Annotated in this window: 50 protein-coding genes and 7 pseudogenes (1 of these 57 running past the window's edge); 29 read left to right on the forward strand and 28 right to left on the reverse strand. The window is 56.7% G+C overall.

Annotated features, from left to right (window positions below; translation table 11 throughout):
• Positions 1 to 515: 515 nt before the first annotated feature.
• The 3 genes from repA (at position 516) to repC (ending at position 4236) form a co-directional block, all read left to right on the forward strand.
• Positions 516 to 1718, forward strand: a complete 1203-nt coding sequence (repA, locus tag ACQZ6F_RS27105) for a plasmid partitioning protein RepA (protein ID WP_449095299.1) — start codon at positions 516 to 518, stop codon at positions 1716 to 1718.
• A gap of 24 nt (positions 1719 to 1742) precedes the next feature.
• The gene (gene repB, locus ACQZ6F_RS27110; protein ID WP_449095298.1) at positions 1743 to 2789 is read left to right on the forward strand and encodes a plasmid partitioning protein RepB; all 1047 of its coding nucleotides are present in this window, start codon (positions 1743 to 1745) and stop codon (positions 2787 to 2789) included.
• A 154-nt stretch (positions 2790 to 2943) separates the two neighbouring features.
• Positions 2944 to 4236 carry a plasmid replication protein RepC gene (gene repC, locus ACQZ6F_RS27115; RefSeq protein ID WP_449095297.1) on the forward strand — a complete coding sequence of 431 codons (1293 nt, stop codon included), beginning with the start codon at positions 2944 to 2946 and terminating at the stop codon, positions 4234 to 4236.
• 1 nt (position 4237) lies between these two features.
• Here repC and ACQZ6F_RS27120 read toward each other — a convergent pair whose 3' ends face one another.
• From ACQZ6F_RS27120 to ACQZ6F_RS27130, 3 genes are all read right to left on the reverse strand, one after another.
• Complete coding sequence (locus ACQZ6F_RS27120) at positions 4238 to 5842, reverse strand: phospholipase D-like domain-containing protein (protein WP_449095296.1); 1605 nt, start codon at positions 5840 to 5842, stop codon at positions 4238 to 4240.
• Positions 5843 to 5897: 55 nt separating this feature from the next.
• A complete protein-coding gene (locus ACQZ6F_RS27125; RefSeq protein ID WP_449095295.1) occupies positions 5898 to 6170 on the reverse strand; it encodes a hypothetical protein in 273 nt (90 codons plus the stop codon).
• Positions 6171 to 6250: 80 nt separating this feature from the next.
• Positions 6251 to 8248: a S8 family peptidase gene (locus ACQZ6F_RS27130; RefSeq protein WP_449095294.1), complete on the reverse strand. Its 1998-nt coding sequence runs from the start codon at positions 8246 to 8248 to the stop codon at positions 6251 to 6253.
• Positions 8249 to 9118: 870 nt separating this feature from the next.
• On the opposite strand from ACQZ6F_RS27130, the gene ACQZ6F_RS27135 reads away from it, so the two are divergent.
• Positions 9119 to 10027, forward strand: a complete 909-nt coding sequence (locus ACQZ6F_RS27135; protein ID WP_449095293.1) for a DUF3991 and toprim domain-containing protein — start codon at positions 9119 to 9121, stop codon at positions 10025 to 10027.
• 154 nt (positions 10028 to 10181) lie between these two features.
• On the opposite strand, the gene ACQZ6F_RS27140 is transcribed toward ACQZ6F_RS27135, so the two are convergent.
• Positions 10182 to 11636: an ATP-binding protein gene (locus ACQZ6F_RS27140; RefSeq protein WP_449095292.1), complete on the reverse strand. Its 1455-nt coding sequence runs from the start codon at positions 11634 to 11636 to the stop codon at positions 10182 to 10184.
• A 536-nt stretch (positions 11637 to 12172) separates the two neighbouring features.
• Here ACQZ6F_RS27140 and ACQZ6F_RS27145 point away from each other — a divergent pair.
• From ACQZ6F_RS27145 to ACQZ6F_RS27170, 6 genes are all read left to right on the forward strand, one after another.
• Positions 12173 to 13855 carry a ParB/RepB/Spo0J family partition protein gene (locus tag ACQZ6F_RS27145; protein WP_449095291.1) on the forward strand — a complete coding sequence of 561 codons (1683 nt, stop codon included), beginning with the start codon at positions 12173 to 12175 and terminating at the stop codon, positions 13853 to 13855.
• A 677-nt stretch (positions 13856 to 14532) separates the two neighbouring features.
• Positions 14533 to 15117, forward strand: a complete 585-nt coding sequence (locus tag ACQZ6F_RS27150; protein WP_449095290.1) for a hypothetical protein — start codon at positions 14533 to 14535, stop codon at positions 15115 to 15117.
• Positions 15118 to 15404: 287 nt separating this feature from the next.
• A complete protein-coding gene (locus ACQZ6F_RS27155; protein WP_449095289.1) occupies positions 15405 to 16334 on the forward strand; it encodes an ArdC family protein in 930 nt (309 codons plus the stop codon).
• An 83-nt stretch (positions 16335 to 16417) separates the two neighbouring features.
• Positions 16418 to 16663, forward strand: coding sequence for a type II toxin-antitoxin system prevent-host-death family antitoxin (locus ACQZ6F_RS27160; RefSeq protein ID WP_449095288.1), 246 nt, complete (start codon positions 16418 to 16420; stop codon positions 16661 to 16663).
• A 109-nt stretch (positions 16664 to 16772) separates the two neighbouring features.
• Positions 16773 to 17051, forward strand: coding sequence for a hypothetical protein (locus ACQZ6F_RS27165; protein WP_449095287.1), 279 nt, complete (start codon positions 16773 to 16775; stop codon positions 17049 to 17051).
• A gap of 245 nt (positions 17052 to 17296) precedes the next feature.
• Positions 17297 to 18055 (forward strand): gamma-glutamyl-gamma-aminobutyrate hydrolase family protein, encoded by a 759-nt coding sequence (locus ACQZ6F_RS27170; protein WP_449095286.1) that lies wholly within the window; start codon positions 17297 to 17299, stop codon positions 18053 to 18055.
• A gap of 25 nt (positions 18056 to 18080) precedes the next feature.
• Here ACQZ6F_RS27170 and arsK read toward each other — a convergent pair whose 3' ends face one another.
• The 4 genes and pseudogenes from arsK to ACQZ6F_RS27190 form a co-directional block, all read right to left on the reverse strand.
• Positions 18081 to 19313 carry an arsenite efflux MFS transporter ArsK gene (gene arsK, locus ACQZ6F_RS27175; RefSeq protein ID WP_449095285.1) on the reverse strand — a complete coding sequence of 411 codons (1233 nt, stop codon included), beginning with the start codon at positions 19311 to 19313 and terminating at the stop codon, positions 18081 to 18083.
• Between the two features lie 8 nt (positions 19314 to 19321).
• Positions 19322 to 19558: pseudogene (locus ACQZ6F_RS27180) on the reverse strand (arsenic resistance protein); the annotation flags it as partial.
• A gap of 2 nt (positions 19559 to 19560) precedes the next feature.
• On the reverse strand, positions 19561 to 20091 hold the full coding sequence (locus tag ACQZ6F_RS27185; RefSeq protein WP_449095284.1) for an arsenate reductase ArsC: 531 nt from the start codon (positions 20089 to 20091) through the stop codon (positions 19561 to 19563).
• On the reverse strand, positions 20088 to 20444 hold the full coding sequence (locus tag ACQZ6F_RS27190) for an ArsR/SmtB family transcription factor (RefSeq protein WP_449095283.1): 357 nt from the start codon (positions 20442 to 20444) through the stop codon (positions 20088 to 20090). The genes ACQZ6F_RS27185 and ACQZ6F_RS27190 overlap by 4 nt, the downstream gene beginning before the upstream one ends.
• 42 nt (positions 20445 to 20486) lie before the next feature.
• Here ACQZ6F_RS27190 and ACQZ6F_RS27195 point away from each other — a divergent pair, with 42 nt between their 5' ends.
• Positions 20487 to 21005 (forward strand): DUF6428 family protein, encoded by a 519-nt coding sequence (locus ACQZ6F_RS27195; protein ID WP_449095282.1) that lies wholly within the window; start codon positions 20487 to 20489, stop codon positions 21003 to 21005.
• A 513-nt stretch (positions 21006 to 21518) separates the two neighbouring features.
• Positions 21519 to 21830: a DUF736 domain-containing protein gene (locus ACQZ6F_RS27200; protein WP_449095281.1), complete on the forward strand. Its 312-nt coding sequence runs from the start codon at positions 21519 to 21521 to the stop codon at positions 21828 to 21830.
• A 45-nt stretch (positions 21831 to 21875) separates the two neighbouring features.
• Here ACQZ6F_RS27200 and ACQZ6F_RS27205 read toward each other — a convergent pair whose 3' ends face one another.
• Positions 21876 to 22154: an HU family DNA-binding protein gene (locus tag ACQZ6F_RS27205; protein ID WP_449095280.1), complete on the reverse strand. Its 279-nt coding sequence runs from the start codon at positions 22152 to 22154 to the stop codon at positions 21876 to 21878.
• Positions 22155 to 22210: 56 nt separating this feature from the next.
• Positions 22211 to 22516, reverse strand: a complete 306-nt coding sequence (locus ACQZ6F_RS27210; protein WP_449095279.1) for a WGR domain-containing protein — start codon at positions 22514 to 22516, stop codon at positions 22211 to 22213.
• 421 nt (positions 22517 to 22937) lie between these two features.
• Between ACQZ6F_RS27210 and ACQZ6F_RS27215 the strand changes: the two genes are divergently transcribed.
• The 5 genes from ACQZ6F_RS27215 to ACQZ6F_RS27235 all read left to right on the forward strand — a co-directional run bounded on the left by ACQZ6F_RS27215 (position 22938) and on the right by ACQZ6F_RS27235 (position 27985).
• The gene (locus ACQZ6F_RS27215) at positions 22938 to 23102 is read left to right on the forward strand and encodes a hypothetical protein (RefSeq protein ID WP_449095278.1); all 165 of its coding nucleotides are present in this window, start codon (positions 22938 to 22940) and stop codon (positions 23100 to 23102) included.
• 433 nt (positions 23103 to 23535) lie between these two features.
• Positions 23536 to 23943 (forward strand): plasmid mobilization protein, encoded by a 408-nt coding sequence (locus tag ACQZ6F_RS27220; RefSeq protein WP_449095277.1) that lies wholly within the window; start codon positions 23536 to 23538, stop codon positions 23941 to 23943.
• Positions 23943 to 26297, forward strand: a complete 2355-nt coding sequence (locus tag ACQZ6F_RS27225; protein WP_449095276.1) for a relaxase/mobilization nuclease domain-containing protein — start codon at positions 23943 to 23945, stop codon at positions 26295 to 26297. The genes ACQZ6F_RS27220 and ACQZ6F_RS27225 overlap by 1 nt, the downstream gene beginning before the upstream one ends.
• A 364-nt stretch (positions 26298 to 26661) precedes the next feature.
• The gene (locus ACQZ6F_RS27230; protein WP_449095275.1) at positions 26662 to 27258 is read left to right on the forward strand and encodes a DUF6088 family protein; all 597 of its coding nucleotides are present in this window, start codon (positions 26662 to 26664) and stop codon (positions 27256 to 27258) included.
• A 94-nt stretch (positions 27259 to 27352) separates the two neighbouring features.
• Positions 27353 to 27985 (forward strand): nucleotidyl transferase AbiEii/AbiGii toxin family protein, encoded by a 633-nt coding sequence (locus tag ACQZ6F_RS27235; protein WP_449095274.1) that lies wholly within the window; start codon positions 27353 to 27355, stop codon positions 27983 to 27985.
• 117 nt (positions 27986 to 28102) lie between these two features.
• Here the strand turns inward: ACQZ6F_RS27235 and ACQZ6F_RS27240 are convergent, their stop codons facing one another.
• The 3 genes from ACQZ6F_RS27240 to ACQZ6F_RS27250 form a co-directional block, all read right to left on the reverse strand.
• Positions 28103 to 28588: a hypothetical protein gene (locus ACQZ6F_RS27240; RefSeq protein ID WP_449095273.1), complete on the reverse strand. Its 486-nt coding sequence runs from the start codon at positions 28586 to 28588 to the stop codon at positions 28103 to 28105.
• Between the two features lie 155 nt (positions 28589 to 28743).
• Positions 28744 to 29265 (reverse strand): ParB/RepB/Spo0J family partition protein, encoded by a 522-nt coding sequence (locus ACQZ6F_RS27245; RefSeq protein WP_449095272.1) that lies wholly within the window; start codon positions 29263 to 29265, stop codon positions 28744 to 28746.
• A 558-nt stretch (positions 29266 to 29823) separates the two neighbouring features.
• Positions 29824 to 30723, reverse strand: coding sequence for a LytR/AlgR family response regulator transcription factor (locus ACQZ6F_RS27250; RefSeq protein WP_449095271.1), 900 nt, complete (start codon positions 30721 to 30723; stop codon positions 29824 to 29826).
• Positions 30724 to 30760: 37 nt separating this feature from the next.
• Here ACQZ6F_RS27250 and ACQZ6F_RS27255 point away from each other — a divergent pair, with 37 nt between their 5' ends.
• Positions 30761 to 31978, forward strand: coding sequence for an acyltransferase family protein (locus tag ACQZ6F_RS27255; protein WP_449095270.1), 1218 nt, complete (start codon positions 30761 to 30763; stop codon positions 31976 to 31978).
• Between the two features lie 731 nt (positions 31979 to 32709).
• Here the strand turns inward: ACQZ6F_RS27255 and ACQZ6F_RS27260 are convergent.
• Positions 32710 to 33394 (reverse strand): annotated as a pseudogene (locus tag ACQZ6F_RS27260) (IS6 family transposase); the annotation flags it as partial.
• A 121-nt stretch (positions 33395 to 33515) separates the two neighbouring features.
• Positions 33516 to 33689: a hypothetical protein gene (locus tag ACQZ6F_RS27265; RefSeq protein WP_449095269.1), complete on the reverse strand. Its 174-nt coding sequence runs from the start codon at positions 33687 to 33689 to the stop codon at positions 33516 to 33518.
• A gap of 535 nt (positions 33690 to 34224) precedes the next feature.
• Here ACQZ6F_RS27265 and ACQZ6F_RS27270 point away from each other — a divergent pair.
• From ACQZ6F_RS27270 to ACQZ6F_RS27280, 3 genes and pseudogenes are all read left to right on the forward strand, one after another.
• On the forward strand, positions 34225 to 34548 hold the full coding sequence (locus tag ACQZ6F_RS27270) for a hypothetical protein (protein ID WP_449095268.1): 324 nt from the start codon (positions 34225 to 34227) through the stop codon (positions 34546 to 34548).
• A 306-nt stretch (positions 34549 to 34854) separates the two neighbouring features.
• Positions 34855 to 34959: pseudogene (locus ACQZ6F_RS27275) on the forward strand (IS6 family transposase); the annotation flags it as partial.
• Between the two features lie 307 nt (positions 34960 to 35266).
• Positions 35267 to 35467, forward strand: a pseudogene (locus ACQZ6F_RS27280) (NmrA family NAD(P)-binding protein); the annotation flags it as partial.
• Here ACQZ6F_RS27280 and ACQZ6F_RS27285 read toward each other — a convergent pair.
• From ACQZ6F_RS27285 to ACQZ6F_RS27295, 3 genes and pseudogenes are all read right to left on the reverse strand, one after another.
• Positions 35461 to 35685: pseudogene (locus tag ACQZ6F_RS27285) on the reverse strand (ParB N-terminal domain-containing protein); the annotation flags it as partial. The pseudogenes ACQZ6F_RS27280 and ACQZ6F_RS27285 sit on opposite strands and share 7 nt — an antisense overlap.
• A gap of 336 nt (positions 35686 to 36021) precedes the next feature.
• Entirely contained in the window at positions 36022 to 36336 is a 315-nt protein-coding gene (locus tag ACQZ6F_RS27290; RefSeq protein ID WP_449095267.1) for a hypothetical protein, read from the reverse strand.
• 225 nt (positions 36337 to 36561) lie between these two features.
• On the reverse strand, positions 36562 to 37428 hold the full coding sequence (locus ACQZ6F_RS27295) for an AraC family transcriptional regulator (RefSeq protein ID WP_449095266.1): 867 nt from the start codon (positions 37426 to 37428) through the stop codon (positions 36562 to 36564).
• A gap of 74 nt (positions 37429 to 37502) precedes the next feature.
• On the opposite strand from ACQZ6F_RS27295, the gene ACQZ6F_RS27300 reads away from it, so the two are divergent.
• Positions 37503 to 38438 carry an NmrA family NAD(P)-binding protein gene (locus ACQZ6F_RS27300; protein WP_449095265.1) on the forward strand — a complete coding sequence of 312 codons (936 nt, stop codon included), beginning with the start codon at positions 37503 to 37505 and terminating at the stop codon, positions 38436 to 38438.
• Positions 38439 to 38632: 194 nt separating this feature from the next.
• Here ACQZ6F_RS27300 and ACQZ6F_RS27305 read toward each other — a convergent pair.
• Both ACQZ6F_RS27305 and ACQZ6F_RS27310 read right to left on the reverse strand, forming a co-directional pair.
• Positions 38633 to 40176, reverse strand: a pseudogene (locus tag ACQZ6F_RS27305) (P-loop NTPase family protein); the annotation flags it as partial.
• Positions 40158 to 40542, reverse strand: a pseudogene (locus ACQZ6F_RS27310) (hypothetical protein); the annotation flags it as partial. The pseudogenes ACQZ6F_RS27310 and ACQZ6F_RS27305, both read right to left, overlap by 19 nt.
• A gap of 307 nt (positions 40543 to 40849) precedes the next feature.
• Here ACQZ6F_RS27310 and ACQZ6F_RS27315 point away from each other — a divergent pair.
• The 7 genes from ACQZ6F_RS27315 to ACQZ6F_RS27345 all read left to right on the forward strand — a co-directional run bounded on the left by ACQZ6F_RS27315 (position 40850) and on the right by ACQZ6F_RS27345 (position 48895).
• Positions 40850 to 41611 carry a YoaK family protein gene (locus tag ACQZ6F_RS27315; protein WP_449095264.1) on the forward strand — a complete coding sequence of 254 codons (762 nt, stop codon included), beginning with the start codon at positions 40850 to 40852 and terminating at the stop codon, positions 41609 to 41611.
• A 45-nt stretch (positions 41612 to 41656) separates the two neighbouring features.
• Positions 41657 to 41923: a DUF982 domain-containing protein gene (locus tag ACQZ6F_RS27320; protein ID WP_449095263.1), complete on the forward strand. Its 267-nt coding sequence runs from the start codon at positions 41657 to 41659 to the stop codon at positions 41921 to 41923.
• Positions 41924 to 42350: 427 nt separating this feature from the next.
• Positions 42351 to 43085, forward strand: coding sequence for an autoinducer binding domain-containing protein (locus tag ACQZ6F_RS27325; RefSeq protein WP_449095262.1), 735 nt, complete (start codon positions 42351 to 42353; stop codon positions 43083 to 43085).
• Positions 43086 to 43460: 375 nt separating this feature from the next.
• Positions 43461 to 45401, forward strand: a complete 1941-nt coding sequence (locus tag ACQZ6F_RS27330; protein ID WP_449095261.1) for a methyl-accepting chemotaxis protein — start codon at positions 43461 to 43463, stop codon at positions 45399 to 45401.
• On the forward strand, positions 45401 to 45877 hold the full coding sequence (locus ACQZ6F_RS27335; protein WP_449095260.1) for a chemotaxis protein CheW: 477 nt from the start codon (positions 45401 to 45403) through the stop codon (positions 45875 to 45877). The genes ACQZ6F_RS27330 and ACQZ6F_RS27335 overlap by 1 nt, the downstream gene beginning before the upstream one ends.
• A 337-nt stretch (positions 45878 to 46214) precedes the next feature.
• A complete protein-coding gene (locus ACQZ6F_RS27340) occupies positions 46215 to 46562 on the forward strand; it encodes an ArsR/SmtB family transcription factor (RefSeq protein ID WP_449095259.1) in 348 nt (115 codons plus the stop codon).
• Positions 46563 to 47179: 617 nt separating this feature from the next.
• Positions 47180 to 48895: a methyl-accepting chemotaxis protein gene (locus tag ACQZ6F_RS27345; RefSeq protein ID WP_449095308.1), complete on the forward strand. Its 1716-nt coding sequence runs from the start codon at positions 47180 to 47182 to the stop codon at positions 48893 to 48895.
• Between the two features lie 218 nt (positions 48896 to 49113).
• Here ACQZ6F_RS27345 and ACQZ6F_RS27350 read toward each other — a convergent pair whose 3' ends face one another.
• The 8 genes from ACQZ6F_RS27350 to ACQZ6F_RS27385 all read right to left on the reverse strand — a co-directional run.
• Positions 49114 to 49317 carry a hypothetical protein gene (locus ACQZ6F_RS27350; RefSeq protein ID WP_449095258.1) on the reverse strand — a complete coding sequence of 68 codons (204 nt, stop codon included), beginning with the start codon at positions 49315 to 49317 and terminating at the stop codon, positions 49114 to 49116.
• A 198-nt stretch (positions 49318 to 49515) separates the two neighbouring features.
• Complete coding sequence (locus ACQZ6F_RS27355) at positions 49516 to 49974, reverse strand: hypothetical protein (RefSeq protein ID WP_449095257.1); 459 nt, start codon at positions 49972 to 49974, stop codon at positions 49516 to 49518.
• 64 nt (positions 49975 to 50038) lie between these two features.
• Positions 50039 to 52060: a type IV secretory system conjugative DNA transfer family protein gene (locus tag ACQZ6F_RS27360; protein WP_449095256.1), complete on the reverse strand. Its 2022-nt coding sequence runs from the start codon at positions 52058 to 52060 to the stop codon at positions 50039 to 50041.
• Entirely contained in the window at positions 52057 to 53085 is a 1029-nt protein-coding gene (gene virB11 / locus ACQZ6F_RS27365; RefSeq protein ID WP_449095255.1) for a P-type DNA transfer ATPase VirB11, read from the reverse strand. The genes ACQZ6F_RS27360 and virB11 overlap by 4 nt, the downstream gene beginning before the upstream one ends.
• The gene (gene virB10 / locus ACQZ6F_RS27370) at positions 53045 to 54292 is read right to left on the reverse strand and encodes a type IV secretion system protein VirB10 (RefSeq protein ID WP_449095254.1); all 1248 of its coding nucleotides are present in this window, start codon (positions 54290 to 54292) and stop codon (positions 53045 to 53047) included. Before virB10 ends, virB11 begins: the two co-directional genes overlap by 41 nt.
• Positions 54292 to 55101: a TrbG/VirB9 family P-type conjugative transfer protein gene (locus tag ACQZ6F_RS27375; protein WP_449095253.1), complete on the reverse strand. Its 810-nt coding sequence runs from the start codon at positions 55099 to 55101 to the stop codon at positions 54292 to 54294. The genes virB10 and ACQZ6F_RS27375 overlap by 1 nt, the downstream gene beginning before the upstream one ends.
• Positions 55098 to 55793: a virB8 family protein gene (locus ACQZ6F_RS27380; protein ID WP_449095252.1), complete on the reverse strand. Its 696-nt coding sequence runs from the start codon at positions 55791 to 55793 to the stop codon at positions 55098 to 55100. The genes ACQZ6F_RS27375 and ACQZ6F_RS27380 overlap by 4 nt, the downstream gene beginning before the upstream one ends.
• A gap of 20 nt (positions 55794 to 55813) precedes the next feature.
• On the reverse strand, positions 55814 to 56753 hold the 3' portion of the coding sequence (locus tag ACQZ6F_RS27385) for a type IV secretion system protein (RefSeq protein ID WP_449095251.1). The gene runs 89 nt beyond the window's last position; the window shows 940 of its 1029 coding nt (coding positions 90-1029); its start codon lies off the right edge, out of view; the stop codon is at positions 55814 to 55816.

A 56753-nucleotide genomic window follows, 5' to 3' on the forward strand; every position in this document is an offset into this window, starting at 1 on the left:
TGCGATCGAATGCATTTTCACAACTCCTTCATGAAAAGTTGCATCCGATTGAAGGTCCAACATTATGAGAACCTTACAGGGCCATCTCTCTCGCTGCTCCGCTCCCATGTGTTGAAATCATCCTGCGCGCCCGTCATTCGGAACGACAAGCAGCCTGCCGGCCTTCGTCGCCAGTTGATCGTGTCCGCGGCCTTGCGTCACAGCGGCTTACTAAATCAGGTGGTCAGGATTAGCCGGGGTAAGTCGAAGCAGTTCCGGTGTGAATGGAAGAGATTGTGGGTTCCCGCCAAACACGCCATTAATTCCAAATCACCAGTTTGACAGCCGTGCAGAATCGAGGAATTCCTCTTTATAACAACCGCTTAGGGTTCATTTAAGCGTACTCGAAACCGTTGTTACAATTCTTTAGGATTTCGTTAACTAAAAACCGTTTGCCGAGCTGCTAGAATCGCAGGTATTAATAACGCTTATTGAGCCACAACGGCAAGAAAAGCGTTATTTCTGGATTCGGTTGAATGAACATGGCGATCAACTTCGATACGCTCGATTTCGATGAGGAAATCCTCCAGCAAGGAGAGTTGATTTCCGACAATCTGAACATGTTGCGTCTGGAGCAATATCCGCCTGACGCATATAAAGGATTACGAGCCTTCTCGTTGGCCGAAGTCGCAGACTATCTCGGCGTGACGCAGAACCATATCAAAAAATTGCACCTCGAAGGGAAGGGACCAGTTCCTGCAACCACCTCGTCTGGCCGTCGCACGTATACCGCCGAGCAGATGCTTGAGCTTCGGCATTTTCTCGACAAGAATGGCCGGAGTGACTTCAAGCGCTATGTCCCACATCGTCGCCCCGGCGAGCCGATGCAAATCGTCTCGGTTGTTAATTTCAAGGGTGGGTCAGGTAAGACCACCACCACGGCGCATCTCGCCCAGTATCTCGCCCTCACAGGACATCGCGTCCTGGCGATCGATCTTGATCCTCAGGCATCGCTGACATCGCTTCACGGCATACAGCCCGAGCTCGATAAGAATCCATCGCTTTTCGAAGCATTGCGCTATGACGACGAGCGCAAGTCGATCACGGAGATTATTCAGCCGACGAACTTCCCGGGTCTCGATATCGTCCCGGCCAATCTCGAACTGCAGGAATACGAATACCAAACTCCGCTTGCGGCTACGAACAAGGCCTCTCCGGAGGGCCGATTGTTCTTTACGCGCATCTCGAGCGCGTTGAAGGAGGTTGACGGCCGCTACGATGTTGTTGTGATCGATTGCCCGCCGCAGCTTGGTTATCTGACGCTGACTGCGCTCAGTGCGTCGACATCAGTGCTCATCACCGTTCATCCCCAAATGCTCGACATCATGTCGATGAGCCAGTTCCTTCTGATGCTGGGGGGAATTCTTGGGTCGATCAAGTCGGCTGGCGCAAAGGTAAAGCTTAACTGGTTCCGCTACCTCGTCACGCGCTACGAGCCGACCGATGGTCCGCAGGCGCAGATGGTAGGCTTTATGCAGGCGATGTTCTCCAAACGAATGCTCCAGAACCACATGCTGAAGTCGACCGCGATCAGCGATGCAGGCATCACCAAGCAGACTCTCTACGAAGTGGAAAAGAACCAATTCACCAGGACCACCTATGACCGTGCGCTTGAGCGCCTCAATGCGGTCAACGGGGAAATTACAGACCTCATCCACAAAGCTTGGGGGCGCAAATGACAGACAATTTGACAGCCGTGCAGAATGGAAAATTCCATTGCAAATCCAGATATCTGGCGCGGCAGGGGAGGGAAAGCCGTGGCTAGAAAGCACTCTCTGGCGAGTTTCGTACAACCAGCAGCAGACGCCCAACAACGGGGTGCCGAGGCGCGCTCCGAATATGCAAAACGGGGCGCCACTCGCTCTATGATGCAATCTCTTGATGAGATGGCGGAGAACTCTCTTCGGCTCTTGGAGGGTGACACTGTCGTGTCCCTTGACCCAGAGCTGCTCGACGCCTCATTCGTCGCCGACCGCATCGGCGATGATATGGATGACTATGTGCAGCTGAGAGAGGCGATCCGCCAGTCGGGCCAATCAACTCCCATACTCGTCCGACCACACCCCGACGACGCTGGCCGCTACATGATTGTTTTCGGTCACAGGCGTGCTCGCGCAGCTCGTGAAATCGGTATCCCGGTCCGGGCGGTTGTCAAGGCGATCGAGGACATAGCTCACGTCATCGCACAGGGGCAGGAGAATACGGCCCGGTCCGACCTGACCTTTATCGAGAAATCTCTTTTTGCCCGCAAGCTCATCGCAAACGGCATGAGCAAAGATATCGTCAAGGCATCCCTGACGATCGACGATACACTTCTTTCACGGATGCTCTCGGTCGCAGACACAGTTCCAGACGTGGTCCTCGAGGCAGTTGGAGCCGCAAAAGGCGTCGGACGGGATCGATGGGAAGAGCTTAAAAAACTCGTTCTGGCGCCGGCGGAAAGTCAGCGTGCAACTGAGTTTGTCGAGACAGATACCTTCAAGACCTCTCCAGATGGAGAGCGCTTCAATGTGCTCCTCAACGAACTCAAGACTGTCAAAAAGCCGAAGCGACCAGCCGCGTTGCCGTCAGTCCGTCAGTTCGATGTTGCAGCCAAATCCGTTGCTGTGACGACCCGATCGTCTGGCAAAAACTTCACTATCGCATTGTCGTCGAAGGACGCATCGAAATTCGGAGCATTTGTCTCCGATCAGTTGGAGGCGCTCTATCGCGCTTTCCAGGATCAACAACAGTCGAAAGCAGGAGATTAATCTGCAAAAGAAAAAGGCCCCCTAAACGTTGCCGTCGTGGAAGCCTCTCTCGTGTTCTAGCAAGCCGAGAATCGCATTTTCACGAATCCTAGTCAAGAGTCTTTGGCGTCGTTTTGGCGAGCGTTTTTCTTTTGCCTGATGAAAGGTGAAAGATATGGAGAGTGGATATGTGACGACGCCCTTCGGGCGGCGGTCGATGTCGCTTGGGATGTTGGCAAATCAGCAACTCTCGAACGTCATCGAACACGGGACCGTACGAAATAAATGGAAGCTCTTCAGAGCGGCCTGCGAAGCCCGAGCGTCACTTGGAGTGACCGAGCGCTCGCTGACTGTCCTTGATGCCCTTTTGACATTCTACCCGAACGAGGATTTGTCTCAGGACGCCGGCTTGATCGTCTTCCCTTCGAATGCCCAGCTGTCGATTCGAGCGCGCGGAATGACCGCCGCGACATTGCGCCGGCATCTTGCGGTGCTTGTCGAGGCAGGACTGATTGTCCGCAGAGACAGCCCGAACGGCAAACGATATGCCCACCGGAGCAAAGAGGGGCAAGTCAAAGAGGCGTTTGGGTTCAGTCTCTCGCCCTTGTTGGCGCGCGCCGCCGAAATCGAGCGCCTCGCTGCACAGGTAAGTGCCGAACGCGCCTTGTTTCGGGAGGCTAAAGAGCATCTCACCCTATGCCGTCGCGACGTAGCCAAGCTTATTGCTGTCGCCATCGACGAGCGCGTGCCAGGCGACTGGGACGACGTCCATGGCATCTTTCGCACGATTGTCGAACGAGTTCCCCGAGTACCGTCTCTCAGCGCCTTGAACGACGCGCTCCGCGAACTTTCAATCCTTCGCGAGGAGATCGTCAACCGACTGGAAATTCAGATAAAAACAAGAAAAATAGACGCCAAAGAGTCTCAGAATGAGCGCCACATACAGAGTTCAGATACTAAGATCATACTTGAATCTGAACCACGCATTGAGAAAGTGACCGATGGGCCGGCGTCCGCACAGCTCAAGCAGGCCGATCAAACAGACAGGCCAAAAGCCGACAAACCTACATCCGGTGCACGCAACGACGGTACGACAGCCGGGGAAGTGAGGACTTCTAGTTGCCCGCCGCTTGATCTCGTCATTCGAGCTTGCCCGCAAATCGCTGATTATGGTCCGGGTGGCTCGATCACAAACTGGCGAGATTTGAAGCAGGCCGCCCTGATCATCAGCTCCATTCTCCGTGTCAGCCCATCAGCCTACCAGGAAGCTACCACGGTCATGGGCCCAGAAAATGCTGCCACCGTCATGGCTTGTATCCTGGAAAGGGGAGGGCAGATAAATTCTGCCGGCGGATATCTGCGCGATTTAACACGCAAGGCGGAGAATGGCGAATTTGGACCTGGCCCCATGCTTATGGCCCTTGCCAAGGTCAATGGTTCCCTCAGAAAACGGCATGAGGCGGTATAAATCAGCCATGGTAATCACGCCACGTCATACGCACCATGCCGGGCGGGGTCGGGGCGCCTGGCGCCGCAACGACAACTGCGGGATCGTCATCGAGATAAGCCTTTGCTCGACTCTCCCAGTCGTCAACAAAGACCGCTTGATAGTACTGGGCGATTTCGGGGTCATGAATAATCAAGCCGGCATCTCGGTTCCTAAGCACGCCGTCGGAGGACCAATTGGTGCTGCTGACCAGGACGATCGAACCGTCGACGATGATGCCCTTGTTGTGGATGTTACCTTGGGTACGAAAGACCTTATCGTTGAACCCATTCTCCGACAGTTTGCGGATCCGGTCAGCTGCGCCATCTCGACCCATAATGATCCTCATGTCGAGGTCCTGCCGGTAACTTAACTGCGCAAGGAGCGATAGGAGATCCGTGAATGGCTTGTCGCGGGCTGCATCGCTGAAATTAATATAGGCGAACTGTAAATAGAGGGAATGCTCCGCACCAGACAGAATGTCTCGCACATGGCCAAGATAATTGTCTGGCGTGAGGAGAGGTTGGATACGAACGTTGCGAGCCGATGACGGAAGAAGGGCCGGTGCCACGGGATCCGCAATCGATGCGGCAAGTTCCAGGCCACCAGCGACGTCTTCAATCGGGACAAACACGTCGGGCATGACCTCCCGCTCGCTAAAATCCAGCGCTTCCCCACCAGCGCCTTCCGCCGCCTCCTTTTTGCTCCCATCCCTGTCGTAGGTGATATAGCGCTCGAAAAGTTGCGCCATCGGAACATCATCAACGATGACATGCCATTCGCGATTTCCCTTCGAATACATGCCCTTGGCTGATTTTCGGTCTGCGATCGGATCGATTTCAGGTTGACTGCGCAGGCTCCAGTTACCGCTCGAAAGCCAAAAGGTGCTGGAATCGCGGACTGCGACCTTCTCATGGTAGGCCGATGCAAACCGGTAGTTTGATCCGCAAGTGACGATCCAGCCATCAAGATTGTCTTTTAACGCGACCTTTAACTTGCCCCGGATCGTGGTCTCCGCGGCCGTCATGCTGTCGTCCCAAGTCAGGATCGCCTTGATGTCGCGGCTTCGGATTGTCTCGATGAAGCTCTTGGCGATATACTCGGCATTAAAGTCGTACATTGCGACCGCAAGGGTTTTCTCTGTCGCTTCCAGAAACGGCTTCAGCGTCGGCCAGCCGGCATCGGGACCGACATGGCATAGAATTGGTCTATCGACCTCGAAGCTCTCGTCGATCGGGTTTTCCGGAAGTGGCTCGTAAGTCAGTGCCGAGGTCGATGCTTCTATTGCGGCCGTCGCCACAGACTCAAAATCAGCGTTCGTCATCAGTTGTAGCTCAGCAGGCGCCTGCATGACCGTAACCCGATAGTCGCCGAGCTGACGCGGCGCCTGCTCGGCCGGTTCCAGGTAACTATCCGGCTTCTTATGGCTAACGTGGACGATGATCGCCGGCTCGCGAACGATCTGTCCGTCTATGATGGGAAAACCCGGCACTGCGTCAACAAATCCCGAAATCCGCTGAAGCGTCGCGAGATTATTCTGGATCGTCTTCTGAACGGCCAGTTTGGTCTGAATATCGAGAATACGCATGCCCCCTCCTTGCTCTTTCGAGCCGCGGCCTCTCTGCTTTCCATACTGCCTGCTGCTATTTGATCACCGGTACAGAACGCGAAAGCGACATCGACTCTACGGCCGGGTCCGCTTCCAAGCGCTCGAGATCCGCCGTACGTACCTGGGCGGAAAACATCTGATCGCCGATCTTTGCTCGGGGGGTAACATAGGTGGGAATCGTGAAACCTGCGCGAAGCTTCGTCAGGACAAGCACCATCTCTTCACCGTTGCGAGGGCGAGCCTGCGTCGATGGCGGGAGTGTTTCCAATTTGCGAAGCGATTTAAGGTCCATCAGCTTTTCGAGCACCTATGACGGCCTGAATATATGCTTTCCATCCCCGAGAAACAAGGATTATGCCTCATCCGCAGCGGCGAGCTTCGACGAGGTCAAACAATGACCGCTCCATTGGCGCGCCCGTAACCATATCGCGGGTCCCAGTCCACCGCCCTTTCATCCGATTTTGCCGTTGCGGCAATCCGTGTTCGCAAGTCGCCAATCGGAATTTCCACTCCTTTGCGCAGGGCCTCGGCGTAGGTCAGGGCAATCAGGCCCGTGATGGCTGGTGCGGCCATACTGGTTCCCGACTTCCGGACCACGCCGTTGCCGGTCCTTGACCTTGCTGCCATCACGGCATGACCCGGCGCAGAAACCTCGGGCTTTTCCCGGCCGTCGCGGGTCGGTCCTGAGCTCGAAAAGCTCGACAATGGAAGTTGGGGTTTGTGTGCATCGTACGAGCCGACCACGATCGAAGAGTGCCCCGTTGAGATCGACCCGAGCGTGTGAGTGGGGACGGCGTTGATGAACGACGCCTGGGTCGCGTCGTCGCGCTCGATCCACCCGTGAAATTCGGCTTCCTGTCCGTCAAGCGAGCGCAGCCGGACGGTCCAATTGCCATCCGAGAGCCCCTGAGCAATCCAAAGTGCGATGACATTGTCATGGTTGTTAGGATCATCGAGACGGTTGCTGATGAAGATCGACAGCTGATTTCCAGCGCCGACCGGAAGCGTAGCTCCCGGTCCAACCGGTCCGAACGAGGTTCCATCCGCGGCAATCAAGGTTACTTCAAGCTGTTTGTCGCCAGAGTACCAGAATTCCAGCTCGCCACCGCCGGCATTCTGTTGAAGCATAACGATGTCCAGCGGGATATCTGCATCGACAGTTCCGGATATATGAATATCGTCGGTTTGAGAGTTGCTTGCGGCGATCACAACTGCACGGTTTGGCCGCTGGTTGACGAGCGCGTCGAGACCTTGTTCGACGAGCGAAGAGCCGTCATGCGGACCACCATTGGTGCCGAGGCTGAGATTGACAACGCATGGTCGATCGCCCGCCTGCTCAAAGATGAAATGGACAGCCTCCAGCAACTGGACTGAGTCACCAAAAGACTGATTGACCACGTTCGGTCCGTCCCAAGCGATGTCCGTACTATCAGCTTCAACGAAGATGATCTCTGCGGCAGGCGCCACACCGGGCTGCTTCGAACCGTTTCCATTCCCAGCCGCGATGTCCATGACATGCGTTCCGTGACTGCCGCTTTGGCCGGCACTGTCCGGACGTGGCCCGTAACCAAGCGCATCATAGGGATCTGGCCGTTGCAATGCCGCATCAATTGAAGCCCGGTCGTAGAGACGGCCATAGCCGAAAGGGCTTCCGGGCTGCGCAACGGCACCCTGGTTCCAGATCGTCGAAATGCGCGTTGAGCCGTCACTGTTACGGAAATTGGCGTGAACGAAGTCACAGCCGAAATCGACAATGCCGATGACAACACCCTTGCCCCCATCCGGATCGGTACCGGCTGGAAGCGCCTGAGGCGCCACGTCCATGGCAGCCAGCGTATAGCCAAGCGCTGGGCGGAGCGGCTGCGAAGCCTTTAGGCTGAAAATGGTATCCGACTTGCGAACATGCTCTACGCGATCGATCGGCAGCCTGCCGGTGACGACCCATGTGTCGTCTGCTACCTGGCCGAGTGTCGCGCCTGGAATCACATCCTCAAGGCTGGTCCACGCGTTGACCGATGCGACGCGCGCAATGACCGCGACTTCATCCCCAGACGTGGAAGTCAGCGCGAGACCCTTCTTGCCTGTCAGCCGGTTGATCACCGCGAGCTGTAGTCGAGGATCAAGGGCGGCTTCGACACTGATCGGCAACGTACGGAGTTGAGCAAGGACAGATGGAAGAGCCGCGCTGACTTTGGTGCTGAGACGATCCATCGGAATGAACGGCAGCACGCCTTCAACCAGGTTTGCAACCTTCGGCCCCAGTTCGGCGATCTGGTTTATCGTTGCGGGGTTAATTTGCGCGAAGATACTCGATAGCAGGGGAGAAATACCAACAGCAGCACTCGAAAGCAAAGGTGCGGCCTGCGCAAGGGCGAGCTTGCCCAACGATGTGATCGCTGCCGCCTCCACCGATGGTGCCGCCGCTAGCGTGCGAGGAGGCTTCGCTTTCCTTGCGGGCTTGCCTTTCGAGCCGCTGCTGCGTGTCGTTTTCCTGACCATAGCTGCTTGCTCCCACCTTTTAAGACGATCGCCGCTCGATAGTGGAATTCTTAGCCATCAACTTTGCTAAATGCAATCCAAGAGTGTGCCTGACGTTGTTCTCCTTTGTCGGATATACTGCATCTCCTGGTCAAGAGATCCTCACCCCTAGGTCCGGGGCGCCCCCCCAGAAAAAGTGAAAACTCGGTGGGCTGGACCAGATCTCTCACCCTCTCACATGGTTTTCTGTAAGGGCGTTTTGGCGCGTGCTTCGATACCGCAACCGAAACACCGGATCAGGAGCGGCGCGAATGAGGATCTCGTTCGATCGCACTGCACTTCCACATGCGGCCATGATGATGGATCCGGCGCAGAGAAAAAACTCGTTTCCTAGACTTTCCATCCTTCGATCGAGGTCGGCCTTCAAGAGGTCTCCCGCTGATTTCGCAGTATCGGTCGTTTCAAATGCATTCGAAACGATTAGAGATTTCCGCCGTGTCGGAGCAGCCGGCGGGAACCCGGAATTGAGTTCGGCGCAGCGCCGAACCGCATCGTTGGAGTATTCCCGGCTGACACCTTCGGGCGTTCATCGCCAGTTCGGGGAGTTAATAGCAAGAACCGATCAATGCCGCTTGCGCCCTGGCGCCGGCAAGGGAGGCTTCGCCGCGCTCATTTCCCCAGATCTTACGCCCTGCGGTCGCGCCCTTGCAGCCGCCGGCCTTCGCGGTGCGCGGATATCGCCCCAGAGGTCTAGGGGCGGAAAGGGATGATAGAAAAATGGAAAGACGCGAAATTGAAAGGTTGCGCGAACGGCTATCCTGCGCCGTCGTGCTGGAGCAAGCAGGATTTGAACTGGATCGTAGGGAAAGCACGCGCAGGGCCGTCAAATACCGCCGTGGCGGCGAAATCATCATCATGACCCATGGTGGAATGGGTTGGTTCGATCCGCTTTCCGATGGGAAAGGCGACGTGTTTGCCCTGATTGGCATCCTGCAATCCAGCAATTTTGCAGAGACATTAAAGGCGGCGGTCGTTCTTGCCGGACTGACCAAAAGTGAACCCGTGCAGAGTGTGCACAAACCCCGCCGAGACACGGCAGGGGTTGTTGCACGCTGGCTGGCGAAACCGCTGCTACGGCCGAATACGCCTGCCTTTCACTATCTTGCAGGCGCGCGCGCCATCCCCGTCAGCACACTGCAACATGCCGCCTTGCAACGTCTCGTCCGGCAAGGCCCGCATGGCAGCGCGTGGTTCGCGCATGAGGATGATCGGGGCCGATGCTCCGGCTGGGAGGAGCGAGGCCCGCAATGGCGAGGATTTTCCTCCGGCGGCACAAAGATGCTGTTTCGCTTCGGCGCTCGCTCGGCGCTCAGGCTTTGCGTCACGGAAGCAGCCATCGACGCACTCAGCCTTGGTTCAATCGAGGGCGAACGCCCGGACACGCTTTACACCAGCACCGCTGGCGGTTGGGCGCCCGCGACCGAGGCCGCCATCAGGCAACTCGCTGGCCGTGTCGACATTCTCGTCGCAGCGACCGATCGCAACAGCCAGGGTGAGGCCTTCGCAGGCACGCTGCGCCAGATCGCAGCGCAAGAAGGCTGCGGCTTCCAGAGGCTTAGACCTGTGAGCGGCGATTGGAATGAAGATCTTACGGAGAAGAAGGAGGAGGAAGGACCCGGCAATTGAAGAAGGGCTGCTTCTCCTGTCGACAATGCTTCACGAGAATATTTCCAAGGAAGAGGGTATCCACGATGCCCTCGCTTAAAGCATCGTGGATACCCTATCTGCTTCAATTCCACATTTCGACAAGCGTCTGGCCAGCAACGTGCGCCCTTTGTTTTTAGGCAGCCCAATATGGGACGTAGCGCGCATTCCTCTTTCCTTGGTCGGGGTCTGCCGGCGCAATCCGTCCGAGCTTGATCGACTCGGCAATAATCGCAGACACCGCCTGATAGTCGTCTGGTGCTAGCGAGAAGCGCTCTCGCAGAGTCGCATTACTCATGTAGTCGTGAGTCAGCCACCGAAGAACACAATGAAAAAAGCAAGCTCTCATCTTTTCGGCCTTTGACATCTGGGCAAACGCACGCGGTGCGAACAGAACAACGCGCATCGATGTTTCCGAGGAAATAAAATCCGGCGCCGGCAGGTGATCGGCTTCTATTTCGATAAGTGTTTTGTCCAGACCGCCGCCACGTTCTTCACAGAGACCAAAGGCGCGCATTGTCGATGCGAGCTTTTCGTTGCGCGATCGTCTTTCATCAAGGATCCTATCGGTAGCGATGAGTGAGTTTCCGGGATTTGTCACCTCGATGCGGTTCTCGTAGATTTCGACGACAGGTCCGACGCCACCGACGATGAAGTCCTGGTGAATCATGGCGTTCGCGATCACCTCTCGAATTGCCGTTTCGGGAAAATGCGGGACCATGCGCCGGACGCCATTGATGTATTGTTCTTCCTTGGGCAGACGGTCCATTAGGAATTTCATCATCCCGGTAAAACCGACCGCATAGCCCTTTTTGCCCTCTTGTTCGAAGTCCGACTTTGACTTGTCGCGTCCGATATATTTGATAATCCGAACTGCTTTTCCGGCAATGGAAGGAAACAGGGTGACATCGCGCGCGAGGAGGATCGCCCCTAGATTGGTAATGTCGTAGCGTCCTTCGAGATTGTCGATCAGGAAACCATACTCGATCATCTTGCGAATGATTTCATCGGGTTTTTTGAGGCGGGGATCGCCGGTCAGTTCAAATAGGGGTTCAGGATCGAGTTGGGCAAAAATGTCATCGGCGGTGGCATTCGAAACTGCGATCGCACTTTCAAAGCGCCTACGGCCAGTTGCGATCCACAGCGATCGCTCATGTTCAGGAAAATCGGAGAGTTTCTTCTTGTTTTCGCCAATTCGGATAAATTCGGCGCCGCTAAATTTTACCGGCCGTTCATAGGACGGTTCAATTGAGATGATAGAATAATTCAGTCCGTCGCATTCGACATCCAGGACGTCCAACATGATCCTCGGTTCGATCATGCGACTCAGCCAATTGAGAAAATCTTCATTGCCATGCTTGAGTTGCTGTAGGCGCAAGTCGGTACCGACGCGCTCTTTTGTTCTGTCTTTGACTCCGAAGACCATGAATGCACGATCGCGTCCCTCGAGAATTGCAGCATTTGCAAGCGCTGACACGTATTCGCCGATCTCGCGAGGATCCTTGTTGTTCACCTTGAATTCGAGCCACGTGCTTTCATTCGGCTCCTCTAACAAGCGGTCAAGAAGGGCACAGGGATTGTGGATCGGCATTCACGGTCTCCTTTTATCCCCCTTATATCAGATTCGGCATGTTTCGGCGTTCGTTTAGTGGATAATTTTTTAAAATATGGAGCAAAAACAGCGGCATCTGGTGATGCGCTCCATACTTCGATTTTATCAAGGTTTTGTCAGAAGGGCGCTGTTATTTGGGAATTTGGTCCTTATTCAAGGGGTATTTTTTTATCCCCCTTTTGTCGGAATTGCGTTGCGCGACACAGATGCGAAGAAAAAAGCGCAACTAAAACAATGTTATAACGGATTGAAAGAAAGAAGGATTATATCGGCGAACGGGAAATCCTCAAGAAAATCCGTTGCATACTAGCCCGACGGCTGACGGATCCTCAATCGTGGCGGCCGCAAGACCGGGCCTGCGTCCTCCGCAAGGCTGAGAGCCTTTCTTGTCCGCAAACCAAGTCCGCTCCGCCACAATTGCAGCCGGCGGTCCAGCCTGCTGTTCGGGAGTTGTCTTCAAGAAGAAGACGAGGAGGGAAGGACACGCTGTCCGCCCAAATGGAAAAGGACATCCTATGCAGTTGATTTCAGCCGATCCGCGAAGCCTTAAGGACAATCCTGACAGATCTCGCCAATCGCAATCCTCGCCACAGTCTGACGCGGTTCTATGTGCGTCGATCAAAGCGATTGGCGTAGTGCAGCCGCCTGTCGTCAAGCCCGATCCCGAAGGAGGCAACAGCTACATTATCGTCTGCGGGCATCGGCGCGCCGCGCAGGCGATTGCCGCCGACCTTGCGGAAATCCCGCTTTTGCTGGCGGACCCGTCGGACGATCTTGGCGCCATGCAATCGCTCGTGGAGAATATCGCCCGCGAACCGCTGAATCCCGTCGACCAATGGCGCGCCATTGAACGGCTGGTCGCTCTTGGCTGGACCGAAGAGTCCATCGCAATGGCACTGTCCCTTCCAGCACGTCAGATCCGCAAGTTACGCCTACTGGCTAACATTCTCCCCGCCATTCTCGACTACATGGCTCGGGGCGACATGCCGAACGAACAACAGCTTCGGACAATCGCCGCTGCGACCCAAGACGAGCAGGCCGAGGTCTGGAAAAAGTACAAGCCGAAGAAGCAGGAGCCACAGGTTGCCTGGTGGGAGCTCGCCCGCGCACTGACCAAGACGCAAATGTTGGCGAAGAATGCAAGCTTCGGAGAAGATCTTGCCCAGGCCTACGGTATCGTTTGGTTGGAAGATCTGTTCGCGCCGGCGGACGAGGACAGCCGATACACGACAGATCTCGAAGCCTTTCTCGGCGCCCAGCAGGAATGGCTTGTGAATAATCTGCCGAAGCGTGGCGTGATCATTGAAGCCAACGACTGGGGTCATCCAAAACTGCCGCCGAAGGCGAGCCAGATCTACGGCAAGCCGGGTAAGGGCGACAATACCGGCTGGTACATCAACCCGCGGGACGGATCAGTTCAGTCGGTCGCCTATCGGTTACCTGACGCGAAACGGGTGAAGGTAGTGGACGCTGGTGTTGAAGGCATCCTGGAAGAGCGCGACTTAGTAAAGCCCCGGCCCGATATTACGAAGAAAGGTCTCGACATGATCGGAGACTTCCGCACTGACGCCCTGCACCAGGCGCTGGCGAGGGCGCCGATCGCCGACGACTTGTTGATCGCGCTGCTAATCCTCGGATTTGCCGGCACCAACGTTACCATTGCCAGCGGGTCAGCCGACAACCCCTATGGTCACGCCGACAGCCGCAAGCATACTGCCCGGCTGATCGGCGCAGAGGGCAAGCTCATTCTCGATCGCGATACTCTGCAGCAGGTCGCGCGATCTGTACTGATCGACGTGATGTCCTGCCGCCGCAATCGGTCCGATAGCGGAATTGCCGCTCGCATCGCCGGGGAAATGATCGGTGCCGACGAGTTTCTTCCGAACACGGCAACGGAAGAATTTCTGTCATGCCTTTCGCGCAACGCCCTGGAGGCGGTGGCCGAGGCATCCAGCGTCGCTGGACGAATAAAGGTCAAGGACACCCGAGCTGCGCTCGTTGAGCATTTTCATGATGGTCGCTTTGTCCATTCTGCTTCACGGATAGCGCCCTCCGTAGAAGACGTTGCTGCCTGGGCGACGCGTTTTGCCGCTGCGACATCTGAGAATGAAGGAGGCGATCAGGTAACGCTTCCCGATCCGGACTCGGGTGAGGTTCGATCCGAAAGCGAGGCCAAGTTCCGGGAGGCAGCTGAGTAGGTCACGCCGATCGAAGCGACGCTCACGCGCCGCCGGCTTGAGCTGGCGGCGCATCCGTTACCACCGGGCGGACTAGAGCAAACTCCCTTCATAAGATCTCCGCCTCGATCGGGAACGCCGTGATGGAGCGTTGGCTACGCGCCAGTCGGCAATCGAGCGCAGGCATGGCGCTGGCTGTCATTCCAACCAGGATTGGTCACCTGGCGGCGCCGGCGGATCAAGGGCATCCCGACTTATCTGACGGCGAGCACGATTTGGTCGACCGGACCAGCATCCGGACTGGCGGCCGCGTTGAAGGGTTATCAAATCCCCGGCCCAACGCGGCACGCTTGCAGCGCACGATCCGGTCCTTTCTGCCTTGGGGCAACAGACACTTCGGATCGGTTCTCCGGTTCTGTCCGTCGGGTTTGCTGCGGTCTGAACCGGACGGCGCCCCGGTCAAAGGCCGCGTGCCGCGCCGCGCAGCGGCAGGCGCGATGCGCGCTTCGCAAGGCGACGCCGCGTATTCTGCAGACCGCGAGTGCGGTCCGCATCCTCCACGACCTCGCCTCGCTTGCGCGCATCGCCCTGACCTTGGGCCGAGCCGCTTCGCCGGTTTCTGTCGACCGCACCCGAGGGACATTACCGGACGAACGGTCCCTTCGGGCTTCGCTCAATCAAGGCAAAGGACATCAATCATGGTACAGCTCAATCGCTCAACTTCCAAAGCCCGACCGGCCGCCCAGCGCGCAACCACCCTCGAAATGGTACGCCATGCCTGCCCCGACATTCCCCAGGCCCAGCGCATCTCCGAGAGCTTCGGCCACGCTGTCGTTGACAGCGATGGGATCCGCAAGCTGCACCGCACCCAATTGATCGAAAGTGCCGCGCAGTTGAAAGACGGCCTTGCCGATAAGGCGATGCAAATTCATATGCAACGCATTGTCGGATCCTTCGTCCGCTCAGCTTATGGCGCCGGCCAATTCTATAGTCGCGCCGTCACCGAGGCCCGTGACCTTACCGCGAAGCTGTCCAACGACGCTCGTGACGAGGATCTCGATGGTCCCGTCGGCTTCGACAGCCGGGCCCAGCGTAAGCGCGAATTTGCGGCCGAGATGGGTCTGCAGGCCCATGTGCTGCGAATGGCAGCCGAAGGAGTGGTCAGCGCCTATGAGGAAATCACCGGGGAAATCTGGAAGCCCTATGAACGGACCGGCGCCCAATCGACCGCCTCATCGATCGATCAGCGTGCTGCGTCCCTGCAGATGTCGGCTTTCGATTGACGACAAACGCCGGGAACGAGGTCGCAGCGCTGGGGCGCTGCGGCCTTTCTTCATGCGAGGAATTGTGCGGCGTAGCATCGCCGCTCGTCCCGGTCTGCGGTCTAGCTACGTCCTGGAAGGGCTGGTCGCAACGGCAAGCCGTCCTCCACTTCCGTTTCGGCCCGCTCTCCGACCCCGCGCAGGCCCCGACCAGCGTTTATGCGGGTGCGCCGCCTCCGGCCTTCGCTTTCTCCTGCGCCGTGACGAGCCACGATGGCGTGGCTCGCTCGACGAGAGGGAAAATGAAAATGAGGAAGATCGCTACCAAGACCCAGCCCCGTTTCGACATCTATGCGCGTATCACCGACCTCATCGTCGAGCAGCTCGGCAAGGGCGTACGCCCTTGGGTGCAGCCCTGGAGCGTGACGACGTTGGGTGGTCGCGTCTCGCGGCCCCTGCGCTTTAGCGGCGAACCCTATTCCGGTATCAATGTCCTGTTGCTTTGGTCGGAAAGTCTGGCGCGGGGATTTTCCTCGCAGACCTGGATGACATACCGCCAAGCCGTTGAACTCGGCGGCCATGTACGCAAAGGCGAGAGCGGGTCGACGGTCGTATTCGCCAATCGGATCCGCAAAACCGAAATCGACGGCAAGGACGACGACGTCGAACGGGAGATCCCCTTTCTCAAAGCCTACACCGTGTTCAATATTGCACAGATCGACGGGCTGCCTGCGAATTATACGACGCCGAGCAAAGATGCTGTTCCTACACCGATCAGCAGGCTTCCGCTGGCCGATGCGTTCTTTGCCGGCGCAGGTGCCGTCATCCGTCACGGCGGTGACAAGGCCTTCTATGCTCCCGGGCCAGATATCATCCAAATGCCGCCGATTGAGACCTTCCGCGACGTTGAAAGCTACTACGCCACCCTTGCCCACGAGCATATCCACTGGGCGGGCGCGCGCCACCGTCTTGATCGAGATTTATCCCGCTACACGAAGGATCGATCTGAGCGGGCGCGGGAGGAATTGATAGCCGAGCTTGGTGCCGTTTTTCTCGCTGCTGACCTGGGAATTGCACCCGAGATGGAACCGCGCCCGGACCACGCAAGCTACCTCGCCTCCTGGCTTACGGTTCTCAAGAACGACAAGCGGTTTATCGTCCAGGCGGCGGCGCAGGCGCAGCGGGCCGTCGGATATCTGCACGCGCTGCAGCCGCACCATGATAAGATGGCGAAATAGCCCTCCTGCAAGGCGGTTGCTACCGCGGCAGCTCGCATAAATCGCATAGATTACGTATTATACGAAACTGACTGGAGGTGCCTATGAAGCAGTTTTCATTTTCGGACATGAACCGAGCCTCGGGCGAGATCCTCGAGACCGCAATGGTCGAGCCGGTGACGCTCACCAAACGAGGTAAGGAGAAGCTTGTCATTTTGACAGCGGAGCAGTATCGAAAGCTGCTCGGTCGTTCCCATACTGCCGCATACAATCTCGACGACGCACCCGACAATGTCCACACCGAGTTGATGCACGGACTCGACGAGTTGCTCGAGGACGGGCATGTTTAACGCGGGGGACGTCGTCCGTTTCCACCATCTCTGGAAGCGCTAGGCGGATGCCGGGGAGGAAACAGGTCAAAGGGCACGCCCGGTCTGTGTCGTCGTGCGCACTCCGGCCGTGCCAGGTGTTGTCTTTCTGTTCGCCATAACCTCACAAGTACCGCGGGACGAACGCCTGTTCCTGCCGATCAGCCAGATCGAATGCCGCCGCGCCGGTCTCGATTTCCCGTGCTGGATCATACTCGACGAATATAATCGGGTCGAACTCGACAAGGCCTTTGACTTCGAGGCCACCTCGCCACTTGGGAGTTTTAGCCCAGCTTTCCTCAAGAAAATCGCCCGCTCCGTCAAGGATGCAGCGGCGAGCCGCAGGCTGGCGACCGTGTCCCGTTCCTGAGCCGATAGCAACAGCCGGTCTATTGCCGCGCCAATCCAGTGCAAGCCCTCGCGCCGCCTGACTTCAGCCATCTCAGGTCAGCTCTACGTCGCGGTGGGAATTGTTAGCCGGCCTTGTCGATGTTCGATGATGAGTGGTGTGGTGTGGCGCCAGTTGGAAGCGCGATCGACCTGGCGCGACTAAGCACCGAATGAATGTCGATTTCCACATCGATATCACGCCTTAGTCTCGAAATGAGGCGCCTGTTGTGCATTCATGATGCCAAGCATGCCAAAAACGCTGTCGAAACGACCACAGGCGAAAGACCGGATCTTATGCGTCAGCCCCGCATAGCAATCATTCTCGACGAGAATACAAGCACAGGCGGAACCCGCTATGAAGCGGCCAAAGGGTATTTTCGAGGGGTGAGCAATGCCGGAGGTCTACCCTTCGGTATTCCATATCTCTCGGAAGTCGTGAGCGTCGTTTTAAACGAGTTCGATGGCTTGGTGGCTGTAGGGGGTCGGTTCGCTTATCCCGACAGCTGGTACATTTCCGCGGAGACGTCCAGAGCCCCGCCATCGGAACGCCTCGATATCGAGAGAGCAATCGTGGAGGGTTACTTGGAGAGGGATAAACCCGTCCTTGGTATATGTGCCGGGATGCAAATGCTCGCGTGCTTGAACGGCTGTCGTCTCACGCCCGATCTCCGCGCGTCCTTTCCGAGTGTCGTCGAACACGACAAGCGGGACTACCTCCATGCTGTCGAGATTCGCCCGGACTCACGTTTGGCGGAGATAATTCGCAAACCCCGCATCGATGTAAATTCTTTCCATCGCGAAGCGATTGCACAATTGTCACCAACCGTTGTTGCGAGCGCTCACGCTGAAGACGGACTGATCGAGGCTATCGAGGTGGTCTCCAACTCGTTCGCGATCGGCCTTCAATGGCATCAAGAGCAATTTGTAGACACGGACCATCCCGGAAACGCGGTGTTTCGTGCTCTGGTAGAAGCCGCATGCTAATCCGTTGCCCTACCTGAATATGGGACTAAGTTCTAACCCGGCCCAGGGTGCTGTGCGGTCGTTCAGGGAGGCGCGCCAGTCGACCAATCGCGATGAACGCGAGAACGGCAATGGCGCCGACGGCAGCAGCAACAACAAGCGACCACGATACGCCGATGTTTTCCATCATGAACGACAGAACAAACGGTGCGGTCGACGAGATGACCAGACGAATGGACAGGACCTGTCCCTGACGCTTTCCGTACCCCTGACTCCCAAAGAGTGCCAGTGGCAAGGTCCCCTGTACGATACTGCTCAGCCCAGACCCGAGACCAAAGACGAAGGCGAACACCAACGCGCCGGGCACCGAGGGCGCAGTGATGATGAGAATGACAAGCGCTCCCGGCAGCAACACAGCGGAAACAAGCGCCAACGTAAGCTGTGATAAGCCGCCCCCGAAGACCATATTGGTGAAGCGGCTCAGGACCTGTGACGGACCAAACAGCGTGCCGACCATTACCGCCGTGGCTCCCAGCCCAAGTCCGGATAGTACGGGGACCATATGCACGAGGAGGGCGGCGTTGACGAAGCTCTCCAGAGCAAAGCCCATGACCATCAGGATAAAGGCCCACGTTCGTGCGGATGGCTTCAGGCTTGGCTCGACAGGTTTTGTTCCTTCATTTTTCTCCCGTTTGCGGGTTTCGTTGACGCCGTGCGACAACCACGCGTGGATGGGAAGGCAGACTAGAAGATTGATCGCCGCGAAGATCAGGTAGACGTTTTGCCAGGAGAGATGTGAATGCAGAGCCGTCGTGACCGGCCAGAAGATCGTTGAGGCGAAGCCGGCAATCAAGGTTAGGTACGTGATGCTACGCTGAGCAACTTGCGGCCTGATCTGAACGAGTAAAGCAAAGGCGGCGCCATATTGCACCAGATTGTACGCCGTCTCGATCGCGATCAGCGCCGCGACGAAGGCGACCTTGCCGGAAGAGAAGGCGCAAGCTGCAAGTGCGACGGCGGCGATCGCCGAGCCACCTGTCATGACGCGGCCAGCACCGAAGCGGTCGATCCATTTTCCCATGATCGGTGCGGCGAGACCGCCGATCAAGAGAGCCGCCGACAGTGCGCCAAAGATCCATTCCGACGACCAGTTCAAATCCCGCGCCATGGCAGGCGCGAGAATGCTGAAACTGTAATAGAGCGTTCCGTAGCCAATGATCTGCGTGAGACCCAAAGCAAGGATTGCAGCGGCGGGTGACCGTTCGGTATCCGCCGTCATATGGATTTGAGGCTCACGCCAATGCCGCGCCAGTGGCGCCCGACCTGGTTGAGCGCCGCAAAATCGATATTGATCAGCATCGGGATGATCATCAGCCAGATCAGTACCGCTACGGGGACAATGACCTTGGCGATCTCGGCCGCCCCGATTGCGTGGAACATGCCGGGCATCATATGCCCGAGGGCCACGCCGACACCGATGCAGAGGAACACCCAGACAGTGAAATAGCGCACAAAGGTCGACATCGTCAGGCAACCTCACCCTTGCCGTTGGTGCTGCCTTCGATACGGCCGATTTCGTGCAGCTTGGTTTCCAGCGCAAGCTTGTCGATCGTGGTGAGCGGCAGGTTCACGAACAGCGATATGCGGTTCTTCAGGAATTTGGCGGCCTGGGCAAACGCTCGGCCCTTGTCGACCTCCGAGCCCTCGACGGCGGCGGGATCCTCGATCCCCCAGTGAGCCGTCGCCGGATGACCGATCCAGACCGGACAGGCCTCGCCGGCAGCGTTGTCGCAGACGGTAAAGATGAAATCCATTTGAGGCGCGCCAGGTTTTGCGAAGACGTCCCAGCTCTTCGAAGAGAAGCCGGTCGCGCGGTATCCGAGAGCCTCGAGCGTCTTCAACGCCTCGGGACGGACTTTTCCCTTGGGCTGGCTCCCGGCCGAGAAGGCACGGAACCGGCCCTTCCCCTCGGCCTCGAGAATGGCTTCGGCCAGGATCGAGCGGGCGGAATTGCCCGTGCACAGAAATAGTACATTGTAGATGTGATCGGCGCTCATTGCAGTTCCTCCTCCATTTTTGGTGCACAGCACGCGGCAACCGCTGCGGCCGGCGCGCAGATTTCGGGATGTCCAGAGCAGCAGTCTTCCATCAGGAAGCGTATGAGACCGCCCAGAGATTCATAGTTGGCGGTGTAGATGATCGAGCGGGATTGTCGTTGCGCGGCAATCAATCCGGAATGCTCGAGCTCCTTCAGATGGAAGGAGATGTTCGACGGCGAGACCTCGACCTTCTCGGCCAAGGCGCCGGCGGCCATGCCATCCGGACCGGCGACGACGAGCAGGCGCACGATCTGCAAACGGGTTTCCTGGGAGAGGGCGGAGAAGGCACCTAGAGCTTGACGCTGGTCCATATTTCAATCATCCTTGAAGCATTGAAATATGGATTACTCCAAATGAACGCGATCGACAACTCGAAAATTCGGAGCACCGATATCAGCCTTGGTTTGCTTCTCGAAACTCTTGCGACAGCGAAGCATCTGCCGCTCGTCTTCCACTACGACGGTCGGCCTGTGAAGGGCGGCTATCATGTGACGGAGGTGAAGGCGGGCCAGTTCGCCGCGCTTGACTGCGGTGCCAATCCGGAGGCCTGGACGGAGATTTTCGTGCAGCTCTGGGACATCGACGAGGGCGAGCGCACCCATATGCCGACCGGAAAATTCGCTGATATCATCCGCAAAGTTTCGGAACACGTAAAACTCGACGGATCCGCCAGGCTGACGTTCGAGGTCAGCGACGGTGTGCGGCCGATACAGCTCTACCAAGCTGCGTATCCCACTCTTCGCGATGGACATCTCCATATCGAACTCGCAGCACGGCCAGCAAGCTGCAAGCCGCGTGATCGCTGGCTCGTCGACCAACAAGCGTCGTCCTGCTGCAGTCCCTCGGCCGGGAAAAGCGCGCGCTGCACCTGATGCCGTCATTTTTCAGTTGGCTGTCAGGATATATCGCTGCGCTTGGTGCGCAGCGTCTGCTTTGGCCAATAGGCACATACCAATTCAGAAATCTGCTGAACAGGACAACCACGATGCAACTCAATCGGGCGGCACGCACTCCTGAGGAATTGCCCTTCGTGTGGTCATGTTTTGGTCCCGCCTTGAGTTCGCTGGCGGTATGCGGCGCACCGAATGAGTCCAACCTCTCCCCTGTTCCGATGCAATGGCTCACCCCCGCGGGCTCGATGGGGCATGTCTGACCGGAAATCGCCTCGCGCGCTCGGCTCGATCGTTGTCCCGCAACGGCCTGGCTCGTTTTCTTCCCCTGTCCGCTGCGCGGACATTCCTCGCGATAGCCAAGAAAGCCTCGGCCGATGGCCGTCCTCCACTTCGTTACAGCCCCAAGGGGTGCGGTCCGATCGTTCCCGGTCTTGTCGACAGCCATCGAGGTCGCGATGGGCGCGGCCCGAACAACCGAAAAGGATTACGGCAATGGCAACAATCGGTTCTTTCACCGCATCCGAAAATGGCTTCTCCGGCACGATCAAAACACTTAACCTCAACGTCAAGGCCAAGATCGTCCGTGTCGAACGCTCCTCGGAGGACGCCCCCGACTTCCGGGTTCTCGCTGGAAACGTCGAATTCGGCGCCGGCTGGCAGAAGCAGGCTCGGGAGAGCGAGCGGTGTTACATTTCCGTCAAGCTCGACGACCCTAGCTTTGCCGCCCCGATCTACGCAACGCTCACGGAAGTCCAGGGGCAGGAAGGTCTCCAGCTCATCTGGTCGCGCAATACACGCCGCTGATGGCTGGCAAATAGCCCCGCTCTCACCGAGCGGGGCTTTGTCATGTCACTTGTTCAACGCATCCTTCAGCGCCTTGGCAGGTGTGAATGTCAGCTTCTTCGCGGCGGCCACTTTGATCGTGGCACCGGTCGCCGGATTTCGCGCCTCGCGCTCTGGTGTTGCCTTGACCTTGAACTTGCCGAAACCGGGCAGGGAGGTTTCGTTGCCGGCAATTGCGGCGTCGGTGATAGAGGCGATAACAGCTTCGACAATCGTCTTGCTCTGCGTCTTGGTCAGGCCATGCGCACTAGCGATCTTGTCAGCAATTTCATTGGTCGTGGTCATAGCGGTCTCCCAATTGCGGATTGATTCAGAATCTCTGACACCGGCAGCCGGTTCTGTCATTGAGCCGGCTCGGTAAACCGGTTCAAACCGCCTGGATTTCCACAGGTTCCGACGGGGCGATATCCCTTTGCCCGCTTTCTTCGCGCCAGTTCAAGAAAATAGGCGATGGCTTCCTTCTCTGTCGTGAACAGCTCGGCCTTCTCCCCACCACGCTTGCCGATGCGCCCCCAGCAACGCACAACCGAGATTTCGCCAAACAACGTTGGCTGCATGGAAAGCGCATAGTAGCGCGCCATGTTTCTAGTCTTATCGATACGCTGGCAATAAAGCCTAAAGATGCAAAGGGCCATGCCGCACAGCATGCCGACCACCTCCACCTGCGTCCAACGAGTGTTTTGAATCGATAAAGGGTGTTCGATTCACAAAACTGATGGATATTGGCCCGTCACAGCGCGCGCGCTCAAGCTACCGCCATCAGCGCAATAGTTGCCGAGTGTTCTCTGCCACCTTCGATTCCATTGGATCATCCCTGGTGCATTGAAGAAGGGGTGCCCCAAGAGAGTGAACCCTGTCTGCTCAGATCGGCGAATTGTGCCGGGCGGACAAAGTCAACTCAAGGCCGCACGGCCCCTCCAATTTTCTCTTCGCTTCGTTTCACTGCGCTACGACAAAATCGGCCCCTCCGCGCGCCGGCTCCGCCGGTCGCCATGGCGAGCCTTGACTTGCCTTCGCCCACCCAGCTCGCCGCTGTCATCTCTCACAAACGTCAAGGAGACGGCAATCATGATTATCGAACAACAAATCGAGGAACTCCGCGCCGAGGCACGTAACGCCGCAAGCCTTCCGGAGCGGCGCCAGATCGAAGCGGAACTTGAACTGGTGCTTGCCGAGCGCGAGGTGCTCTATGCTGAACTCGATGGCCGCGTGAGCGCGGAGCCACCTTTCTGAGGTCGGCGCGATCTCTCTCCCGTCGTGCGCTCGATCGATCGGCTGGGAGCTGCACATATCAGGTGTCGCGATCTCTCACAATGTAACTAGTAGCGCTATAGGAACGTGCCTAGAGTCCGGGATCCAGTGGTGGAGGAATATCGATTGCCCCATGGATCGAGGGATGAGGTGTCCCCACCAGTTTCCCTATTCGTCATCAGCAAGAGCTTATAAATCCACGACCCTCTCGAGATTTCGTGCGCATCTTGTCATTTATTCATCGCAGGCAGAGTGAGTTGAAGGGCTGCATTGAGCGACGGAGTGGGCTTGAAGAGTAAACTAAATTCGTTTAGTTTTGTTTTGGCAGGATACGCAAATTTGTGATACATATTTGCTGACAATCGACGGACACGCCGTCGATAGAGCTGCCGCACTCACTGTTGAGGATGGCGCGTTGGCTGCGAATGTAAAAAGAATACAGAACGGACCATTGGTGGGCGGGGTAAAGGCCCGTGTCGTGCACGCTCGCCTTTCCGTCGCCGAGTATGCCGCCGTTGAGCACGCGGCAGCCACTGCCGGCATAACAGTCTCGAGTTTCATCCGTTCGCTCATGCTTGAAGGTGCCGGCGTTCTCCCGTTCTTTACGGAGGATGACAGGGCTATTCTCGATATGTTGCTCCTGGATATGCGAGCGATCGGGGCGAATCTCGACCGATTGGCACGATCGGCCAACAGTGCCGGCCGGATGGAGCCGGGTGAGGTTTTGAGCGCGCTGCGTGACGTTCAGAAGGTCGCGGCCTCAATCATGATCGAACTCCGAACGCATGGGGCGCGTGCCGCTCGTCGGCGCGGGTTGGCTTAGTGGAATTTTTCCTCGGAGCGTTCGAGAAGGAATGGGAAGGCCGCAAGGCTGCTCTGCTGCATGAGCGATTGCGGCTACGCAATAGAGCGCTGGAGGACGATGAATATCGGCGCCGGGGAAGCGCGGCTACCAGTCCTGCGGCCGGCGCGTTTGGTTCTGCTGGCCCCGCTTCGAGATTCACGCGAGGAGATCGAGGTCGCCACGATGGAAGATCGCAAGGATGGCCCGGCGAGCCATCGATGCGCAGCCGGTTTTCCGCACTCGCCAATGGTAGCCAGCCCGCCGTCGTGAAGGTGGCGTCCTTTGGCGGAGGAGGGCGGCTCTCGGCGATGGTCAGCTACATCTCCCGAAACGGAAAAGTTGCCGTCGAGAATGAGCGGGGTGAGGAGTTGCGCGGATCGGATGAGCTTTCATCCGTCCGCGGGGAGTGGGATCATCTCATGAAGAACCGCGCGAAAAGCCGAGACCTTGGGACGTTCTTCGTTGAGGTCAACGGCGGGTTCGATCATGGATATGATTTGCATTTCCAGGCAAACGCACTCCTCAAACGTGGACTGGGTGATCGCAGTTTTGCCTATGCGATTACGCCATATGATGCTGCGCCAGGTTACAGGATTGATGGCGTTTGCGTGTTGCGTGACAGCGGGGGCGAACGCCTGACTGGAGATCGCAAGTCTTCCGAAATCGTCCAGCTTCGTCTGGCCAGCGAGGAGCACCGTCCCGTTCAATCAATGGTCTTTCGATTCACTGGCTATGGGAACGGCGTGGATTATGGTGCTAGCCGGCTACGTGATCTTGTTGAGCAGCACGGTGGAGCAAGAGACGAGGGCGGACAGACTATCGAGAACCCAACGCAGGCAAGTGACCTCGTCCGGCTCGAATGGCGCGATCAACTGCACAGTCGCAAACCGCGCGATGTCATGCACCTCATTCTTTCAGCCAGGGCAGGAACTGATGTCGATCGCTTTCATGCTTCAGCGCGGGAGTTTCTCGGGCAGGAATTCTCAGGGTATCGTTATGTCTTTTCTCTCCATGATCCGTCGAACGATCCGAAGAATGAGAGGGAAGGGGGCAAACGACCTCATGTCCATATTCATGCGATCGTGGCGATGCGTTCTGACGCGGGAGACAGAATTGAGACTTCCATTGCTTCGTTCCGGCGCTGGCGCGTCACAATGGCCGAGAAGGCCCGCGAACACGGGATCCGCATGGAGATGACAGACAGACGTGATCGGGCAAGCCCTCCGCCCTACCATCGAAATCAGGTGCGACCGACAAGCCGGCTTGGGCGTACCGAACATGAGGGAACGACCGAGGCGGGGCAGCGGAGATATGACGATAAGCGGCGGGACATTCGGCATTCGACCGATACCGAGAAGGGCCGGAGGTATACTGAAGTCGCTAAGTCGGAGTGGTCAGTCCTCGCTCAAGATGAGGAGGAGCTGACGAGCCGAAACTATATAAAAGCGCAGTCGGCGCGCCTAACTATGGCCGAAATCGCGGGATCTCGATCTTTTGACGCGGGAGTATCGAAGGACAACTCCCTCTCGCATTTCAATACGAATTTAGTTACATTGGTCGAGGTTGTTTTCGGAGATGATGAAGTGCTTCAGATGAACAGGGTCGAGTTTGAAGGCTATGAACGACGAGTTGAGATTGCGCTCTTTAACGCTGAGCGTAGTGCTCCGGCCGATGAGCAGGAGGACTTTCAGCGGATCGTTGCCGCGACGAGGGAACATATGGCCGCCAGACGCGCATTGATGGAGCAAGCGGAACAAGACGGACCGATAAGCGAACGCATCGAAACCGCTAACGATACGAACGAGCGGTGGGGCGACGCGGTCGCCCGACACGGTTATAGGGCAGTCGAAGTTGCAAATGAGGTCATGCTCGATCTGGAATTTTGTCGCGAAGCGATCGAACGAGCGGATGCCGGCGATGTTCAGGCCGATGTGAGAATGCTTCGAGAAAATCTCAAGGTGGAGATCACGCGTGCCGCTGAACTTGGAGTTGCTGGAAATTCATTGATCCGAGAAATCGCCGAGACCGATGAAGAGCTGCGCGTGGCAATCGAACGTGTCGAACGCTCTCGCCATCAATCTGGCAGAGACGGGCCAGCTGGTAAAGGTGAGGTATTGGACATCCATCGTGGGCAAGATCCCAGATCCGGTGGCGGTGCATTGACCGAGGAGCCTAGCGAAGCGCAAATGTTGAATGTGGAGCGCCTGCCGGCTTCGACGAGGCATCGCGACGAGATCACAGGATTAGGTCGCGCCGACGAACCGAACTCAGGCGCCTCGGTTCGTGGAAGTGACGACGTGCTGTCGCGCGACGAAGATGATCGCGAACTGTGATAATCACCGTCTGCGTCCCTGAGTTTCCTGCCGGACTTCGATTCCCGTGGGGTAAATCAATCCTGTCAAACGGCGGGCGTCGCTGATTCCCCGGCGCTGCTTTCGTCGGTTCTCGAAAGCCCCTAAGGATCCCGGTAGGCCCTGCGAGACTGCCGCTCCAGGAGCTCGACTAGCGCGGTGCTCCACTGCCCACATTCAGTTGCCCTGAACACCGTCGTCGTTGAGTTTCCGCATCAAAACCGAAATTATTTAGATTCGCGTGTAATGTAACCCTTTTTGGTTGAGAGATTAATTGTATTAAATCAGTTGGTTACCATTGACTGGTGTCCGAAATACGCATGTTTATTCTGACGGGGGAGTATCCATGGAAGAAATGAAGAATATTATCATCCAACGGCTTCGCCGGGCACCGGCAGGCAAGATTGTGACCCCGAAAGAATTCCTTTCCCTCGGGTCTCGGACTGCTGTTGATAAGGCATTCAGTCGGCTTGCTGCAGCCGGGAAGGTTATCCGTGTGGCGCGAGGAATGTATGTAGCCGCCCAGGAAAGCAAGTTTGGCACGTACCCACCGTCTGCGGAAAAGGTCGTCAGCTCGTACGGAAAAATCACTGGCGAGCGGATTGCTCCAAGCGGCACGAGGGCGGCGAATAACCTAGGTCTGACGACCCAAGTGCCTGTGCAAGAGCTTTTCCTCACGACGGGAAAGGCCGGGATTCTTATGCTCGGACGACGGAAGGTCTTCCTGAAGCATGCGCCTGCCTGGCAGATGGCAATGCCGAACTCCAAGGCAGGCGAAGCAATCAGGGCGATTGCACACTTGGGCCCGCAAAGCGCAGTGTCCCTCGCAAAAGCAGTACGCAGTAAGCTGACCGCCGGGGAGTGGAAGCAGGTTTCGAAGATGAAGCGGAGCGTTCCCGCGTGGATGGTGAAAGCAATAAGCGAGGCGGAACTCGTCGACTAGTTTCATTGAGCTCGACTGGGATGCCCGGGAACGGCTACTCAGCTTCGCCTCGAATGAACTCAATCTTGCCCCTCACATCCTAGAAAAGGACGTAATGGTCGTTTGGGTTCTCAACGCCGTCTTCACGTCGGACTTCGGCGGCGTGCTGTCATTTAAAGGCGGCACGTCACTGTCGAAGGCATACGGCCTGATTGACGGATTCTCGGAGGATGTCGACCTAACCTATGACATCCGACGCTTCCTTCCTGGAATGAACTTCGATGAAGATGGAATTCCGCCGACCAAGAGTCAGGAAAGCAAGCTGACAAACGCGGTGCGCGAGAAGCTTCCCGAATGGATTCGCAATGATCTCGCGCCTGTCCTTGAAGAAGCCATTGCAAAGGACGGACTTCGCGCCAAGCTTGTGCAGGAGAGCAGCGAAACTCTCAATGTTAACTTCGATAGCCATTTCTCGGGGTACAGCTACGTCCGTTCGTCGGTGCTATTGGAGTTTGGCGCTCGTTCGACCGGCGAGCCAACGATTTCGAAGAACATCGACTGTTATGCTCAGCGGGTAATACCTACCGTTACCTTTCCGACCGCCACTGTGCGGACGATGAAGGTCGAGCCTACGTTCTGGGAGAAGGCAACGGCGGCACATGTCTACAGCTTGCAGGAGAACCTAAAGAAGGAAAGGTTCTCGCGCCATTGGCACGACCTCCACTACATTTTAAGTCCCATATGGTAATGCATAACTTGTTGTTATTACTTGATAATATCTTATAAATTCTGTGTATGTGTACGATACTGTGCACGAATTAAGGGGTAGAGGTGGATGCTGGCGACTGGTCGCCGTAGGCGAAGGTCAGTCGACGGGCCAAACCTTAATGGCAACGCGCTTGAACTCGATGACGCTAAGTGCACCCCGCGCCGGGCTATTTGAGCCCGGCATGACAAATTGCTCTGCGACCTCTGAATAAGGTGCTTCCCAGATCTCACAAAGATCCAGTGTTACGTTGTCGAGGAGCACGAGCAGCACGGTATGGCAGTCGGCGGCTTGTTTGACCCGGCCGAGCAACTGACTCGGGTGCGGATGTACGCTGTAAGCTCTCCCTTTGATCTGGATATGCTCCCTGCTGCCATCGGTACGATGTCGAATGGCGTCGTAGCCTACCGTACGTGGCGGCGCCAATTCCAGATTGAGGACTTCGGCTGCAAGGGGCGCGGCAACTTCACCGATGACGCCAAGAGGCCTGCCAGTCAGACGGTAGTATTCAGCGGCCAGGGGTTTGATGGCCGTCAGAATCTCCTGAACTCGACCGGCTGCGTCTGTTTCCGTCATAGCATCCATCGTGCCTCCTCGCTGACCTTGGGTTTACCGGCTCGTGGCGGTAGCGCCGACAATGAATATTGCAGACGCTGCAGAATCCTACAATTGATCGGGAGCTAATCGTATTATGAGTTGTGACCTGTTGGAACGCAGGTGATATCCCGCGCAACAGCCATTCAAAGCCTCGCAAAACATTGGAGGGTAGGCGAGAGGTTCGCTAGCTTGAGCCGCTGGCGCACGGTGATAACCGATTGCCCAAAGCGGGAGGCAATCACATCGGGCGCCATGCCGTCCTCGGCAAGCTGCCGGTAGCTGAGGATTTCATCCACGACATGCATGGCTTCCCGCTGCACGTTCTCCGCCAACGAAAGCTCGGTGTCGTTGTCGTCGCGGACGTTGCACGGGATTTCGGCATCCTCGGCCAGCCGCCCCTCCTTGACTAACAGGTTGAGTGCCGCAAGGCGGCGCGAACCTGCCACGACTTCATACTTGGCCTTCTTGACCTTGCGCACGGTCCGGTTCTGGATAAGGCCCAGGGCCTCGATGCTGTCGGCCAGTTCCGACACACCGACGCTAGCATTGACGCGGCGCACGTTGGTCTTGCTCGGCACCAGACGTGACAGCGGGATTTGCTCGATGGCCGCACGGATGCTGACCGGCTCGATGAGGGTTTCGGTGGTCATGGCGATATTGTCCATGGTGTTAGTCCTTCCATTGATTGTTCAAATCGAACACGGAGCAGAACCGCGTTCTGCTTCCCGGGGCCGCGCGAGCGGTGGGGATGGAAGGGGACAACAGTCTTCGCGGGGAACCGGCTGCACGGAGTGCAGCGAAGGAAGTTGGGCGGAAGACCTGTTGGGGGGAGAAAGGGGCGAAGCCCCTGGCCCCCCTAAGGCGAATACAGAGTGCTAAAGTCGTATATTTCTTATGAAATTAAATCGTTGATCGCTTCTTCGAAGTCTTTGGCACCCAAGTGAAGCCCACCGCAGAAAACCCCAACAGCGGACAGATCAATATTATCATCCTAAGGATATACGAAATGCGGTTTATGTAATCGGAATAGAGCTGATAGCGCCATATTCAGAAGCCTTCGGAATTGATCCAGATACATCCTCTCGAACGAATTCGGCGACGGCAGACAGCTTCTGCAGGCTCCGGTCCTGAGGCGGCATACGGGTCGCCATTTCCGGATTCGCGATCATTGGTAGCAGTTAAAACTGCTCTGCACTTAAGAGGTGCGTTGGGAATTTGTAAGCTCAACTCGGTATCGGCGTCAGGCGTTCGAGCGCTCCGCGGAATCGACGACTGCCTTTGATTGTCTGCCCATTGTCAAGGGTAACTGCGAATTCCTTACCATCAATTGAGTGGATGGCGCGAACGTGCCCGACGTTGATTATGCGTGAGCGATGAATGCGCAGGAAGCCAAGTGAAGAAAGTTGCGCTTCCCAGGCACCTAGCGTGCCGCGAAGCATATAGGATCGGTCGCGGGTGTTCAGCTGAACATAGTTTCCTGCGGCCTCGACCCAGCAAATCTCCGGTGGGTAGACGAATATCCGATGGCCGCCCTCGCGAACTTCAAAGCTTCCCGTCGCCTTTGCCTCGTTGGTATTACCCCGTCGCGTCCTTACGTGCTGCAAAGCATAAAAGATCGCAGCCCAAACAGCGTAGGTCAAAGCGTCTTTTCGCCATTCGTAAATGAGCTCGCGGGCCAGATCGCCCGGCACATTGAAGTGGGCGAACTGATAGGCAGAACCAAATCCTGCGTAGGCGAGCTTCCGCAAAACAACCATGCCCACGACATGGGTGAGCGAAAAGGGGAGAGTAAACGCTGCGTGGATAGCGAACTGGTTGAGCCGAGCCCTTGCCTTCATCGGGAAACCAGCCAGCGCCAGAATGGTTAGCGGCGCGAGCAACAGCATGATGAGTGCGCTTGAGACCTCCCACACAATTGGCTCCCAACTATTGAGTGTGCGGTGCATCCGGGCAGCTTCCAATAACGTCGACGTAGCGTTAACCGGGACGGTAGCAACGATGCCGACGGCGATGATGATGAACAGCTTGGTGCTCGGGTCCGACTTCGCCCGAAGGACAAGACGACCTCCGATCACGCCGACCCGGCCACTGATCCCTAATGCTTTTTCTACAATGTCTGTCATCTTGCCTCGCCCTCGGCGCTCGGCATAGCGTCTAGATATGACCTATACCGCCGAACCTTCGTCGCCGAACCTAACTGGGCCGCAAGTTGTCCTCAAGTCGAGAGATGTCGCGATCGACTACCTGCGATCGACGCTAACGGTCATGGTCGTGGCTCATCACAGTGCGCTTGCCTACACCACCTTTGCTCACCTCGATACGGCCCATTATCTGCGATCGACCGCGCCTATCGTCGACGAGATGCGCTGGATCCTCCTGGATTACGCTGAGAACTTCAACGACGTATTCTTCATGTCTCTAATGTTCTTCGTTTCCGGCTTGTTTGTCTGGCCATCGCTACAGCGAGGAGGTGCCGCGGCGTTTCTGAAGAACCGTGTGCTTAGGCTGGGCGCGCCGTTCGTGGTGGTGGCCCTTACGCTGATGCCGGTAGCCTACTATTCTTCCTGGGGGATAACGGGGCATGAAGCAGGCTTTGCCAACTATTGGCGCCAGAATATCTTCACGGACGGCATCACCCCAGGGCCACTCTGGTTTGTCTGGGTATTGTTGTTGTTTGACATCATCGTCGCCGCCGTCTTCCTCGCGAGACCAAGGCGCGACATGGCCCTGATGTCGAAAGAGATATGGTTGGAACGTCGCCCGCTGCTTGCCGCAGCGGCGATGCTTTTCGCATGCGGGGTGGCCTATTTTCCAGCCTTGAAGGTGTTTGGTTTCGGAGGCTGGTCCATATTCCTAATTCGGCCGTTCTACTTTCAGACCTGTCGTTTCGGCCTATACCTGTTGTGGTTTCTGGCTGGAGTCTGGATTGGAAGAGGCGGCGTGGACCGTGGGCTGCTGGCGCCCAGTGGCGCGTTGGCGCGCCACTGGGCCTTGTGGGTTTTGGGTTGCGTCATAGCCTACAATCTTTTGGTGATAGTGCCTCGCATTTCAATCACCGCCCTACTGTCGACGCCACAACGCGAAGCGCTCGAAGCTATTCTCTGGGTGGTCAGTTGCGTCACCAGCTGCTTTGGCTTTCTCGCGCTTTTCCGGGGGGGGGTTAGCAAGCCTCATCCTTGGATAGACAAGCTAACGCGTTGCGCCTACGGCATCTATCTGGTCCATTACCTGTTTGTATTGTGGTGCCAACGGCTGCTGCTCGGTCAGAGCCTACCGGCGGGCGTCAAATTCCTGCTAACCTTCATCGTGGCCTTGGCCCTGAGTTGGACGAGCGCGAGAGTTATGCTGCTTGTTCCCGTAATGCGGAAGGTGGTGTAAATGCCCTCCACCAAAGTGCTTTCTGAGCACATATGCGGTTACAGTATATCCATGCCCGTTTGTTGTTCAGGGCCGCTGTCGCCGCTTTCGAATTTCATGGGCGAGCCGACACCGAAAAGGGAGTGGGCAGACCATAGTCTACCGAAGAAAGTCGCCCACTAGATTGAGCGTGCGACTGCAGTATAAACCCTACCGAAGCCTCTGTGTGCTGAAAACTCGTCAATATTACAGGCGAAATCTCGCTAACCAAAACCGCTAGAATTCAGCCCCCACGCAAACGACGGCCATAATCATAGCCCACGCAGCGCCAAAGGCGCTGCGAATACGGGAATGAAGAGTATCGGGGAAATCAGCGTCGCGCCGCCATGGGCGGGATTTCGGGCATTCTCGCCACGCTTAGGGCGAACAACAGGGCGGCCGCAGGAGCCTCAGCGTAGCGTCCCAAGGGGAGACGGGACCGACTGCCTCGCCGTGCGTTCCGTCCGGATGCAAGCTCAAAGAGATTGCGGTGGCTTATGGGGATTTACCGGAGGAAGCTGCGCATGGCGTCGGGCGGCGTCCATCCGCTGATATTCCCTCAGGCAGCGGAGGGCGCTGCCTCGCTGGGGGCGTCGATGTGGCGGCCGCCGATTGGCAGCAGAACACGTCTGGATGTAAGCCACACCTTCATGGCTGGGCTTGGCGATGTCACTTTGTTTCAGCGAAGCGAGACGGGGTGTCTGCCAGCAAACTTATGCGGTTGCGCTGGTCGCAGCTTTCCATTGCGCCATTGCGCGGATGCGATGAATGTGCACGGCCAGGGCTGAGCGTTTCTGGTGTGGTTGCACGAACAGATTTCTGACGGCTGAAAAGACTGAGATGAAACGTTGCAAGCCGCCCGCCGATCGAAATCCCTGCATCATCCGTTCCCGCTTTCGAAGTGGAACGTGAGAATTCTCCGCTCGATTATTAAGGCCCTTGTGGGATCGATGTTCAACGCCCGGCATTACATCGCGCCTTGCTGCTCCATATGAGCGCAACTTGTCGGTGACGATGCGCTTCGGCGACATGCCCTGCATCCTCAGCAACCTGACCAGCAATCGCTTGGCAGCCTTGGTATCGCGGCGGGCCTGCACGATCTCGTCGAGAACATAGCCGTTTTGGTCAACAGCCCGCCATAGCCAATGCTTTCGGCCGCCAATGGAAATTACGACCTCATCAAGATGCCAGATATCCTTTCGCGACGGAACTCGTTGGCATAAACTGCACCAAATTTGCGGCTCCATCGCCGGATCGTATCGTAAGATACGATGATACCGCGTTCCAACAGCATTTCCTCAACCAACCATAGGCTCAAGGGGAACCGGAAGTACAGCCACACCGCATGGGCGATGATCTTTGGCGGAAAACGGTGGTTCTTGTAACTGATCGGCGGCTGGCTCATACCAACCCGATTATCCGCCAACTGTTAAACCAACAATAAGGTGACATCGCCATGGGCACTCCTGGTTGAGTGCAGGCGAGCGTCAGGCTGGCTTACCGACGAACAGGCAGCTGATTAGTTTGGCATCTCCCTGCGCCGGTCCAATTCTTTCAGCAGGTTAAGAAGCCTCTTGGCGGCCTCCAGATGCAATCTGTCCAGCTTGACGCCAGAACGCGTGACAACCTCGAAGGTCCGCGTGTCGAGGATGGAAAAGTCGCCGTCATCATCTTGGTGCAGATAATATTGCATTTCTATATTATAGACTTTGCTTATGATTGGGAAAGTGAAATTCGCGCGCTTGGGTAGAGTTTCCCTACCGATATTTTCGCGCGAGCACTGGCATCGTTCAGCTTTTTGTCAGTTGTTTGCGGTATGCGCCGCCGCGCGAAGCTGACGCCCCCAACGAAAGTTTCGCACAAGGCGCCCTAAAGGGCCCTTGGCTCTGCCTCATGCCAAGGGGCAGAGCGCCCCCGGCGTCAACCATATGTTCGCTCGCCGATATTGCGAGGCAGGATCGATCCAGCGATTTCGGCGACTGTCATTTATATAATTCGCCATATTGCACTTTTGCACCAATCAGCGCCTATTAGCGCATGGTAACAAAGCTAGTAGATCTGAAACTGAAACCCGGTCTCCTCGCCCTACTAACGCAGCTCGGTCATGAAACAGTCGAGGACCTGATCCCCTTCAGCAATATGGAACTGTTGCGCATGCCTGGAATGGGCGGTCGTGATTGGCGAAAAGTCGCACGTGCTATGGGACGTGAGATGCCAGGACGGCGCAAATGACTGCCACCCACAACTTCATCACAGAACTGGTACGAGCGGCGAATGAAATAGGCCGGATCACCGATTTCGAGGAACAGCGCTTACTCGATCGAGCGGTAACCACAATTCGGGATATGCGCGAGGCGATCGGGATTCCAGCATCCGGGATGGGTACTGACGCTGCGATAGACCTGCAAACCGTGTCCGCTTTAGTCAAAGCTGGTGTCGCGCAGGACGATACAGTCCGTGCGGCGCTATTAGACGCCGCCGGCATGATCCGGGATCTACACATCGTTCTGGACACAAATACCGAAATTCAATTGGGACAGGGAAAACCGTAAGGCCCAAAATTCTTCCGCCGCTGGATCTTTTCACCTTAATCCACGTTTGAACGATCGACCGAATGTTCGGCGGCATACTAAACAGCGGCGGATGCGATGAACGAAGAATTGCCTGATATCGAGCCGGAATGGAAAAGTGCTTTTATGGTTATTGGCGTGGCGCTTGCCGGAATATCTTTGATTGTGGCTACCTTTTGGCTGTGATTGCATGGGTCACGCTTACGACGACAGCGGAGTGTTCGCGGCGGCTCGGGAGCTGATCGACGAGCATCTGAGGCCAACGACAGATCCGGAGGGATGACTTAAAATCTGTTCGTGCAACCACACCAGAAACGCTCAGCCCTGGCCGTGCACATTCATCGCATCCGCGCAATGGCGCAATGGAAAGCTGCGACCAGCGCAACCGCATAAGTTTGCTGGCAGACACCCCGTCTCGCTTCGCTGAAACAAAGTGACATCGCCCTGTACTGGCATTAGGCGGCCAACATAATTACCGCTTAAAAATGCTTGGAATGCTACAAGAATTTGCGACCAATGTTACAGGCGGCGTCATCGCCGATTGCGCGCACTGGCTGCCAGAAGAGCGCCCGGTCGAGACAAGGGAGGCGGTTGTCGAGTTCATGACTAATTGAAACCAAGTATCTTTTGAGAAGGGCATTTTTTATGAGGTAAGGCGTCGACAACGATAGCGAGGTTTCCGATGCCGCGTCGGCGGCACCTTCATGGGCACTACCCCGCGGTCGCGCTTCGGTTCTTTGACGCACTTCGAAATTCTCCCGTGAAGTTGGCCGTGAGCCTTACCGCGATGGGATCCGAACTCAGTGGAAACACGGGCCATTTCCAAGGCTTCCATATCCTGGATCAAATTCTCGACCGGTTACAGCGCATCAAGCTCGTTCACCTGCAGGGCGGCTGGTTCAAGCCTGCGGCGATGGCAAGGCGCACGCGGCGATGCCCGGCGTCGATGATATATCCATTTCCGCCGTCGGTTTCGGGGGCAACCACCGGCGGCTGGACGATGCCGACGGCCTTGATCGTCGCAAGCATCAGCGCGTCGGCCTGCGGCGACGACTTCGACTGGCGCATCCGGTCGGGGTTTTCCTTCAGCGCACGTGGGTCAACCCTCATGATCTGCATGGGATTTTTCCTTTCGGGAGGTTCCGGACCGGCGCCTTGCCAGCCCTTCCTGTCTTCATCTTTTCGCGAAGACACCTCCCTGACCGCCGAGCGGCCGGACTGCCGCAACTGCGGCCGAGCGTCCCTGCTGCGCAGGACGAGCGGGGCTGGTCAGCCCTGCGAAGGACCACCAGCCGGGATGACGCAGGCGGCGGTTGAGCGATAGCGGCGGCAGGAGGATCGATCTGCGACCGGTTCATCCTTCCTGCTTTTCTCTTTTCTCAATCCCCACTTTTCAATTCGAGCCGGAGCGCGAAGACGATAGATGCAGGCGGCGGCCATGCCTCGAGGAGGGGGCTACTTTCGGCTTCCCAAGAGGGCCAGCGCTTCCACCATCATACGCTTCAGGATCAGTTTCCTGCTTTCTGGTGCAGTAGGACCGGCTTCGGGGACAGCAGCAGCAGGCGATGGATCGGCGGCCTCGGATGGCGAGACCGGCAGAGGCTCTTCGACCACTGCGGTGACAACGACGTGCGTGATTGTCGTTTCGTCTGATTTCACCGAAACCGTGGCTTGTCCTCCGGAGCGGAGGCGGTCGACGCCGATTTGAGCGGCCTCCTGCTCGTCTTGAGCTTCGACCAGCGATGTCTGCGTCACCAGAAAAAATGGCATGTTTTCCCACGGAATGTTTTAGTGCAGATCTCTTCCGCAAAGCGGTTTCGGTCAAGGGGCAGCGCCACATTGGCGGTCACATCGGAGACAAAAAAGGCGCTCGACCCGTGAGAGGAGCGCCTTCTTCTGTATCCCGGGACAATGTCAAACGCCGCGGCGATTGCAGCGAGCAGGACATCGTCTCATCGGGAAGTGATGCTCAGATATTATTGACGAAGGGCAATTTCAAGTCGAGATTAGGGATCGGGGCTGATTGATGGAGCCAGACGCGCGTTCGGCGCTCAAAAACCGATCGGCAAAGTAACGCGACGGCGTGGTGCCAAGCACCTTCTTGAACATGACGATGAAGGCCGTCGTGGATTCATATCCCAAGTCACCTGCCACCTGCTGGACCGACGCCCCGCCGGCCAGTTCCCGTAGCGCGATGACCAGATGTAACTGGCGTCGCCAACGGCCGAAGCTCAACCCTGTCTCTTCGACCATAAGTCGTTTTAATGTTCGCTCACTGACGGCGATGTGCTCAGCCCATTGCGCAAGGGTACGGCGGTCGCTCGGGTCTGCCAAAAGCGTTGTAGCGATCGAGGCGATCTTTGGATGAGCGGACACGGGCAGCTCCAGCCTCTCACGCGGCATCAACGCGAGTTCATCCAGCATGACCCGCATGAGGCGATCGACATGAGGGTCCGGCGCATCGCTTTCTGATAGGTCCGCTAAGCGGAGTATCATCTCCCGAAGCATCGGCGAGACCGAAAGCGTACAGCACTCGTCCGGAAGCACGGCCGCGCCGGGTTCGACGAACAGGTATGTCAGACGAGCGTTGGACGTGACGTGATTGCTGTGAGGAACGCCGCCGGGAACCCAGAGACCGCAGTCGGGCGGAACGATCCAGACCCCGCTTTCCGCGGTGCAGGTCACGGCGCCATGGAGCGCCAGGATCAGTTGACCTTGCGGGTGCTGATGCTGGTGTGCCTCGGCCTCATAGTCGGCGAAGTCCATCCTCATCGCCATCGCCGGCCCACGCAACAGCCTGAGATCGCAAGCGGTGCTGCAGGGAGGTCGCTTATTCAGAGATTGGCCCGATTTCGAGATCATATGGCATTATCTCCAATTATGGGCCGCGGCGCAATCCTCTAGGATCCGGTTCAAACAACGATAGGAGATGAGCCATGCGTATCGCCGTGGTGGGCGCGACCGGCAGGATCGGCGCCAAACTGACCGAGAACCTCTTGGCCAGAGGCCATTCAGTCAAAGCTCTTTCGAGAGGGGGGCCCGCCCTTGATGCCCTAGTCGCCAAAGGAGCAGAACCTTTCCTTGGCAGCTTCGACACGGGGGATGGTGAGCTCGGCAGGTTCTTCGAAGACACTGACGCCGCGTTCCTGATGGTCAAGACCCTCTGGGCGGCGGAGGACTTTCATGGGCACTATCCTGCGGTAGCGCTACGGTTATTCGACGCACTTCGGGATTCCCCGGTGAAATTTGCCGTGAGCCTGACCGCAATGGGATCCGAGGTCAGCGGGAACACCGGCCATTGCCAGGGCTTCCATATCCTGGACCAGATCCTCAACCGGTTACGAAACATTAATCTGGTGCACCTGCAGGGCGGCTGGTTCATGGAGGACCTAGCCCGATGGGGGGACGCGATCGCGCAGCACGATAGGATCGGCTGGACGCTTGCCCCGGACGTCAAAGCGCCTTGGGTTTCTATCGAGGACCTCGCGGATTTCGCGGCGAGGGAACTCGACACGCCAAGTGAACAGCCCCGGTCGGTGAAGCAACTGGGCATTGACTACACGATGCCGGAGATAGCCTCGATCATCGGCCGAGCACTCGGTCGAGAAGTGGACTATCGCTTCATCGATCCGAGCGACCACGAGGTCGAGAGGGTATTCCGGGAAAGGTTCGGAACGCTTGATCGGTGGGTCTATGACAAGAACACGGCGGCGGCTCTGAACGATGGGCGGGTCAAGTTCCGCGATGATCGGCCGGCGCTGCCCACGACAATGGAAGACTTCGCCAAGGACACCCTCAAACCGCTGGTCGAGAAGGCGCGGATGGAAGGCCCCAAACCGGAGACCTTCCTGACTTGGAGCTCGCAAAGATAATGGTGGTTTAGATCTCGACGAAGAACAAAAAAAGGGCCGCCGGCAAAAGCCGTGGCCCATGAAGTGTGGAGATCTGAAACCTCCAGAGGGGAACAGCTGCTGCGACGGAACTGGGAGGTGACCGTCATGTGCATCAGCTGCAGGCGTTATGCCTGAATTTTGACCAACTGGAAAACATTTATTGTGCAACACAGCTATGCAGTCGCCGCGACGCTCTTCGGGTCCAGATCTGCCGCCAGTTCAGCCTCGATTGCTCGCAGCTTCAGCCGCTTTTCCTCCAGGTCGTCTGCAACCGCGAAAGCGCCTCCGTCTCGGGAACGGTAGGAAATCAATCGTCGCTCGGCATCTTCAAGCCGCCGGCGATACTGGTACAGTTCCTCGTCGAAGCCCCCGAGTGCGTGCTCAAGCCGTGAGATGGCGCCAGGCGGCGTGACCGTGATGGCGAGATCGATCTCGTTATCTGCGCCGGTACGCTGGAGCAGTGTCTCGAAGCGATAGCCACCACGCTTGCCGAAGCGCTCGCCCTTGTAGACCAGATCGAAACCGGTGATCGTGGACAGATGCACCTCGCCTTCCTGCGTCAGCTGCAGCAGCGTGAGGATTTCCTTCATCGGCCAGCGTCCTTGCGCTCGGTATGGTTCTGACCGAGCACCGTCATCACGAAGGCATCGCCGGTGGTCGGGCGGAGGCGTGCAATGTCCTGACCGATCTCCTTGATGCGCCGGGTCGAGACCGCAAACTCATTCTCGGCGTCGCGCATCTGCCGGCGGACGGCGTACTGATCGTCCTCGTGTGCGGCGCGCAGCCGTTCGAGCCTGGCAACATCGGCCAGCCCTGCCTTCTGCATCAGCCGCTCATCACCCAAAGCGATGGCCTTGGCCATGGTGAACTGGTTGGCCGCGCCCTCACCGACATCCTCCAATCGCCGGAGAGGGCAGCGGCGATGAAACGTACCTTGCGCGCCCGTTTTATTATGCCACATCGAGGCGTCGAGTGAGCATTCAGTGGCATAGGCGTAGATATCGACCTCCTCATGTTGATTGCCCTGGCGGACAATCCGTCCCTCGCGCTGTTCGATCTGCGGCGGAAGCCATGGCATATCGAGATGGTGAAGCGCTTTGAGCCTAAGCTCGGCGTTGACGCCGGTGCCCATGGTTTCCGACGAACCGATCAGGAAACGCACCTTGCCGGCACGGACATCGCCGAACAGCCACTGCTTAGCCTCGGTCTTCTTGAAGTCCGGCAAGAAGGCAATCTGCGATGCCGCACGCCAAGCCGGATCAGTTCGCCGTGGATGAAGCGATAGGCCGAGAAGCCGCGGGACTTTCCGACATTGATCGCGCCGAGATCGGAAAAGATCATCTGTGCCGCACCCGGCAAGTCAAAATCCTTCCCGTCCGGGCGACGGTAGATCGTGTCGCCAGTCTCCTGCCAGATCCTGTAGTCATTGCGGATCAGAAGATTGAGCTTGTTGTCTCCTCGTTCTCAGCCTCGGGCATGACGAGGCGAAGATCGATCGCCGCATGACGCCCATCGGTGATGACGGAGAGGAGATTATCGTTACCCGGATTGGCTCCGGTCTCTCCCTCTGCTGATAGGTCTTGAACAGCGCCGTCGGCTTTGCCGTCAGGATCTGTCGGCGCCCTGTCGAGATGTTTGGCACCTTCACATATTGACGCAAATCGTCGGGCATGACGACATCGGCGAAAGACCTGAATAGTAGCGCCACGTCATCGATCCCTGCCACGGGCGACTTCGTTTTGCCCAGCGTTCCGTGACCGAAGTGCGATCACGGGATTTCTCCGCCGGGCGAGAGCAGGCGGGATTCCTGGCGATGACGCCGACCAGATTGGCCACCCGATCCAGCGCCTCGACGAAGGTGATGCCGTCCAGATGCTCCGCGAGACTGAAGACATCGCCTTTCGCGTCGCACAGAGGATCGAACCATCCCTCCCCCCGTGGATGACGATGACGATTTCCGCACCGCGCCGGTATTTAATGCCTTGCGGGTGCTTTCCTTGAGGTCGATGGCAAAGCCAGCCTGTTCCAGCAAGGCTGCGCACTGGACACGATCCCGAAATTCTTCCAGTTTCTGTTTCTCCATTATTTTCCCCGGGTGATGTCACGTTGTTTGTAGCTTAACGGTTGATAGTTAAGCCGCCTCGATGAACACATCGATCGTCAGCTACAAACAACGTGACATCACCCGCAACGGCCCTTGGCCCCCTAGATGGCCGACGGACGTGCTGCTTGTTGGCAGAAAACGGCAACCTTTTGTCTAAGATTTGTCCTGTAGTCTCGCGGGCCAGCACGGTTTCGCAAGAAGCGATTCCGTTTCACTTCCGGGTATCGCGTGATGAATGGCAAACATCTCGGCGACTGTCCCTATGTTTCGGGAGAACTGTTGTCGCATGCTAATCAGCCAGGGCGCAGCACGCAGCGAGCGCATCAACCTCCAGCTTGCCTGCTCGCTCGCAGGTATCGCAGGTGCATTGAACGCCGCAGCCTTTTATGCCGTGGGCTTCTTTTCCGCCAACATGACCGGGAACGTCTCAAGCCTGTCGGATCATCTGGCAACCATGCAATGGTTGGCCGCAGCATTCTATTTTGCGATTGTGGTGACATTCATTGCCGGCTCCACGCTGTCATCCTTGCTGATCAACGCTGGGCGCCGCAGGGGCATCGAAGCTATCTATGCCTACAGCATCCTTGCGGAGGCCATCTTGCTGGTGCCTTTGGGAGCGGCGGATTTGTGGCTCAATGTTGACTGGCGTTCCTCTCTCGAGGTGCTGGGGCTCGCCTTTCTGATGGGCCTGCAAAACGCCACCGTTACCCGATTGTCGGACGCCCGGGTGCGAACAACTCATGTCTCTGGCATGGCAACCGATATTGGTGTCGAGCTGGGCATGTTGGTTGACATCTGGCGCGGCCGGGAAAGCCAATCCCTTGCCGCAGATAACAGAAGTAAGTTGGCTCTCCATCTTGGAACGATCAGTGCTTTTCTCATTGGCGGCATCGCAGGCGTCATGGCTTACCGGATCGTCGGAGGATATCTGCTATTGATCTGCGCTGTTGTACTGCTGGCGATCTCGCTCACCGGAATCCGGCACGCAAGGACGTTGGTGACCACGGCATCGCGCCGTGTCTCGCGGCACCGGCGCGAGCGCCCGTAATCGGGAATTTTTGAACCAAATAGTGACGCTATTCGTTGGGGACAAATGAAGCGGCGAAGGCAGTGGAGCGACAGGCCGATTACCGTCCAAAGCGCCAAGGGGCATTGGATGGATATCGTTGGCCCGACATCGGCCATGGACTACCTGCTTGGTCATTGGCCGCCGAGCCGCGATGACGACGCCCTCCAGGCCGCCACGATCGCCCTTATCGATGCGGTAGACGGACGACGCACGCTGGAGGAAGCCCGAAAGGCCTTCGTTGACGCGCTACGGCAAGCGGGCATCATTTATTGGGACTGGCCGACCAGATAAAACGAACCCGCCGAAGCGGGTTCAATCTATGCGAATGCGCATACGCTCTACATGATCACGCTCGCAGACCAATATCCGCGTTGTAGTTAAAATCAGATAAACATTTCAGATAATTATCGTCGGCTCAATCGGTGGCAATGTTTCCTGAGCGCTATCCGCCACACGTTGCAAGGCTTGCCAGTGCAGAAGATGCGCTCGGTCAACGCGGGTCTGGATAGTCGCAAGCATTCAGCCCGCGGCCGCGATATCACCAGCGTTGTGTAGCGCACGAAAACGATCTGCAAAAGGAATGCTCTGTTGCGATGGGCGTGATCACTATTCAAGGCGACACATCCGGTATTGTCTCTCTCGCGCCACTATCCCGGCACCAGCTTCAAACAATATCCTTTTGAAACGCTCCAATCATTGTTCAAGATTCGGTTTTACGATGCCCGTCAGCACGCTGTCTGTTCTCGACCCCAACGCATTAGACGACTATCTCGACCTGAGGTCGGTTCCAAGAGTGCGCCACTTTGGCAACCATGACATGGTTGAACGTCTTCGCCGCGCCGTACCATTCGATTTCATTTACATTTCCGGTCTAGATGTCGACCACTATCGGGTGGGGCAAGGTTTCTCGATCGATACCGATTTGCCGCCAGAATATCTCGAGGCTTACGAAGCCGGCCAATTCCACCAAACAGATCCCTTTATTCTCGCTGCTAAGGCGTCAAAAAAGGTTGTCGTCGAACATGACGTCTACGCGCTTACGGCACCGCCTGAAAAGCTTGCCCATCTGCAGGCGCAATTTGGCGTCAAGAACCGAACTACCTTCCCGATTGCTCGTGGAAGCGTGGTTTATGGCGCGGTGGGCTTTACGCGAACTACTCCTTTCGACGCTGAAGAGTTAAACTTTCTCGGGACATTTTCAGAGGCTCTCCATTGGGTCATTACCCGCCCCCTGATGGAGCGCTTCGCCGCGAAGAACCTGCGGCTATCAAAAGGGGAGATTGCATGCCTGTTGCATGCCAGCCGCGGTCTCACCACCGCTGGCATAGCCAAGTCTACAGCTTACCGGATCGACACAGTGAACAGCTATCTGATTGCCGCTGCCAAGAAATTGAATGCATCGAACCGGACGCAGGCTATAGCCGAAGCGATAAGACGTCGATTAATTGATTAAGTAAGATGCCGGAATATAAATAGAATCTAATATGATATCCTTTAATGTACTCGCCTAAAACGGATAAATTACTGGCCGAGTGATACTTGCGACAAGACTATCGTTTCTTGAATTATCAAAAAATAAACGAAGTTACCCGATTATTCGGGGTGCAGGGACTTTTCCATGACGGTCGAGCTCTCCTGTCAGTCTAAAGCTTTCTCTCTCGGCGTATCGCCATTTGCACTCAATTGGACAACAGTTGGGACGGGTCTTGCGTGCCTGGCGTACACGCATCCATGATGCGTTGACACGGAAGCTGACTGGCTCACTTTGAGGGTATCGCAATGAGGGCGGTTCCTTTGCGCCCTCCCTTGCTGAACCTAGGAGCTTGCTATGTCAGCGTTCAATAATCTGAAAATACTCACGAAGATATCAATTACGTTTTCGATTATCATTATCCTCACGCTGACCGCGTGCATTATAAATGTACAGGGCCTCGCACGAGAGAATGACGCAGTCGAGCTCACGGAGCACACTTATAAAGTTTTGGGTCGCCTCGATCAGTTGACGGCAGCAATGGTCGACCAGGAAACTGGACTCCGCGGGTTCCTGATTTCAGGGGATGAACAATTTCTTGCTCCCCAGAAGGCGGGTGAAGCGTCATTTCAAAAAGCGTTTGATGACGTAAAGGAATTGACTCGTGACAACCCGCTTCAGCAATCAAGGCTCGCAGAAATCGCTTCATTCGTGAAGGATTGGCAGTCTGATGTCCTTTCGAAGGAACTGCAGATGATGCGGGACCCGGCAACTCGTGAACAGGCCCGCGCGATGGAGGCTAAAGCAGTCGGAAAGAAGTCCATGGACTCGATCCGTGCCAAGGTCGCGGAGATGGCCGGCGAGGAAAGCGCGCTTCTTGAGCGTCGTAATGCAATATCCGACGCCGCAGCGCGTACCACGGCTTTGAGCAACTATGTAGCCAGCGTCGTTACGATCGCAATCTCGCTGCTTTCTCTCTGGCTCGTTTTTATCATGGTGATCAAGCCGATCAACAGCATCAATGCTTCGATGCGCAGGCTTGCCGGGGGCGATCACGCTAGCGAAATACCGCATATCGGCCGCAAGGATGAAGTCGGTGAGATGGCTGCGGCCGTCGAGGTTTTCCGTGAAAACGCCATCGAGCGCGTCCGGCTCGAGCAGGAAACCGAAGCGAACCGCTCGATGAGTGAGCGGGAGCGCATCGAGCGAGAAAAGCAGAAGGCAAAGGAAGCCGAAGATGTGCAGTTTGCCGTTGAGAATCTCGCCGCGGCTCTGTCGAAACTCTCGGACGGGGACGTCTCCTACCGCATACACCAGCCGTTCACGGCGTCGCTTGACGGCGTTCGAAGTGACTTCAATAATTCTGCAGATAAGCTACAGGCGGCGTTGAACAATGTTGCCGAGAACGCTCGCGGCATCGATGCCGGCGCCAACGAAATCAAATCGGCCGCCGACGATCTCGCCAGGCGTACCGAGCAGCAGGCCGCGGCCGTAGAAGAAACCGCAGCCGCGCTTGAGGAGATCACCACAACCGTTAAAAACTCCACGCAACGAGCCCAAGACGCCGGACAGCTTGTATCGCGCACCAAGGCCGGAGCGGAGCGGTCGGGCGAGGTTGTGCGCCGCGCCGTGGCAGCCATGGAGCAAATCGAGACCTCGTCCGGAGAGATTTCTAACATCATTGGTGTCATCGACGAAATTGCGTTCCAGACAAATCTTCTGGCGTTGAACGCGGGAGTTGAAGCGGCTCGCGCAGGTGACGCCGGCAAAGGGTTTGCCGTTGTTGCCCAAGAGGTCCGCGAACTTGCGCAGAGATCTGCCCATGCCGCCAAGGAGATCAAGGCACTGATCACCACCTCCAATTCTCAGGTCCAGCAAGGCGTCCAACTTGTGGGCGATACCGGTAAGGCTCTCGAGACCATCGTCGCTGAGGTACAGGAAATCAATCGCCACGTGTCTGCGATCGTTGAGTCGGCGCAGGAGCAGTCGTCAGGGCTTCAACAGATTAACACGGCGGTCAATCAGATGGACCAGGACACACAGAAAAACGCAGCAATGGTCGAACAGACGACGGCTGCAAGTCACAGTCTGGCGAGAGAAGCCGTATCGCTCAGTCAATTGCTGGGTCAGTTCAAGCTCGGAGAAGGAGCTTCCCAACGGATAACACCCGCTCGTATTGCCAACGCCAAGGACAAGCCGACCAGTTCTCCGGTTAAGGCGCTTGGAAGGAGAATTGCTTCAGCCTTCTCCGGCAATGTCGCTATCAATACACAAAGTGGCGAGTGGGAGGAGTTTTGATGGCGACCTCTCTTGCAACCAGTGACCAACATCTGGAAATTATTGCGTTCATGCTGCATGAGCAGCAGTTCTGTGTCCGCACCATTTCAATCCGCGAAATTCGCGGGTGGGCACCCGTCACGCCGTTACCACATTCTCCGCCCGAGGTCATGGGAGTGATGAACCTGCGCGGATCGGTCATCCCGATTGTCGACCTAGCCGTCAAGCTGGGAATGCCACCGGCGCAGACGACAGAGCGTAGCGCTATTGTCGTCACCGTCGTTGGCGGTGCGACCATTGGCCTGATGGTCGATCGCGTTTCGGATATCTTGACAATATCGCTATCTGATCTCCAGGCTGTCCCAGCTGCAGCCGGACTTTCGAACAAGAGCTATGCCGAGGGAATTTTCGCCCGAGGCAAGGATATGATCTGCTTCCTCAATCTCGATGGCATCTTCGCTTCGAACGCGGCGGACGAGTGGGAGGATGTCGCCTAAACTTAGGCCTTGGCGCCGGCCGCGATATCGCTTACGCGGCCGGGGCAGGCACCGGACCCATGAATTTTCGGCATAAAGCCAAGGGGCGGAATCATGAATGCGGGGCGCAGACGGGCGGCGTAATCGGGGACGTCAGCAGCAACTCTCGGGGCCTTGATGTGGCGTGGCAGCGCCCTGACTGGCGATATCATACTGATTGCCTCGGAAGTACACTGCGTGATGATTATGAACCCCTGTCACGCCTCGTTAACGACCAATTGGCCTATGCGGCTTCGCCGTAGCGGAGTAAGACGAAATATTGTATGTATTTCTCCTGTTTCACGATGGAGACTCAGGCATGTATTCTGCGAGGAATGGTGGAACGGCACGTGCCGAGATGCATGCCGGCCTCCTAGGGGCGTTTTCGAACCCAACACGCCTTTTGATTTTGAACGCCATTCGCACGCGGGAAGTGAACGTAGGCGAGCTTTGCGAGATTTGCGCCTTGAGTCAGTCGGCGATCTCGCAACACTTGGGGCGGCTCCGAGAGCAAGGTGTTGTGAAGACGCGCAGGGAACGCCAGGTGATCTTTTATCGTCTGGCGTCACAAAATGCGGAACGGCTGCTGGTGGCACTAGGGGAAATCCATGGTGTCGGTGGAGGACCTCCTATTGGCCGCCATTCGAGCGATCTAGATCGAAAATGACGTTTAACAGGTGATCTCCTGTTCTTCTGGTAGCCGGCGCGAGTTGCGTACGAAATTGAGATCCGCTGTGAAATGCCGTTTGGTTGTGAGCATCGTCTTTGCCAAGCGTCCTGGCGATCTCCACCAAATTGTGTGCTAGCGCCTGGCGTCGCGACAAAGCTGCCTCAGCCTCGCTTGATATACCCCCATGTAGAAATATCCTGGGATCCGCCGCAGACAGGTCTTAGCTTTTCGACTAGGCGCTATCGAGCCCGAGAGGATCTCTGGTTATTGTCAACCGACCAAAAGCTGGCGGAAGTATTTCCATCGGAAATAGCGACCGATTCGATGAATATAGACATCTCTGCGTTGCATATAATTCAGATAAAGCACGAAATAATAGATATTACATATAGTTACATATCAAAACATTAGTAAGTTAACCATTCTTTATCTAAAAAATAATAGAATTCTATTGCAGATATATGACTTTCTCTATCGAGGATCCGCTCGATCCTGTCGCCTTTACCGATTGCTACTATTAAACTTCATAAAGGGGAGCTTTTCTCGTGCTGGGATTCTTCGACAACAATGAGAGGGCGAGATTGCGGGCGCTTGATACTATCAGCGCCAATATCATGATCGCCGACGCCAAGCTCAATATCACTTATATGAATGATGCGACCCGCGAACTGCTGAAGCAGGCCGAGAGCGATCTCAAGAAGGAGTTGCCGCGATTCGAAGTCGACAAGCTTGTCGGATCCAACATCGATATCTTTCATAAGAACCCGTCGCACCAACGCGGCATGCTGTCAAAACTCACCATCCAGCATCGCGCCACCATCTCGGTGGGGCACCACAGTTTTGATCTTATCATAACCCCGCTAAAGCATGGGCGGGCCGTTACCGGATTTGTGGTCGAATGGGCCGACGCAAGGGCGCGGCTGCAGAATCTTGATTATCATGCTCAAATGGAGGCAATCAGTCGTGTGCAGGCCATAATTGCCTTTACGCCTGATGGCGAAGTACTGTCGGCCAACCAGAACTTCCTCGACGCCCTTGATTACCGTCTCGACGAGATCAAGGGTCAGCATCATCGTATGTTTGTCGATCCCGATTATGCAGCCTCGCAGGAGTATCAAGATTTCTGGTCCCAATTGCGCGCCGGCAAGGTGCAAGCGGCTGAATTCGTACGTTTAGGCAAGCGCGGAAAACGGGTGGTCATCAATGCATCCTATAATCCGGTGCTGGACGAGAAAGGACGCGTAGCTAAAGTCGTGAAATTCGCGACGGTGGTGACGGAACGTGTTCACGCGGTCGACACTATCGGCGATGCCTTGACAAGGATGGCGGCGGGCGACCTGTCATTTGAGCTAACAGACCCATTTGCGCCCGATTTCGAGCTGTTGCGGAGTAACCTCAATGCCGCACTTGCCCAACTGAACGGCACCTTGAGCGGCGTTTCGCAATCGAGCGATCTTCTCGAAAGCAATTCTCGCGAAATCAGTCACAGCGCCAACGATCTATCGCGACGAACGGAACAGCAGGCTGCTTCCCTTGAGGAAACCGCCGCCGCGCTCGACGAAATCACCGTCAACGTCACCAATGCCTCGCGCCGCGCCGAAGAAGCTCGGTCTGCAACTCAGACTGCCGACGAGAGCGCAGCGCGATCTGGCAGGATCGTCGCCGAAGCAGTCGAGGCGATGGCCGGAATCGAGCGTTCTTCGAGCCAGGTCTCAAATATCATCGCGGTTATCGATGAGATTGCATTCCAGACCAATCTGCTGGCCTTGAACGCTGGTGTTGAGGCCGCGCGCGCAGGTGAAGCGGGCAAAGGCTTTGCGGTGGTGGCGCAGGAAGTTCGCGAGCTCGCTCAGCGCTCGGCGCACGCGGCGAAAGAAATCAAGGAACTCATTCGCAACTCGTCGGAAGAAGTTGCCAAGGGTGTGAAACTTGTCAGCGAAACCGGGTCCGCGCTTAAGATCATCCAGCAGCAGATCGTATCGATCAACGACCATATGCAGGCAATCGCCAGCTCGGCGAAGGAGCAGGCGACGGGTCTCGCGGAAGTGAATACCGCCGTCAACCAAATGGACCAGACCACGCAACAAAACGCTGCCATGGTCGAGGAATCGACCGCCGCCAGCGCGACGCTCGCCCAGGAGACGGCGAAGCTGCGGGAAATGGTGGCGCAATTTCAACTGCGGGACAGCTCCCGACCGCCCGTGCTGGCTGCGGCCGCTCCGACCATATCGTGGCGTGAAGATGCTACGCCTGAGCGCCAGGCGCGAATTCGCCGGCCCGTTAGTGTGGGCAATGCAGCCCTTCAGCCACGGGGATGGGAGCATTCCTGATAAAGTCGCTCGTCCCAAGACGGTAGCTTTTCGCTATGGATCAACAAGCACGTTTGGTGTGGACTTTGTGCGATACGCCGGCACGCCCCGCATGAATGCCCGCGGAAACAGCAGAAGCGAATAAAGACATTAAGTCATCAACTAACGTCAAGAGATACTTCCGTCAGACCAACAGGGGATATCGCGCCGCGCTCCTAAATCAGTCATTTCAGCACAAGCTATTGGGTATCGCAGATGGTCACTCGACCGGGATAGCCGAACGCCGCTGTCAGCATGAAGCTGATGGTGTAGCTGCGACTGGCGGGGAGCGGCCCGAACCGAGAGGCTGGGCCGGGGAACTTGTGGTCCGGCGCATCCATGACGGGAATGCGCTGTTCATGCCCAGCCGGAACGGGCTGGCCCTTGTCGTCAAGGGTCTGCATGGTGACGCTCACATAGCTACCAGCGCGAAAACGACCGATGAACTCGACGGCGTTGGCCCCTGCATCCTACTCACGCAGACCATCCATGATCTGTCCTTCCGCGAGTCTTTGCTTGGTTGCAGTTGTAAATTTCTAAAATCGTGAATTCTCCTGTTCATGCACCAAGCTAGTTGGTGATGGCTCCCACCGAATAGCACGTTACCGGTGTAGCAATCGGCTGATTCCCACCGCAATGCGCCCGCAAACGATAGAGAAGAACGCGGCGAATATCAGGGTTAGCCATCCAGGATTGAGTTGCGCGAGCTGCTGGGCAAACTCCTCTCCCTCAAGTCTAAAAGAGTAGAAAAGCGTCGCAGCGCTCAACGTCATCCAGAATTTTAAGGACATGTCGAGGACGGACATCATTCGTTTTCGCTGGCGCTCCGTGCGTCGCAGAAGGGCGTAGACGGTAGTTGGAACGGCCGGACCGATTAATATGAATCGCGTCCAGGAGGGCGAAACGACGTGGGCGAAGCAACTCGTCACAAGAACAGCTATTGTGATGGGAGCAAAAATCGCAAGGAGCGTGCTCCAAAGTGAAGCACCCGGCTGGTCGGACGCGCCCTCAAGGGGAGAAAAATTGGCAGATGATGCCTGCTTGTCGTCGATTTTCTTCAAGGACCTCTCCCCAGGAAACAAGCCAGCTTTCTCCCGCGGCTTTGATTTAGATTTGCGAAATTTGCTACCCTAAGGTGAAACTGTCGGAGTCGGGTATCGCTTGCGCGAGGACGTCCTGGATACTTTCGCGATGCCGCGTTGAGATCTGGGGCGACTCAGCGAGTGAATTGGTGACAACCGCTTTCAAACGCCGTGCTGTCGCTAGAAGGTTTTCTTCGGCCGTCCTTACCGATGGATCGCCTACGACGTCGGTCGCTCGCGTTGTGGCTATCGCCGGGCTCTTGCGTATTCCCTTTGCTACCCTCTCAGGAATACTCCCTTCGATTGTTACAGTTCTATCGAGGGCATCTTCTCTGCGTTCGACACCGGGCGGGGCAGCCAGCTGTCGAAGCGCGGCACCATATGCTGCCGTGGTGGCCGGTACGGGGAGTATTGTCAGAAAGTCTGCAGGCGGGATGTCCTGCCGATGTTCGACAGCATAGCGCACGGCGCCTGAGAAAGGCTCGGTGGCATGATATCGAAGTTTGCTTGCGACTATTGGGCGCTGGCCTTCGACAAACACGATTAGCTGTGTCTCAGGCATCTGCCGAATTTCCTGAGGCATCATCAAGTCACGATCGCGAATCTGCTCGACTTTTGTCCGTCGCGACAGGCCGAACAACTCAACGGTGCGCGACTCCGACTGATAACGAACGGTGCGCTTGCCGAGCGCTCTTGAGGCGTAATTGGCGGTCTCCTGGTCGTTGGCACCCATGATGAGCTGGAGGCCGCAATTGGCTACGAGCGAATGCCGTGCGGTCTCTCCGTAGATTTCATCGACGCTTTTCAGATCCTGCACGACAAATGCCATCTTGACGTTGTAGCCGGCGACGTAGGGCAATTTGTTCATGATCTCATCCATCTTCTTCAGCTGCCGGAATTCGTCGAGCAGGAAGTAGACAGGAAGCGCCTTCGGATTGTGCTCTCTGGTCAGCAGATCCATCGCTTGCTGCACGAAGAGCGTCAGTAGAGGGCGAAGGATCGTCATGTCTGTGATTTTCGGAGCCAAATAGATCGTGACGGGCCGCCGTTGAAGCGACACGAGGTCGATGTCCGTCACGCAGGTGGCGGCAACGACACGGTCATTTCTGAATGGCGTCAATGCGTTCTGAATATCGAGGAGGGCGGAGCGGGCTGCCCTTTCGTTGAGCGCGATGTACGCGTTGAAGCTCTCTGTGGTGAACCGGGAAAGGTAGGTCTCCTTCTCCATGATCGATTTCATCAGAACCTGGAGGTCAAGGCCCGCGTTGAAGAGACCGTTTACTTCACCGAGATTTCGACGGTGCTTGTAATAGATGCTTTCAAGCACATAGCTGATGACGCCCGCGATCACTTGCTGAGCTATACCCTGCCAGATCGCATTCTCTGACCCCGTCGTTTCTGGAATGAGGATGCTGGCGATGTTCTGGATATCGATCGTCCGGTTGCCGCGGTCGGCCCGCACAAAATCCAATGGGTTCCATCGGTGGGTTTTCTCACTGCTCGGCGAGAACAGAAAGACCGAGTCTCCCATGATTGCTCTATACCCAGCTGTGAGCTCGAAAATCTCCCCTTTCAGATCGGTAACGATCATCGATCCCTTATGCATCAAGGCGTTTGGAATGACGTAGCCTACACCCTTTCCAGATCGAGTTGGGCCGATCACCAGATGGTGCCGATCATCCATCCGACGCAACGTGCGCCATCCTCGGCGCCCAATGATGTAGCCGTCTTTGTGGAACCAGCCTCCACGCCGAAGGGAAGACAAATCCTGAAAGGCGGCATCGCCAAGCGGGTTCGACGGCCGGTAAGTACCGAACGCGACCACCGTGGCTACAGAGAGGATTGCTGGCAAAAGAGAGCCAGCAGCGGTCAATTGTAGGGGGCGGTTGCCCCAATAGACGGCGAACTGCTCAATCGGCGCAAGCGGATCAGCCGTCGTCATCAGATGAAGGATCCGGCCATCCTTCCATACGACAAGAAGGATCAAGCTATAGCTGACCATCCAGACGGGGAATGCCACCATCAGGCCGAGCGCAAGATAGAACGTAAAATTGGGCCTGCTCATCGGGCGAGCCGTGCGTAATGGACTTCCGAGACGCCACGTCGACCGCCTTCCCGACGCAGTTGGATAACGATCGGAATGACCATTCGAATGTAATCCATCAGATCTCGTTTGGTATAGCCAGACGTCATGCCGCCTTGCATCACCATCATTGCAAGCTGCTCATAGGCTCCCGCCGGTGTATCGGCGTGAACAGTTGACATACTGCCGGGATGCCCCGTGTTAATTGCTCGCAAGAAGGCGAAGGCCTCATTGCCACGAATTTCGCCGACGAGAAGGCGATCCGGTCGCATCCGGAGCGATGCCTCGAGTAGGGACTGGATCGTCACGCGCGCCGTCCCCTGGTCGCCACGTGACGCCAGAAGATGTAGGCAATTGCGATGGGGAGGAAAAAGCTCCCGGGTATCCTCAAGCGTCAAGATACGCTCGTGCTGATCGATACTTTTTAGGCACGCATTCAGGAAGGTCGTTTTGCCGGTCGACGTCCCGCCGCTGATCAGGATTGAGATTCGAGCGTGTACCGCCGTCCGAATGAAATCATAGATCTGACCACGATCGAGGAGAGATTTCAGTGTCTTTTCGGTTGCACTCAGTCCGCTCCGGACAACACTTACCCCGTCCAACGCCCCAGTGTCGCGATAATCAGCGAGTGTAAAGTCGTTGATCGTCTGCTTACGAATGGAGATCGCCCCGCCACTCGGTGCAGCGGGGGGTAGGATAATCTGAATGCGCTCGCCCGATGGAAGAGCGGCGCTCAGAAGTGGGTTGATGCGGCTGACGAACTGATTGCTATACGCTGCAACACGTTCGCCAATGTGCTCGATCTCCTGCTCTGTGATGGCGGGAACGGCATAATACTCCATTTGGGCGTGACCAAGCCGTTCAATAAAGAGATCGCCGGGCCGGTTCACAGAGATCTCGACAACAGTCGGATCGGTCAGGAAATCGAGCAGGGGAGCGAGTGCTCGTTTGAGGAAATAGTCTGGATCATTGCTCGATGCCATGGATCGCATTGAGGCTTCGTTCATGTTTGATCTCCTTCAACGCTTCTTCGACCGGATCCGAATAAAGACTGGAGAAATCGAGGTCTTGGCGTACGTAGGCGAAGATCCGCGCGCCCTGAGCAACGCTGATCGTCGGAGGGATGTGAAGGTTCTCCCCGAGGGCCTGATTGGCCATGTCAGAGAATGTCTTGGCAATTGTGTCGCGGGCGAGCTCAGCCGCCCGGTCAGAGTCCGACTGTCCGCTCGAACTATTGCTGTTGTTTTGGCCGCTTCCGTACCCCGTTAGATAGGAAGAGCCCGCCCCGACGATCGAAAGCAGGATGGCGGAGCCGAAGCGCTCGCGCCATTTGTTGTCGACAATACCGGTGAGGCCAGATTGGCCGAGGCTATCCGTTCCGACACTGTTCAGACGAACGGAGACACCATCGTCGCGGAGCAGGCGCGTCCAGATGACGAAGATGCGCTTTTGACCTCGCGTAATGTCGGACTGATATTCGCCAATTAAACGCGTGCCGGTGGGGATCAGGATGCGTCTGCCATCGAACGAGTAGACATCCTGCGATGTCACGGCGCGGATCTGACCGGGCAAATCGCTGTTGATGGCGGTCTCCAAAATGCCGGGTATAAGGGTGCCTTCCGGCACCATTGCGTCGATTCGGCCGATCTGCCGTGCCTTGGCCGTGCGGTCGCCAATCGTTGATGCCGTCGCCAGGAATTTGCTATTTCGATCCGTTCCAGCGACCTGAGGACCATTGCCCGGGTCGCCAGCAGTCAGCGACCCGCTTCCTGCATCCGTCTTCGATGAGTCGACGACAATCTGCTTTGAAAGATATCGCTTGGGAAACATTTCGACGGGCGGTTGCTTTACCTCTGCCACTTGCCCGGGCCCTGGTGGCGGAGGCACCTCGAATGACGTCGTATCGAAGGTCTGTTCCTTCTTTTCCTTCGGTGGGTCGGGAATTTTGATGATGTTGTCAGCCGTCTTGGGTGTGGATTTAGGCGCGTCGCGCAGGAATGATGGTGGTCGAAAGGTCGTTGTGGAGAACTCTTCATCACCATGCAGCGTGTCTTGGACATGTCGCTCGGGCCTCAAGGCTACGAACCCGATAAGGGCTCCCCCTCCTAGCAAAAGCAGTGTGAAACTTAGGAGCCGCTTGCCTTTGGCGCGGTAGTCGCGCACCTCAACCTGATCGGCAGTCAGCATCGCTTCGAGTTCGGGCGATCGCTTCATCAGTGGCCGCTCCGTTTGTTTGCAAGGGGTTGATTTTCCAGGCGTGGAGCCGCCGTCGTCAGATTTGTCTGCACCACCTCGGGCTTGCGTAGATTGAAGATGCACGTCCATTGTTTGCCGTCTCGCAAGGTGTACTGCGCAGCTGTGCCATCCACCACGATGTAATCGCCTTCGCGCCGAAAATTGCGCAGCGTTTCCGTGAAATCCGCGTTGACGGCAAAGATCGCCGGAACCCGGGAGCCGAACTTGAAGAAGGTCTTTTTTCGGTCGTCAAAGACCATTAATGGCTTCAACTGGGGTTCACCCGAGAAGGAATACTCGATGTTGACGTTATCCTTGTCGATACCGGTGATATTGGGAAGGCCCGCTCGCGCCTCCGCCTCCTTGCGCAGGGACACGTTCAGATCCTTGTCCGGGTATACGAAGCGGATGCCGAAGACCTTGTTGTTGTCCTCAGGTGCGAAGTCGTTCAGTTCGAGGTAGTAGACACGCTTCGTTGTTACGACATTCATGTTTGTCGCAACGTTCTTTGCCTTGGGTTTCACGAAAAGGATGTTGCCCTTATCGGTTGGCACGACGTCCCAGCTATCTGCATCTCCGACGGCAATGGTCTCGAATTTCTCATCTTCATCGAACGCGATCATTGTTGAGATGCCGTAGGTGGCAAAGACCCTGACAACATTGTTTGGCTGGTAGACGACGCTTGTTATGCGAGGGTCGAGATGGCCTGCTGACGGGGTTTCCGCGGCGTTCGCGGATGCCGTGAAAGCCAGGGCGAGCGCTGTAGAGAGGAAAGGCAATTTCTTCATCCGGGATTGCCTTCCGTAACCGTCTCTTGATCGCGGCGGTAGTCATACACCTGGAAGCCCAGAGGATTTTCGAAGCGCCATTCGTTCGTCGCCGGCGTATCGGTGTAGCGGTAACGCACCACGGCGATCCAATGCCTTGTAGTCGAATCCGTGTCTGAAACCTCCGTTGTCGCGAAACGCACAATTCCGGTTGAGCCGTTCTGGAAGGTGACAGAGGCGATTTCCGTGGTTACCCGCTTGTTTTTGCCGTAGAGCTTTGCAGGATTTTTAGCGTTGGCCGCGCTGTAGAGATCTTGCAATTCTCGCGCAGCGTTACCCGTCGAAAGCAGGGCTGCGATCCCGAAATTCTGCTCGATCGAATAGGGGTCATAGCCTTCGCGGCTCCGAATATAGCGCACGATATTGGCTTGCGTGATCGCCTGCTGCTCGGTCAGATTGGATGGTCGCGTAAGTCCACTCTTGACCTCTAGGTAGCCGGTGCTCTTGTCGACCTCAACTATATAGGGCTCGAAGCTTTTGAGTGGGATAAGCATCACCACAGAGGCTAAGCTCAGGAGTGTAACTCCTGCGAAGATCATCGTGACAAACCAGGCGAGTGTCCGTGATCGCTTCGCACGTTTTACGATCTCTTGCTCCCATATATCTCCGCTTTGGTAATAGTTACGCAAATCGATGTCACTGGATTTGGCCATTTTGATCGACCCTCAGAAGGTTAGGTTGGCGTACTGTTTTTTGAGATCTTGTTCTGCATCGCCGAACGGGTGCCCGTTGGATCCTCGTCTTCCGGACCGCGCTGCCGGCGACTAGAGACCGACCGTGCGGCCCGCGCGGTAGAGCGGCCGGCTGAAGCACCCGCGCGCATTGAGACGGCGGGCAAGCGGATACCGACCAAGGAAGATGCTCGCATTGCCGACGCGCCGATGCCCGTGGCGATGCCACTCGCGATGCCTTGGCCAATTGACTGGATGTAAAGCATCACGAATGCGCCAGCGGCACAGAGGAGCAAAAAACCGGCAACATCGGCCAATGTGAGTGTTCGCGCACCGCTTGCCGCATCGATTTTTGTCAGCTCGGGATTCATCGCGGAAATCAGGAATGCGGCGATCACGTAAATGAATAGCGGGATTAGCGCATACGTCAGAACTTGATTGAACCATCCCGTGCCGTAGGCGCGTGTGCGCTCAAATAGCATACAGGCGATGAAGATCGGCGCGGTGCCGATCAGTACCCACAACATCACTTTAGCGAGAATGAGGATTGCAAGAGCAACCGCGATAAAGGCGCCCGCGCCAATCATGATCATGATACCGATCATGCTTGGCAGGATCGAAAAATATCCCGATTGTTCTGCGAAGGTCGACGCAGCTTGATTTGCAGTTTGCCAGATTTGCGACATGCCATTGGTTGGCTCTGTGACTCCCGTGCCGGATGCTGCCAGGATGGCGCGGCCAACGTTCTCCGGTGTGTTGTTAATCCATTGATAGAGCACCGTATCGAAATTGCCCCAGGAGCCGATGAGAGCGAGGATGATCATCATACGCGCGATCCGAGCGACGACTTCGCCCACGACGAGGCGGTTTGTTCCCATGGCCAATTGCAGGCCATACCAGGCGACATAGACGACAAGAATGATGCGTAAGAGCGGCATGATC

Source organism: Rhizobium sp. A22-96, assembly GCF_053521805.1.

What these genes read in the sequence shown, in the direction of transcription:
- ACQZ6F_RS27340 (WP_449095259.1), top strand. Translation starts at nt 46,215, where the DNA reads ATGTATTCTGCGAGGAATGGTGGAACGGCACGTGCCGAGATGCATGCC.
- ACQZ6F_RS27205 (WP_449095280.1), bottom strand. Translation starts at nt 22,154, where the DNA reads ATGACCACGACCAATGAAATTGCTGACAAGATCGCTAGTGCGCATGGC.
- ACQZ6F_RS27250 (WP_449095271.1), bottom strand. Translation starts at nt 30,723, where the DNA reads ATGACAGACATTGTAGAAAAAGCATTAGGGATCAGTGGCCGGGTCGGC.
- ACQZ6F_RS27290 (WP_449095267.1), bottom strand. Translation starts at nt 36,336, where the DNA reads ATGCCATTTTTTCTGGTGACGCAGACATCGCTGGTCGAAGCTCAAGAC.
- ACQZ6F_RS27255 (WP_449095270.1), top strand. Translation starts at nt 30,761, where the DNA reads ATGACCTATACCGCCGAACCTTCGTCGCCGAACCTAACTGGGCCGCAA.
- ACQZ6F_RS27240 (WP_449095273.1), bottom strand. Translation starts at nt 28,588, where the DNA reads ATGGATGCTATGACGGAAACAGACGCAGCCGGTCGAGTTCAGGAGATT.
- ACQZ6F_RS27160 (WP_449095288.1), top strand. Translation starts at nt 16,418, where the DNA reads ATGAAGCAGTTTTCATTTTCGGACATGAACCGAGCCTCGGGCGAGATC.
- ACQZ6F_RS27330 (WP_449095261.1), top strand. Translation starts at nt 43,461, where the DNA reads ATGTCAGCGTTCAATAATCTGAAAATACTCACGAAGATATCAATTACG.
- repA (WP_449095299.1), top strand. Translation starts at nt 516, where the DNA reads ATGAACATGGCGATCAACTTCGATACGCTCGATTTCGATGAGGAAATC.
- ACQZ6F_RS27300 (WP_449095265.1), top strand. Translation starts at nt 37,503, where the DNA reads ATGCGTATCGCCGTGGTGGGCGCGACCGGCAGGATCGGCGCCAAACTG.
- ACQZ6F_RS27200 (WP_449095281.1), top strand. Translation starts at nt 21,519, where the DNA reads ATGGCAACAATCGGTTCTTTCACCGCATCCGAAAATGGCTTCTCCGGC.
- ACQZ6F_RS27375 (WP_449095253.1), bottom strand. Translation starts at nt 55,101, where the DNA reads ATGAAGAAATTGCCTTTCCTCTCTACAGCGCTCGCCCTGGCTTTCACG.
- ACQZ6F_RS27190 (WP_449095283.1), bottom strand. Translation starts at nt 20,444, where the DNA reads ATGGACCAGCGTCAAGCTCTAGGTGCCTTCTCCGCCCTCTCCCAGGAA.
- ACQZ6F_RS27295 (WP_449095266.1), bottom strand. Translation starts at nt 37,428, where the DNA reads ATGATCTCGAAATCGGGCCAATCTCTGAATAAGCGACCTCCCTGCAGC.
- ACQZ6F_RS27360 (WP_449095256.1), bottom strand. Translation starts at nt 52,060, where the DNA reads ATGAGCAGGCCCAATTTTACGTTCTATCTTGCGCTCGGCCTGATGGTG.
- ACQZ6F_RS27325 (WP_449095262.1), top strand. Translation starts at nt 42,351, where the DNA reads ATGCCCGTCAGCACGCTGTCTGTTCTCGACCCCAACGCATTAGACGAC.
- ACQZ6F_RS27245 (WP_449095272.1), bottom strand. Translation starts at nt 29,265, where the DNA reads ATGGACAATATCGCCATGACCACCGAAACCCTCATCGAGCCGGTCAGC.
- ACQZ6F_RS27155 (WP_449095289.1), top strand. Translation starts at nt 15,405, where the DNA reads ATGAGGAAGATCGCTACCAAGACCCAGCCCCGTTTCGACATCTATGCG.
- ACQZ6F_RS27345 (WP_449095308.1), top strand. Translation starts at nt 47,180, where the DNA reads ATGATCGCCGACGCCAAGCTCAATATCACTTATATGAATGATGCGACC.
- virB11 (WP_449095255.1), bottom strand. Translation starts at nt 53,085, where the DNA reads ATGAACGAAGCCTCAATGCGATCCATGGCATCGAGCAATGATCCAGAC.
- ACQZ6F_RS27380 (WP_449095252.1), bottom strand. Translation starts at nt 55,793, where the DNA reads ATGGCCAAATCCAGTGACATCGATTTGCGTAACTATTACCAAAGCGGA.
- ACQZ6F_RS27210 (WP_449095279.1), bottom strand. Translation starts at nt 22,516, where the DNA reads ATGCTGTGCGGCATGGCCCTTTGCATCTTTAGGCTTTATTGCCAGCGT.
- ACQZ6F_RS27335 (WP_449095260.1), top strand. Translation starts at nt 45,401, where the DNA reads ATGGCGACCTCTCTTGCAACCAGTGACCAACATCTGGAAATTATTGCG.
- ACQZ6F_RS27195 (WP_449095282.1), top strand. Translation starts at nt 20,487, where the DNA reads ATGAACGCGATCGACAACTCGAAAATTCGGAGCACCGATATCAGCCTT.
- ACQZ6F_RS27185 (WP_449095284.1), bottom strand. Translation starts at nt 20,091, where the DNA reads ATGAGCGCCGATCACATCTACAATGTACTATTTCTGTGCACGGGCAAT.
- ACQZ6F_RS27140 (WP_449095292.1), bottom strand. Translation starts at nt 11,636, where the DNA reads ATGCCGATCCACAATCCCTGTGCCCTTCTTGACCGCTTGTTAGAGGAG.
- ACQZ6F_RS27215 (WP_449095278.1), top strand. Translation starts at nt 22,938, where the DNA reads ATGATTATCGAACAACAAATCGAGGAACTCCGCGCCGAGGCACGTAAC.
- ACQZ6F_RS27350 (WP_449095258.1), bottom strand. Translation starts at nt 49,317, where the DNA reads ATGCAGACCCTTGACGACAAGGGCCAGCCCGTTCCGGCTGGGCATGAA.
- repB (WP_449095298.1), top strand. Translation starts at nt 1,743, where the DNA reads ATGGAAAATTCCATTGCAAATCCAGATATCTGGCGCGGCAGGGGAGGG.
- ACQZ6F_RS27145 (WP_449095291.1), top strand. Translation starts at nt 12,173, where the DNA reads ATGCAGTTGATTTCAGCCGATCCGCGAAGCCTTAAGGACAATCCTGAC.
- ACQZ6F_RS27120 (WP_449095296.1), bottom strand. Translation starts at nt 5,842, where the DNA reads ATGCGTATTCTCGATATTCAGACCAAACTGGCCGTTCAGAAGACGATC.
- ACQZ6F_RS27265 (WP_449095269.1), bottom strand. Translation starts at nt 33,689, where the DNA reads ATGCAATATTATCTGCACCAAGATGATGACGGCGACTTTTCCATCCTC.
- ACQZ6F_RS27315 (WP_449095264.1), top strand. Translation starts at nt 40,850, where the DNA reads ATGCTAATCAGCCAGGGCGCAGCACGCAGCGAGCGCATCAACCTCCAG.
- ACQZ6F_RS27135 (WP_449095293.1), top strand. Translation starts at nt 9,119, where the DNA reads ATGGAAAGACGCGAAATTGAAAGGTTGCGCGAACGGCTATCCTGCGCC.
- ACQZ6F_RS27235 (WP_449095274.1), top strand. Translation starts at nt 27,353, where the DNA reads ATGGTCGTTTGGGTTCTCAACGCCGTCTTCACGTCGGACTTCGGCGGC.
- ACQZ6F_RS27320 (WP_449095263.1), top strand. Translation starts at nt 41,657, where the DNA reads ATGAAGCGGCGAAGGCAGTGGAGCGACAGGCCGATTACCGTCCAAAGC.
- ACQZ6F_RS27150 (WP_449095290.1), top strand. Translation starts at nt 14,533, where the DNA reads ATGGTACAGCTCAATCGCTCAACTTCCAAAGCCCGACCGGCCGCCCAG.
- virB10 (WP_449095254.1), bottom strand. Translation starts at nt 54,292, where the DNA reads ATGAAGCGATCGCCCGAACTCGAAGCGATGCTGACTGCCGATCAGGTT.
- ACQZ6F_RS27270 (WP_449095268.1), top strand. Translation starts at nt 34,225, where the DNA reads ATGACTGCCACCCACAACTTCATCACAGAACTGGTACGAGCGGCGAAT.
- arsK (WP_449095285.1), bottom strand. Translation starts at nt 19,313, where the DNA reads ATGACGGCGGATACCGAACGGTCACCCGCCGCTGCAATCCTTGCTTTG.
- ACQZ6F_RS27230 (WP_449095275.1), top strand. Translation starts at nt 26,662, where the DNA reads ATGGAAGAAATGAAGAATATTATCATCCAACGGCTTCGCCGGGCACCG.
- repC (WP_449095297.1), top strand. Translation starts at nt 2,944, where the DNA reads ATGGAGAGTGGATATGTGACGACGCCCTTCGGGCGGCGGTCGATGTCG.